Raw genomic sequence first — 57,037 nt, 5'->3', positions numbered from 1 at the left:
AACACGCCGACCATCTGCCTGCTGACGCCGGCCGGATTGGACAGCGGTCCGAGCAGGTTGAAGATGGTGCGCGTGCCGAGCTCGACGCGGGTCGGGCCGACATGCTTCATCGCAGGGTGGTGCGCCGGCGCGAACATGAAGCCGACGCCGGCCTCCTGGATGCAGCGGCCGATCACCTCTGGCAGGATATCGATCTTGACGCCGAGCGCGACCAGCACATCGGCAGCGCCCGTCAGCGACGACAGGCCGCGATTGCCGTGCTTGGCGACCGGCACGCCGCAGCCGGCAATGACGAAGGCCGAAGCGGTCGAGATGTTGACTGAATGCGAATTGTCGCCGCCCGTGCCGACAATGTCGATGGCGCCCTCAGGAGCTTCGACGCGCAGCATCTTGGCACGCATGGTGGCGACGGCGCCGGAAATCTCGCTCACCGTCTCACCGCGCACACGCAAGGCCATCAGGAAGCCGCCGATCTGGCCCGGCGTCGCGTCGCCAGACATGATGATGTCGAAAGCTTCGCGCGCTTCGTCGAAGGTAAGCCCGGTTCCCGTGGCGACCTTGGCGATATGGGTCTTCAGGGCGCTCATTGGGCCAAGACGTTCATTGGGCTAGGGCCATTCATTGGGCGAGGGCTTGGGCAACGGCGGCCTGGTCGACGCTGACGGCGTACTGCGTCTGCAACTGCGCCACCAACTGGTCGAGCAGATCGTCGGACATGCCTTGCGTGAAGGATTTTTGCGCATCGTCGGGTACCGAGCTGGCGTCGGCTCCGGCCGGCTCGAACACTTCGGCGACCTTGAACAGGATCTGGCCGTCGCCGGTGGGCGAGGGGATCAGCCCGGTGCCGCCTTCGCCGACGCCGAACATCGCAGCAGCACCCTCCTTGCCGAAATCGACATCGTCGGCCTCGCGCTTCACGCCGCGCTTGGTCTGCTTTTCAAGCTTCAGTTCGCCGGCGATGACGTCGAGTGTGGTGCCAGCCTTGAGGCGCTTGTCGAGTTCGTCTGCTTTCGCGGTCAGCCGCTTGGTCGTTTCCTCTGTCGTCCAGTCCGCCACCACGCGCTGGCGGACTTCGTCCAGCGTGCGGTCGCGAGCCGGCGTGATCGATGTCAGTTCATAGAACACGAAGCCGTTGTTAGGCGTGGTCAGGGCTTGATTCTCGGTGTTGGGCTCGGCCTCGAACACCGCCTTGATGAGGTCCGGCGATGCCGGCAGATCCTTGATGATGGTGCCGTCCGGCTTGAGGCCGGTGCGGTCTATGGCCTCGACGGTGACGTCCTTGAGCTTCAGTTTGGCGGCGGCTTCGGCCAGCGTGCTGCCGGCGGCGCGGGTGTCTTCGTAATTGTCGTGCACGTCGAGCAGGATGCGGCTTGCTTCGCCAAGCGCCAGATCCTTGCGGATCTGGTCTGACACTTCCGCCAGCGGCTTCACCGTTTCCGGTTTGATCTCGGTAACGCGCAAAAGCACCGGACCGAACGCGCCCTGGACGATCGGGCTGACTTCGTTGACGGCAAGCGCGAATGCGGCATCGGCGACCGCCTTGTCGGTGATCTTATCCTTGGAGAGCGTGCCGAGCAGCGTGTCGGCCGGGGTCTTGCCCTGCGCGGTGACGATCTTGTCGAAAGTGGCGCCCGTCTTCAGCGAATCGGATGCCGCCTTGGCCGCGTCCGCGGAAGGAAACACCAGCTGTTCGATGGTGCGCATTTCCGGCGTGGTGTAGCGGCCCTTGTTCTTGTTGTAGTCGTCGCTGACCTGCTGGTCCGTTACGGCGCTGACATCCATGATGTCTTCGGGCTCGAGCCGGACATAGGAGAATTTGCGGTATTCTGGCGCCGCGTAGGTTTTCTTGTTGGCCTCGAAATAAGCCTGAAGCACGCTGTCGGATGGCGCCTCGATCGGCTCCACCAACGCCTTTGGCAAGATCAGATAGTCGATGGTGCGGTCTTCGCCGCGATAGAGCGCAACTGCCTTGAAGAAGGTATCCGGAGCCTTGAGCCCGTCCGAAACCGCTTCGACGATCTGCTGGCGCACCGCCACCTGAGCCCGGTTCTTCAGATAATCCTCCGGCCGCATTCCCAGTTCGCGCAGGCGGGATTCGAACAGCCGGCGGTCGAACTGGCCATTCGGGCCCTGGAAGGCGGGTTCCTGCCGCGTCAGTTCGGCCAGCCTGTCCTTGGAGAAGCCAAGCCCGAGCTTGCGCGCCTGTTCGTCGAGGACGGCGCCGGACACCAACTGAGCCAGCACCTGGTTGTCGATGCCATAGGCCTTGGCCTGGTCGCGGCTGATGCGCTGGCCGATCTGCTGCTGCAGCATGGCGATCTGGCGATCGTAGGCTAGGCGGTACTCGGTGATCGACACGGTGGTGCTGCCGGCGGTGATCACCGCATGATGGCCGGCCAGGAAGCCGCCCGTCATCCGCGTGGTGACGCCCCAGGCAAGGAAACTCAACACCAGCAGCGACAGCAGGGCTTTCGCGACCCAGGTCCCTGCCGCGCTTCTTAATATACCAAGCATTGTTACTTCCGATTTTTGCGCAGTTTTGCGTGCGCCCGAGTCTGAAACAAGCGCAATAGCGCCCTTCCGGCTCACTGTCGATTGCTTTGTGGCCTGATTTTGATAGGGAGGGCGAGACCCCAATGTCGCCCGGAGAACCAGATCCCCATGACGCCAGGAATTCGACCGCTCGTTGCCGGCAACTGGAAAATGAACGGCACCAGCGCTTCGCTGAACGAGCTCAGGATGATCGGCAACGGCTTCATGAGCGGGCTCGACGCAGAGACCGAAGCATTGGTCTGCGTGCCGGCGACCTTGCTGTCGCGCGCCGTCGAAATCCTGTCGCGCACGCCGGTGCGGGCCGGTGGCGAGGACTGCCACATCAAGGAAAGCGGCGCCTTCACCGGCTGTGTCTCAGCCGAGATGCTGAAGGATGCGGGCGCCAGCCACGTCATTGTCGGCCATTCCGAGTGCCGCGAACAGCGCAGCGAGGACGATGCCATCGTGCTCGCCAAGGCCTCGGCGGCGTGGCGGGCAGGGCTCGTCGCCATCATCTGCATCGGCGAGACCAAGGCCGAGCGTGAAGCGGGCACAGCACTCGACGTGTTGTCGCGCCAGGTCGCCGGCTCGGTGCCACCGAGCGCAACGCCCGCCAACACCGTTGTCGCCTACGAGCCGGTATGGGCTATCGGCACCGGCCTGACGCCGACCGCCGAAGACGTGGCGGAGGCGCACGCGCATATCCGCCAAAAACTGGCGGAAGCGCTCGGCGCAGCCGTGGCCGGCAAGATGCGCATCCTCTATGGCGGCTCGGTCAAGGCGTCCAACGCGGTCGAACTGCTGGGCGTCAAAAACGTCGACGGCGCGCTGGTTGGCGGCGCCAGCTTGAAGGCGTCCGACTTTCTCGCCATCGCCGAGGCATACCAGAATATCGCGTAGGCCCCGGAATTTCGTTGCCGACAGTTCCGTCATCGACTTATGAACGCGGCAGTTCGGCGGAAATCGTTGCAAAGGGCGCATTGCTTCCCATATTCCGGCCACGGGCTTGGAAATGCCGTTAAAGCATTGTATGGAGCCGCCTCCAAATCACCGGCCCTGATCGCCAGGGAGCGGCAGGGCTTGCCAGGATAAAATATGGAAACCGTACTGATCGTCATCCACCTCATGGTCGTGCTCGCCCTTGTCGGCGTGGTGCTGCTGCAACGCTCCGAAGGCGGTGGTCTCGGCATTGGCGGCGGTTCCGGTTTCATGACCGCGCGTGGCGCCGCCAATGCGCTGACGCGGGCGACGGCGATCCTGGCCGCGGCCTTCTTCGTGACGTCGCTGACACTCTCGATCGTTGCCCGCTATGGCGAAAAACCGATCGACATTCTCGACCGCGTGCCGGCCGACAGCGGCAACGGCGTGCTCAATCAGTTGCCCGGCACGACGGCGCCGACGCCGCCTTCGGGCAACACCGCACCGGCCGCGCCCGCGGCCAACGGCGCCGCCACCACGCCGCCCGCCACCACGGCCCCGGCGACGGCTCCATCTCCGGCGACGCCACCTGCAACCGATTCGGCTGCGCCGCCGGCTACCAATGGCGTTACCTTGCCGGTCACGCCGCAGGTTCCGAACCAGTAGTCGGTAGGGTCGGATGCCGCGATCTGTTGTTGTTTCAACACAGTCGCGGCAAATGGCACACGATCACGAAGATTCGACCGCACCCCGTGCTTGAGGCCCGTACGCCACTTCGATTATAGATTGCCGGCGGCACTTTCTGCGCCCTTGGGGGGCGCCGGGCGACGCCGTGGGCAACAAGCATTGAACGATCGGATCTTCGCCATGCAGCTTCGCAGCTTCATTTTCATGGGGTTTTGTGCCGTATTCGGCATGAGCTCCGCGGCCTTCGCCGGCACTCCGGCAATGACCTCACCGCAGGCGGTTGGCAAAACCGCTGTCATCAACGTCGCCGCCAAGAGCGATGCGACGCAGCTGAAGCTTCTCAAGAAGAAGAAAAACCCGAGCCCGGACGATCTGGCTCAGATCAGCAAGCTCGAAGACAAGATCGCCGCCGACAGGGATCTCGCCCGCGTCAAGGCGCTCGAGGCCCGCAAGCTGGCGATGCGCGATGCGGCGAAAGCCAGGGCCGATGCCCAGCGCCAGGCGTTCCTGGCCAGCAAGGGCAAGCCGGTGGTGATCGCTGACGCCAAGCCAGGCAAGAAGATCACCAAGATCATCGCTCCGGTTGACCCGATCGCGCCGGTCGAGCCGATCGAATCGGCTGAACCGCTTCCGGCCGAAGCGATGAATATCGCGCTGACCGGCAACAATGGCGAATTGCGCAGCGAGGCCCCGGGCCAGAAGCCGACGAGTGGCGGACTGTTCGCCGGCCTGTTCGGCGGCACGTCCTCTGCCTCGTCGATTGCCTATCTCCCCGAAACGCGCGCGCTCGACCAGGCTCTCGCCAAGCGGCAAGCCAAGAAGCAGTTCAAGGTGAAGCCGGAATTCGTGCCGCAGGACGTCGAATTCAGCGGCTATGAGCCGGGTACGATCGTCATCGATACCAGCGCGCGCCGCCTCTACCTCGTCGAATCGGCTTTCACCGCCCGCCGCTATGCGATCGCGGTCGGCCGCGAAGGCCTGCAGTTCAAGGGCAAGGTTGCCGTTGGCGACAAGCAGGAATGGCCGCGCTGGATCCCGACGCTCGACATGCAGAAGCGCGAACCCAAGCATTATGGCCAGTACAAGGACGGCATGCCCGGCGGCGGCCAGAACCCGCTCGGCGCCCGCGCCATCTATCTCTACGACGGCAAGAAGGACACGCATCTGCGCATCCACGGCACCATCGCGCCGCAGTCGATCGGAACCAGCGCTTCCAATGGCTGCTTCCGCATGATCAACGAGCACGTCATGGACCTCTACAGCCGCGTCAGGGTCGGCACCAAGGTCGTCATCATCTGACGCTTTCACAAACCTGCCGAAAGGGCCGGCTTTTGCCGGCCCTTTTGTTTTGACCAAAACACCAGTCTCGAACCTCGGGACTATCGCGCCTTCTCTGGAAAAAGCCTCAGCGGCGGTTTTTTCTCTGGCGGAATCAATTCGGCCGCGTTAAGCGATGACTCCCATGGCGCGATATGTATTCATCACAGGCGGCGTGGTTTCCTCACTTGGAAAAGGCATCGCTGCAGCGGCCCTTGGGGCTCTCTTGCAGGCGCGAGGCTATCGCGCACGCATCAAAAAGCTCGATCCCTATCTCAATGTCGATCCCGGAACGATGTCGCCTTACCAGCATGGCGAGGTTTTCGTCACCGATGACGGCGCCGAGACCGATCTCGATCTTGGCCATTACGAGCGCTTCACCGGCCGCTCGGCCAACCAGCAAGACAACATCACCACCGGCCGCATCTACAAGAACATCATCGAGCGCGAACGGCGCGGCGACTATCTCGGCGCCACCGTGCAGGTCATTCCGCATGTCACCGATGAGATCAAGAATTTCGTGCTCGACGGCAATGCCGACTATGATTTCGTGCTGTGCGAGATCGGCGGTACGGTTGGCGATATCGAGGCGATGCCGTTTCTCGAGGCTATCCGCCAGCTCGGCAACGATCTGCCGCGCAACAACGCCGTCTATGTCCACCTGACCTTGATGCCTTACATCCCCACGGCCGGCGAGTTGAAGACCAAGCCGACCCAGCATTCGGTCAAGGAACTGCGCGGCATCGGCATCGCGCCCGATATCCTGCTGGTCCGCGCCGACCGCGCCATCCCCAAGGAAGAGCGCAGAAAACTGTCGCTGTTCTGCAATGTGCGCGAGAGCGCCGTCATCCAGGCGCTCGACGTGCCCCACATCTATGACGTGCCGATGGCTTACCACAAGGAAGGGCTCGATTCGGAAGTGCTGGCCGCCTTCGGTATCGATCCGGCGCCGAAGCCGCGCATGGAGCCCTGGCAGGCCGTGTCCAACCGCATCCACAATCCGGAAGGCGAGGTAACGATCGCCATTGTCGGCAAATACACCGGCCTCAAGGATGCCTACAAATCGCTGATCGAGGCTTTGTCGCATGGCGGCATGGCCAACCGCGTCAAGGTCAAGCTCGACTGGATCGAGAGCGAGATTTTCGAGAAGGAAGACCCGACGCCGTGGCTGGAAAAGGTGCATGGCATCCTGGTGCCCGGCGGCTTCGGCGAGCGCGGCTCGGAAGGCAAGATCCTGGCGGCGAAATTCGCCCGCGAGCGCAAGGTGCCGTATTTCGGCATCTGCTTCGGCATGCAGATGGCCTGCATCGAGGCAGCGCGCTCGCTGGCCGGCGTCGAACACGCCTCGTCGACCGAATTCGGTCCGACCGACGAGCCGGTCGTCGGCCTGATGACCGAATGGCTGAAAGGCAACATGCTGGAGAAGCGCCGCGAAACGGGCGATCTCGGCGGCACCATGCGGCTTGGCGCCTATCAGGCTGAACTCGCCAAGGGTTCGAAGATCGCCGACATCTATGGCGACACCCAGATTTCCGAGCGCCATCGCCACCGCTACGAGGTCAATATCGACTACAAGGAGCGGCTAGAAGATTGCGGCCTGGTGTTTGCCGGCATGTCGCCCGACGGTGTGCTGCCGGAAACCGTCGAATATCCCGACCATCCCTGGTTTATCGGCGTCCAGTATCACCCGGAACTGAAGAGCCGGCCGCTGGAGCCGCATCCCCTGTTCGCCAGCTTCATCTCGGCCGCGGTGGACCAGTCGCGGCTGGTATAAGCAGGCCGCGTTGCCATGCAAACCTATGTTGCGCTGCTCTACAGCATTATCCTCGGCGAAGGCCGCCGGGTCGTCATGGCCGACCTCAAGGCGATGGCTGAACAGCTTGGGCTGAAGAACCCGCGCACCCTGGTGGCGACCGGCAATCTGGTCTTCGAGACACGGGCGACTGGTATCGCCAAGCTGGAACAGCAGTTGGAAACGGCCTTCGAAAAAACCTTCGGCCGCAATGTCGTCATCATCGTGCGCACTGCCGAGGATTGGCTGAAACTTGCCGCCGGCAACCCATTCCCGGCCGACTCTGCCGAGGCAGGCGATCAGGTGGCCGTGCGGGTGATGCGCGAGCCAGCGCCAGCGGATGGTGTGGCCGCGCTCCAGGCCTATGCCGCCGAGGACGAGAGGGTGGCTTCGGTCGACGGCGACATCTGGGTCGTCTTTTCGCGCCAGCGGCCAAGCTCGCGGCTGCTCGCTGCCATGAACCACAAGCGCATGGGCATCGGCACCGCACGCAACTGGAACACGGTGCGGAGGTTGGCTGAGATGGTGGAGTAGGGAGTAGGGAGTAGGGAGTAGGGAGTAGGGGTATTATTCCCTACTGACTACTGACTACTGACTACTGACTACTCCCTATCCCTCAATTTCACGCCTTCGCCGTCCTGGCCCCTGCGCCAAGGGCGGCGGTGCGAAGGACGTAGTAGATGACCCCTGCAATGCCGACGCCGAAAAACCAGCCATAAACGCCCCACCATGCCGGCAGCAAATTGGTGAAGTTCGGCAGGACCGAGGAGAAGATGGCGCCGATGCCGGCTGCTATGAAGGCGTTGACGTGCCAGCCGCCCTGGAAGCGGAACTCGCCATCTTCGCGGTACAGTGCCTCGACGTCGACCTCGCCCGTCCGGATCAGATAGTAGTCGACCATCATCACCCCGAAGATCGGCCCCATCGTCGCGCCGATGACGTTGACGAAAGATGCGGCACTGCCTTCCCACGGCGCGAAGGGATAGAGCACCAGCGCGATAACAGCTGCGATATAGCCGCCCTTCTTGAAGTCGATCTGCCGGGGAAAGACATTGGAGAAGTCGAAGGCCGGCGAGACGAAGTTTGCCACCACATTGATGCCGAGCGTCGCCACGGCAAAAGTCAGGGCTGCAAGCGCTGCCAGGAACCAGCTGTCGAATTTCGCCGAGATCTGGTCGGGATGCAGAAGCACTTCGCCATACACGTCGAAGGCAGCGATGGTGGTCACGCCGGCGACCAGCGAGAACAGGATGAGATTGATCGGCAGGCCCCAGATGTTGCCCTTGCGCAGCGATGCCTTGTCTGGGGCATAGCGGGCGAAATCGCAGAAATTGAGATAGAGCGCCGAGAAATAGGTGACCCAGATCGCGGCCACCGCAAACAGCGACGTCCAGGAGCCAGGGGTTCCGGGTACGCCGGCATCCTTTGTCTTGTCGAGCAGCACATCCATCGGGATGTCGCTGGTAAAGGCAAATCTCCCGGATTTTACACAGAGATAGATCGCCAGGATCAACATCATCACCCACACCGCCGGTCCGGCCCAATCCTGGAAGCGGCGCACCGTTTCCATGCCGTTCTGGATGATCAGCAATTGCAGTGCCCAGATGACCACAAAACAGATCACTTCCAGACCCGTGTGGCCGAGGAAATGCGTGTTGGCGTTGAAATCGGCGAACCATTGCGAGCGGATCAGCAACGCCACGATCGCGCCCGATGCCGCCGCCGTCTGCGCGCCGTACCAGAAGCAGGCGACGATGGCGCGCACCAGGGCCGGAATGTTGGCGCCCCAGATGCCGAAGGAGGCGCGCGCCAGCACGGGGTAGGGCACGCCGGTCTTCACGCCGGCATAGCCGACCATGTTCATCAGCGCGTAGATGATCAGCGAACCGATGCCGATGGCGATGATGAAATTGACGAAGCCGCCGCAAAACAGGAACAGGCTTGCGGCGAGATAATAGCCCCAGAGGCTGTGGACGTCCGACGTCCAGACGTTGAAGATCGAGAACGGCCCCCAGTTTCGGACTTTGGCCGGAGCCAGATCCTCATTGTATAGATCAGGTGATGCGCCTTGTATGGTCACTGCGATGTCCTCCCCTTGATGCCGCACGCGCCCTCACGCGTCGACTGCGCAGGTTATGCCTGACGCGGGGGAACCGGCAAGCAATCCATTTGCCGGCTTTGGCCTTAAAGATATTCAATGAGAACAGCGCTTATCGATCGGCTTTTGGCGAAGGTCGGCGCAATCGCGGCGATCTTGATTCGATCCGCAGGCGGCAGCGATCAGGACGCTTTGCGGTTGAGGGCCGGTGATGCGTCGAAATTGGCGGCAAGCCAAGCTATCGCGCAGGTGACATCATCGAGCCTGTATTGGGCCACGGTCGGCCCACGCGGCTTGACCCGGATCGAGATGCCGCCGGCCTCGTTGATCGCCTCGAAACCGTTTTCGTCGGCGGTGTCGTCGCCGAGAAAGACCGGCCGCCGTCCGGCAAAGGGCGGGATTGCCATGAAACGCCGCACGGCAGCGCCCTTGGCCGCTTCGAGCGGCATGAGTTCGACGCCGGCGTTGCCCGGGATAACCCGATAGCCCTTGGGAAGCTCGGTCAATGCCTGTTCGGCAAGATGCGTTGCCCTGGCCAGCAGATGCGGCGCCGCACGCGTATGGATGGCGAGGATCGGACCCTTGCGCTCGATATGAACGAGGCCGTCATCCAGTTCGGCCTCGATGGCGTCGGCAAGGGCAGCGATATCGGCGGGAGCATCCGCGGTAACGACCGGGCCGTCCGGCGTCAGCCGGTGTTCCAGCCCATAGAGACCGGCAACACGCAGCTTCAACGGATGAAACAGGCGGTCGGCGCCCTCGACCGAGCGGCCGGTGATAAAGGCGACGGCGCCGTCCAGCCGTTTGTCGACGGCGCCTAGGAGGTTGCGCAGTTCGTCGCTCACGGACACGGCGTCGGGGTGCGCGGCGTGCGCCAGCAACGTGCCGTCGATGTCGAGGAAAAGCGCCCATTGTCCTTCCGGCAGGTCGGGTGCGGTTGGCAGGCCCGGTGCTTTCGACAGGCTATTCATGACGCCACCTTCCGCATGCGGTCGAACAGCGAGACGATGTTGCTGCCGGTGTTTGCGGGCCGCTCGGCGACACCTGTCGCTCTTTCGAGGTCGCCGCGTTTGCGCAGGCGCGCCGCATCGAGCAGCATGCTGCCGGCCCAGCGAAAGACATTGTTGTCGCGCACTATTTCGCGCATCGGGCGCATGCGCTCGCGTTGTTCGTCCGGTGACATGGCCAGCGCCTGCAGCAGCACCTGGCTCATCATCGCCGCGTCGTAAGGATTGACGATCAGTGCTTCCAGCAGTTCGCGCGACGCGCCGGCAAACGTGCTGAGCAACAGCACGCCCTGTTCGTCGTCACGCGCGGCGACGAATTCCTTGGCTACGAGGTTCATGCCGTCATGCAGGCTGGTGACCATGCAGATGTCGGCGGCGCGATAGATCTCATAGATCTGTTGCTGCGAATGGTGCTCAGCCACCATGACCACGGGCTTGTAGCCGTCATGACCGTAGCGCTGGTTGAGCTCGTTGGCATAACGCAGGCATTCATCGTGCAATTGCTGGTAGGCCGGCAGCGTGCCGCGGCTTGGGGCAGCAATCTGCAGGAACACTACCTTGCCGATCCACTCGGGGTGGCGCGTAAACAATTCGTCCAGCGCATGGAAGCGGTCGAGGATGCCCTTGGTGTAGTCCAGGCGCTCGACGCCGACGCACAGCTTGACGTCCGCCGACAGGCCGAACCGCTCACGCAGGCGGGCGCGGCTTTCCTCGACCGGTGGCAGTTTGGCCAGGAGTTCGGCCGGCCATTCGATGGAGATGGGATAGGCGTGCACCAGGGTCGTCCGCCCGCCATACGAGATCGCGGCGTCGGCGCGCTCGATGCGGCTTTCCAGGAACCGGTCTACGCTTTCAGTGAAATTATTGGCATGAAACTGGGTGTGAAAGCCGATGATCGAGCTCCCGAGCAGTCCATCAAGAACGCGTTCGCGCCATGGGCAGATGCTGAACACTTCGGAGTTCGGCCACGGGATGTGCCAGAAGGTGATGATGATCGCCTCCGGCAGGCGCTCGCGGATCATGCGCGGCAGGAGCGCGAAATGGTAATCCTGAACCAGCACGATCGGCCGCTCATTGCGCGCCTCGGCAACCACCATATCGGCGAATTTGCGGTTGACGGCCTCATAGGCCTCCCAGTCCGAGGCACGGAAGACCGGCCGGGTGAAGGCGATATGGCAGAGCGGCCAAAGCCCTTCATTGGCAAAGCCGAGATAGTAGCCCTGATATTCGTCGTCGCTCAGCCACACGCGGCGCAGCGTATAGGACGGATTGTCCGGCGGCACCTGAACCCGATCGTTGCTATCGACCGTCAGACGATCCGCCGTTCCGCCGCCATAGGCGATCCAGGTGCCGCTGCAGGCGCGGGTGATAGGCTCAAGCGCCGACACCAGGCCGCTGGCCGGCACCAGAAGCTCGACGCCGTCGTCCTTGATGTTGTGGATATAGGGTTCTCGGTTCGAGACGACGATGACCTGCGCGTCCGGCAGGTCGTCGGCAAGTATCTTGCGCAAGGTGTCGGGCGACCAGTTCACCAGCGCCGCGTCGGGAGATTGTCCATTCTTCTCGAACTCCCGCAAAACCTTGCGCGTCGCTTCCGATGCGACGTCCTCGCCGGCAGTCGGTGCAACCGTCAAGCTATGGCTACGACGTTGCCTGGAGATCGATAACAGAACGGCTAGAATCGAAAGGCCAAGGCTTGCAAGGATCAAGACCCAGAGCAGGGCCATGCCATAATCAGTCATTCCAATTCCAACTCAATTTTGGCCGTCAGGGCCTTTTTCTTCATGGTTCCATTTGAGTGTTCGCAGCCGACGATCGCCCGTGAGAACCTGTGTTTTTTGCAACGCACAAACCTTGGGATCGGTTCCCGTTGAAAGCCGTTCCGATCATGTCCGCACGATCAGCGGAACCAGCCCCTCATGGCGGTCGGCGAGAAAGGCGACGACGCGGTCGCCGACGCGCTGAAAGGTAAGATCGACCCTCTTTTCGCCGACACCCAGATGCCTGAGCGTCAGCGTATCGATGCCGATCGGCAAACGGGGTCGGGTCACATGGATTTCGCCGTTCCAGCCGTCGATTTCCAGACCGAGGCACGCCTGCATCAGCATGAAGGCCGAGCCTGCCGACCACGCTTGCGGCAGGCAGGCGACGGGGTAGGCGATCGGCGCTTCGCCCGGCGAGCGGGTGAAACCGCAGAACAGTTCCGGCAGTCGCATGTTGAAATGCACTGCCGATTCGAACGTACCGCTCATCAGCCGCACCACGCTGTCACGCTCGCCGAACCGCGCCAGGCCGGCGCCGCACATCGCCGTGTCATGCGGCCAGATGGAACCATTGTGGTACGACATCGGGTTGAACAGCACAGCATCGTCGGAAAGCGTTCGCACCCCCCAGCCGGAGTGGAAGGAAGCCGAAAGCAACTGGTCGGCGACCATCTTAGCCCGCGCCGGTTCGGGCAGGCCGACATAGAGCAGGTGTCCGGCATTCGACGTGCGCACCTTGCACGGCTCTCCGGCGCCGTCGATCGCCAGCGCATAGAAGCCGAGATCGTCCAGCCAGAAATCACGCTCGACGGCGATCCGCATCTCTTCGGCGCGATTTTCCCAGTGCTCGGCCTGCGCGAACTCGCCCCGGCGGCGGGCAAGAGCGGCAAGGCCCCTGAAGGCTGCGAAGACATAACCCTGCACTTCGACCAGCGCGATCGGCCCCTTGGGAATGCGCCCGTCGGCGTGGAAGACGGAGTCGAAGCTGTCCTTCCAGCCTTGGTTCGCAAGGCCGGATTCGGCGGCGCGCTGATAGGTGACGAAGCCGGTTGCGCGGCTCGCCTCTTCCGTCCACTTGGCGGCGGCGCAGAGAGATGGCCACAGGCTGGCGATGAAGTCCATGTCGCCGGTGCGCTCGGCATAGGCGCAAGCGAGGTGGATGTAGAGCGGCGTGGTATCGACGCCGCCATAGTAACGGCCGAAAGGCAGCTCCTGCAGCGCCACCATCTCGCCCTTGCGCGTCTCGTGCATGATCTTGCCGGGCTGCGAGTCGCTGAAAGGCGATGTTTCGGTCGCCTGGTGCTGGGCGAGGAAGGCAAGCACGCCGCGCGCCAGGCCGGGGTTGAGCCATAGCATCTGCAGCGCCGAGATGACGCCGTCACGGCCGAAGGCCGTCGAAAACCAGGGGATGCCGGCATAGGGGTAAGGGCCGGTCGACAGCTCGGTGGTCAGCAAGGCGACATCGGCGCGAGCGCGTTCGACCCAATCGTTGAAGACGCGGCCCGAACTGTGCACCGTCGCGCCATGGCGGCGCTTGGCCCGCATGCCGAAACGGGCGCGCGCCGCGGCCGCCCGGAAGCGGTCGCGGTCGGGCGTTTCGGTCAGTTCCGCGCCGACCTCGACGTAAAGCATCTTGCTGCTGCGCTTGGTCACTGCGATGAGGAAATCCGCGCGCTCGGCGCTCAACTGGTCCGGCGGCTGCGAGAACGAGATCGCCGACACCCGCGCCAGCCCGTCCAGTCCGTCATAGCGCAGCAGCACCGAGGCAGGCGCGATCTCCGCTGCATGCGCCATTCCGCGCTTCGGCCGGGTCGAACCGCGCACCTCGAACATGTCGCGGAAATCGGCGGCAAAATGCAGCGAGACGCGGATTGCCGAATGCTCCTGGCTGTAGTTGGAAAGGGTGATGCGCTCGAACAGCCGGTCCTGCCACAACAGCCTGACGCGCTCGATATGGATGGCGCCCTGCGGGATGTCGCGGCCACCGGCGCTTTGCATCGGCAAATTGGTCAAATTGCTGGTGAACAGCACATTGTCCTGGCTGAGCGAGGCGCCGAGCAGCGATGTCTGCCGGCCGCCGACGGTGAGCCTGAACTCCGACAGCACCCGCGTGTCGTCACGGAAGAAACCGTCGCCCGCGCCCCTGATATCGCCGTAGGCATCGGCCACGGCAAAACAGTCGCCTTGCTTCAGGGCAAACAGCCGGTGCGGCTCGCGCGGCGCGGTTTCGTCCAGGGAGGCAAGGGCCACGGCAGGGTCGAGCTTGCGCTCGTCAAGTTCGGTCATCAGTCACAAATCTCTGTTTCGGGCTCGGAACGTCCGCCGTCGTTCACGATGCTTTCGATTCAGCCGGGGCGCCGATGAGACGCGCATAGGCAGTGAGATAGTCGCGCGCCATCCTGTTGGCGGAGAACCGACTTTCGAAGACGGCGCGCACCTTTCGCCGGTCGAGTTGCAGCAAGGCCGGCACCGCGGCGACAGCGGCATCGAGAGAATCGACGACAAATCCGGTAACGCCATGGTCGATGACTTCCGGCAACGCACCGCAGTTCCAGCCGATGGTTGGCGTACCGCACGCCATCGCCTCGATCGCGGCAAGGCCGAACGGCTCGGGCCAGTCTATCGGAAACAGCAGACCAGCGGCATTGCCGAGGAATTCAGTCTTCTCACCCTCGGCGATCTCGCCGACATAGTCGATGCGGTCGCCATCGATCAAGGGCTCGATCGTCTCATGGAAATAGGCGCGGTCATCGTCGCCGATCTTGGCCGCCAGCTTGAGCTTCATGCCCGAGCGCAAGGCGATGTCGATGGCCCGGTCCGGCCGCTTGTCGCGAGAAAGCCGGCCGAGAAAGGCAAGGTATGGTTCGCCCGCCGCCGTCTCGAAGGTCGGCTTATAGAGACCCGTCGGCAGCCCGTGATGGATGGTGGCCAGCCAATTGGCATTCGCAAGCCCGGTCTTCTGGCTGTGTGAGATCGAGATCAGCGGAAAGCGCGGAAAACGCTCATAGGCTGGCGCTAGGTCGACATAATCGAGCCGGCCATGAGGCGTCGTCACCGTCTTGTCCGGCATGGTCTCGAAGAACGAGAAATGCAGGAAATGGCTGAGATGAAAATGAATGATATCAAAGTCGTGGGCTCGGTTCCTCACATCGGCAAGCATCGCAAGATGCGCCGCCGTGTCCGATTTCAGCGGACGCGGATCGAGGCGCAGGGCGCGTTCGCGTCCTGGTATCAGTCTGGCCGACGTCCGGCTGTCGCCGCTGGCGAACAGCGTCACCTCATGGCCGAGTTCGACCAGCCCTTCGGTCAGATAGGAAACGATGCGCTCGGTGCCGCCATAGAGAAGGGGCGGCACCGATTCGTGCAAAGGGGCGACATGGGCTATCCGCATGGTTTGAACGTGTCCCTCAAGGCAATCAAGAGAGCGAAATGCATCAGCCGGCCTAACGTTCCGGACAAAAGCGGGCGTCGGCAACCCAAGCCCACCAGCGCAGATTTTTTTGCAATAAGCGGAACAAACGCGCTATCCGCGAATTTAATAGGGTTGGTCCGCGCTGCGGCCGACCAGGGAGAGAACAAAATGGACCGCTTGCATTTCTTTACGCCCGTGCGCATTGCGCGCGGGCAGGGACACCCCGTCGAGGAAGTCGACAGCGTTGCCGAAGCGATGGTCTTTTTGCAGAAATGGCCATTGGGACGGCGTGGGCCTGTGTATCAATGCGCCGTGAATTGCTGCTCCGCGGCCCTGTCGGGCAGAATGTCGGCCGAAGCAGCCAGGAAGGCGTTCACGGGCTTTGCCCGCATCACCCGGCTGCTCGATGATGACATGGCCCTGCCGATGGGCGGCGAAAGCATGGCGGAAGTCCGCGCGCTGAGGCGCTAGACGCCGGTCCAGCCATTTGGCTATTGAACACCCGGGCTTTGGCGGCGCGGGCATCATCTTTTTCGCACCGGAGTATTCCGGCGCGGCCCTTCACCTCATGGGCCACACTGTGCTTTCATGCGTTTCGCATGACCGGTGGGTGACGATCATCCACGGGCGGTCCGAACGTGGAGGGGTAGACAATGCCGAAACTGATCCTGGGAACACTCGGCGCTATCGTCATCGCCCTCATCTGGGCGGTCCTTGCCAGTTTGATGGGCGCGCCATCGATCGTGATCACGGTCGGCGCGGTCGCCATTGGGGCCGGCGTCTACACCTACGTCGACAGACGCTCGACTTGACGCGTCCCCGGTCTGCCGCGCGCTCGACCAAATTGCACGCCGGTGTTGACGCGCGCGGCAGTCGCGGCGGGCATTCTTCAAGGATGAGCTTGCTGGCCGCATAGAGAGCAAAGGCGCAGACCGGGCGCCACACGTCGGACCGGGCTCCGCGAGAACTTGGGAGAGATCGTCAAAGATCTTTCAATCCGGCCAATGTAGATCGAAACGGCGAATCTGTGGATTTCCGGTGGAACATCGTCGCCTCGAAACACTTCGGGCGTTGCACTGCCCCATCAGTGCACGTTCCCTTGTTCTGTTGGAACTGGCCGGCTGCCGAAAGGTGGCCGGCTTTTTTGTATATTAGCGGAACCTGAAATTACGGGGCTTGTTCTGCATGCGGCAGCGAGCCCCTCGCTGCTGGTCGAGGGCCGTAACCCTTGGCCGGGCCCGCATCGCTCCGCCAGTGGTGCGGGCCCACGGCCTCCGGTTTTTCCGGGCGTCTCGACTCGCTGATCCTCACCCTGGTCCGGCTAATGCATGTCACTCAAAAAAAGGCCCGGTTGTGAGACAATGACATGCACACGCGGCGCGCTTTAGCACAATCATTCACAAAGCCGTGGGTTCAACTGTCGCTACCCTTCTTGGCTGGATTGTGCGAATGATGACTGTCCTTTTCACCGCCACCCCCTGAAACTCGGCTTTTGGATCGACGGTCTTCATCCGCCGGGGGTTTGTTGACCTGCAGGGGTTTTCTGGCGTTCTCGTGCGATGCGCCTGGCCCGCCCTGCCGGATCGTGTTCGGGTGTTTCTTCGATGTGGACATGATCACCGATCCTGCTGACGGCCCTGATGAGTGGTGTTGACCTTGGTGTTGGCTTGCTGCCCTTGGCGCTCCGGATCCGGCGCTCCGTGAGTGCCGTGCTGGGCATCATCGTGGCTAACCTGTCGCCCTTCTCCTCGACCCTTCTGGCTCTGGTTCTCAGGCGGCACGGGCGGCATTTTGCTCGACATCTGCATCTCCTTGGGTTGGCATCGTGACTCAAAACCGTGATCGTGGGGGGAAGTTCCGTCTGCTTCGTCAGCACCTGTGCTTTTCGGTGCCGACGGAATCTGACTCCCAACGCGGATTTCAAGGAACGGCAGCGGCCCGCCCGCGTCGCCCCGCCAGTGGTGCGGGCCTGCAATATAAATCCTAAGCCTGGGCTGCTATCGCAGTTTATTGCGAGCTTCCGGCGACTTGCGTAGCGGGCTTCAGTGGCTTTCAGGGGACAGCGTGTTGTATCCGGTCGATCTGGAGCGACCGAAATACAGTGCTCGACCACGTTGCTGACATGATCGGTGAAGAGCGCGGTGTCGCGCCTGGATCGCGGCAGCAGCCTCTGGTCCGATCTGCCTGCAGCTGATGGCAGCTAAAACGACGTCAAAAGACCTAAGCCTCTTTGATCGCCCTCGCTGCTCGCACGAGCGATGACCAGTCAGCTCCCATGGCTGCGACAAGGTCTCGAGCATCTTCGTCTGATATTCCGGTACGGTCTACGAGCTTCCGTGCCAGCAATTCGAATGCCAATTCTATGATCGTCATAGCTCAGCCCCTACGAGAGTGCCCGTGACGATAGCTTGCAAATGGGTCTTCCGCATTTGCACATGTTAAGCGACCATCACGAATGTCTCATGTACCGCAGAATGTCTGCAGGACGCGCTCATCCGGGCGTGGCGGCTCAGCAAAGCGTTCCATTCCCGGCTGCTCATCGAAGGGACGGCTGACGACCGCCAGAATCTCCTCGAACGGTCTGAAGTCGCCGCCCAACGCCGCCTGGATCATCGCCTCGATGCGATGATTGCGGGGGATGAATTTGGGATTGACCGATTGCATGGCAGAACGGCGCGTGGCCGTGTCGCCCTCGCTTGCGATGCGCTGGCGCCACCGCGCCGACCAGGCATCGAATGCACCTGGATCCTTAAACAACTGCCGCGCCGTGCCTTGGCCGTCCGCAGCGTCGAGGTCATCGCCCAGGCGCCGGAAGCCGAGCGTAAAATCCGCTTCGCCGCGAGCCAGCACATCCAGAAAGTCGGCAGCGAGCTGCAAGTCGCCTTCCGCTTCGGTCAGCAGTCCGAGTTTTCTGCGGAAGCCGCGCTGCAACACAGCCTCATAGGAGGCCTGGAACGACCTCAGCACCTCTTCCGCTTCAGACACTGCTTCATTCTCGTCCGTGCTCATGAGCGGCAGCAGGGTCTCGGCAAAGCGCGCAAGGTTCCATGTGGCGACACGAGGCTGGTTGGCATAGGCATAGCGACCGGCGCGGTCTATCGAACTGAACACCGCGCTGGGGTCGTAAGCGTCCATGAAGGCGCATGGGCCATAGTCGATCGTCTCGCCCGAGATCGACATGTTGTCGGTGTTCATGACGCCATGGATGAAGCCGACCAGCATCCAGCGCGCCACCAGGTCCGCCTGTGCGGCGACAACGGCCTCCAGCAAAGCCCGGTACGGCCGTGCTTCCCCCGCCAGCTGTGGGAAGTGACGCTGAATGGCATAGTCGGCCAGTATCTTGAGCGCCTCGGTGTCGTGGCGCGCGGCGAAATATTGGAACGTGCCGATCCTGATATGGCTTGCCGCCACCCGTGTCAGGACGGCGCCGGGCAGCCGGACCTCGCGATAGACCGGGTCGCCGGTGAGCACCGCCGCAAGGCTTCGCGTCGTCGGAATGCCGAGCGCCCCCATCGCTTCGCTGACGACATATTCGCGCAGGACAGGGCCGAGTGCGGCGCGGCCGTCGCCGTTGCGCGAGAACCGCGTTGGTCCCGATCCTTTCAGCTGGATGTCACGGCGAACGCCGTTGACGTCCACCACTTCGCCAAGCAGCAGGGCGCGCCCGTCGCCAAGCTGAGGCACGAAGTTTCCGAACTGGTGGCCCGCATAGGCCAGGGCGATTGCTTGCAACCCTTCCGGAAATCTGTTGCCGGCAAGCATCGCCACTCCATCCGGGCTGGTAAGCTGGTCGGCATCGAGCCCGAGTTCCTCCGCGAGGTGCCGGTTGAACCGGATCAGCCGCGGTTCGGACACCGGCTTCGGATCTGTTTGCGCGAAGAAGCGCTCCGGCAATTGCGCATAGCTGTTGCTCAGGGCGGGAAGCCCCGTCTGAATGACCGGGGGTTGTTCAGCAGTCGCAGGTGACGTCATGACGAGCTGTCTCTGAAGAGGAGGGGTTCAACAGATCCCGTTTCGAGGAGCCTGTGTTCATTTGTTCATATAGGGACGCAACGTCGTTGGTGCCATCCGGATCCATCAGGCCGGCACCGGATACAAGCTGGGAACCACCCGCCTCAACTATCTAGGTTCGGGCTGCCGTGGGACGACGGGCCGTGGCGGAATCCAGAGCTGACCCCGCATCGCCACTGTCTCCGAACTGAGCACCCGGCAATCTAGTCAGTGCGGGCGTGCAATGCCGGGGCGGCGTCTGCCTTGGTTGGCAGCGGCTCTCTCGGGGCCGCTCCCGGCGATGATTTCGAACCCGGTTCGACTCGCTCCTCGGCGATGAGCCGGGCGCCACGCTCATAGGTCAGGTAGCGCCAGAGCCACTGGATCGAGACCTGAACGCGGTGCTGAAAACCGACGAGCAGGTAGACATGGATGAGCGCCCAGGCAGACCAGGCGAACCAGCCTTTCAGTTTCAGCCTACCCGATTCGAACACGGCAGCGTGGCGGCCGACAATGGCCGTGTTGCCTCGATTGCTGAAGACAAAAGCGGGCAGCGTATCGCCAGCATCTATCCGGCGTGCCAGTGCCTTGCCGAGGTGCTCGCCCTGCTGCTTGGCGACCTGGGCAAGACCCGGCAATGGCTGGCCGTTCCCATCGAGGACCAGTGCGACGTCGCCAAGCGCGAAGACATCGGGATGGCCGACGACCTGCAGGTCGGATTCGACCTTCACCCGACCGCCGCGGTCGAGCCCGACACCAAGCTGGGCGACCAGCGGAGAAGCCGCCACCCCGGCGGCCCAGAGCGTCAAGGCCACCGGGATCACCTGGCCGCCGACGGTGATCTGATGCGCTTCGATCGCCTCGACCCGGTTGCCGAGCGCGACCTCGACGCCCAGGCTTTCAAGGCGCAGACGTGCATATCTGGAAAGCTCCGGGGCGAATCCGGCGAGCAGACGCTCGCCGGCTTCTACCAGTATGATCCTTGTCTTCTCGGGCCGGATGTTGCGGAAGTCGCGCGCCAGTGTGTGCCGGCTGAGTTCGGCGATCGAGCCCGCCAGTTCGACACCGGTCGGGCCGCCGCCGATAATGGCGATCGTCATCAGCCGGGATTGCTCGACTGGATCGGTGGTCCGTTCCGCGTGCTCGAACGATAGCAGCAGCCGTGACCGGATCGTGCGCGCGTCCTCGATGGTCTTCAAACCGGGACAGACCCGAGCCCAGCTCTCCTGGCCGAAATAGAATGGCTGCGAACCAGTGGCCAAGACCAGGATGTCGTAGGGGACCGTGGTCCCATCGGCCAGCACCAGTATCCTGGCCTCGGTGCCGATCTCGGTGACATCGCCGAAGAGGACCTGAACCGAGGGATAGCGGCCCAGGATCTTGCGGATGGGCTCGGCGATGTCAGGCGCCGACAAGGCGGCGGTTGCAACCTGATAGAGCAAGGGCTGGAACAGGTGGTGATTGTGGCGGTCGATGATCGTCACCCCGATTTCCGCCTTGCCGAGCGCCTTGGCAACCTCCAGACCGGCAAAGCCTCCGCCGACCACGACGATGCGCGGTGTCAGGCTCCGGCCGTGGCTGCTCTCGGTGGCGAATTGCATGCTTGATACTCCCCTATCCCTGTCCGGAAGTCATAGCCTGGCAGGAGTGCCTCGCTGCTGGCTGGAGCTACTGCTCACTCCGGCGGCATCGGTCCAGGCAAGGCATCCGGCAATGACAGGCGTCGTGCTGACCACAAGGGCGCCGCGCGCGTGAAGAGCTACCAACCCGCGCCATGAGACGCGGTCGACCGCCCAGATGGTGCCGCTGGCGTCGACCCATTTGAGATGGGCGTCGGCGACTTCAACGGCCCGCATCATCGCCGCCGGTTCCATCCCGGCCCGAAAGACGATGATGGAATTGGCGGCGCCGTTGAAGAACGGGCCGGCGCCGGCTGCCAGTCCCGCAAGCAGGACGATGCTGGTCAGCGCTGCCGAAGCACCGCGTGCCGGTCCGCCGCGGTTGGGCAGCACCAGCACCAACACAAGCGGCACGATGCCGAAGATGACCAGCCACGCAATATCCCAGGCGAGCGGCAAGTCGCTGTTCATCTTGATCCGGTGCAGACCCAGCAGCCAGTGAAACACGACGGCATCGACGACATGCCAGACGCCGAACCCGGCGAAGGCGAGCCGCAGGATCTCCGTGGTGGTCCCGGGCCGCGCGCCGGCCGCCCTCGCGGCCACCAGCAGCACCGTGCCGGCGACGGCGAGCACATACATGCAAAGATGGAAGAGGCCGTCGGCCATGATCTGGAAGCGCAGGTCGGAACCCACCGGATCGGCGACGCCCGAGAGAAGATGATGCCATTGCAGGATCTGATGCAGGACGATGCCGTCGAAGAAACCGCCGAGCGCGAAGCCGAGCAGCAGCCAGCCGGCTCGCGTTCTCGGGTCGAGTGTCGCGGTGATCGCGTCCATGTCAGGACCACCGGCTCCAGGCCGGGGCGTTCAGTTGCCTGCGCACCGACATGTCCGGCGGCATGGGGTCATGGAGACCATGACGCGCCTCGAGCCAGAAGGCGGATATCAGCCCACCAACCACCGTCGTCAGAACCAGTGTCGCAGCAATTATCGCCAGCATGGACGTCGATCCTCAGCCGCGCAGGGTCGGCCGCGCGGAACCTAACAGCGGCTTCCGTGGAATGTTCCTGGCTGTCGGTTCGGTGGAGGGAACAATCAAGTTCCAGCACGGTTCGATGCTGGCGACGGACGGCTCAAGCGGAGAAGGTCATGAACGAATATACGGCGGCAGATCCGGGCGGTCTCGACGGCCATCAGCCGAGCGGCATCACCCGATGGCTGTTTTCGACCAACCACAAGGACATCGGCACACTCTATCTGGTCTTCGCTTTCATCGCGGGGGTGATCGGCATGCTCTTGTCGGTGAGCATGCGAATCGAGCTGCAGCAACCCGGGATCCAGTTTTTCCCCGGACTGGCGTCGATGATCTACGGTTACCAGGGCGACGCGGCGATCGACGCCGGCAAGCAGCTTTACAACGTCTTCACCACGGCCCACGCGCTGATCATGATCTTCTACACTGTGATGCCCGCCCTGATCGGCGGCTTCGCCAACTGGATGGTTCCGATCATGATCGGCGCCCCCGACATGGCCTTCCCGCGCATGAACAACATCTCGTTCTGGCTGCTGCCGCCGGCATTGATGTTGCTTTTATTGTCGATCTTCATGCCCAGCGTCCCCGGCGGCTATGGCCCTGGGACCGGCTGGTTCCTGTACCCGCCGCTGTCGACCTCCGGCCATCCCGGTCCCGCCGTGGATCTGGTCATCCTGTCTCTGCACATTGCGGGCGCCTCCTCGATCCTGGGAGCCATCAACTTCATCACCACCATCTTCAACATGCGCGCGCCGGGGATGACCCTGCACAAGATGCCCCTGTTTGTGTGGTCGATCCTCATCACCGCCTTCCTGCTGCTGCTGGCTCTGCCGGTGCTGGCCGGCGCCATCACCATGCTCCTGACTGATCGCAATTTCGGAACCACGTTCTTCGCGCCGGACGGCGGAGGCGACCCGCTGCTGTACCAGCATCTCTTCTGGTTCTTCGGCCACCCGGAAGTCTACATCATGATCCTGCCGGCGTTCGGCATCGTCAGCCAGGTGATCTCGACCTTCTCGCGAAAGCCGATCTTCGGGTATCTCGGGATGGTCTACGCAATCGTGGCGATCGGGGTGATCGGCTTCGTCGTCTGGGCCCACCATATGTACACCAGCGGGATAGGCCTCGACACGCAGCGCTACTTCACCTTCGCCACGATGGTGATCGCAGTGCCGACCGGGATAAAAGTGTTCTCCTGGATTGCAACCATGTGGGGCGGCTCGGTCGGCCTGCGGACGCCGATGCTCTGGGCCCTCGGCTTCATATTCCTGTTCACCGTAGGCGGGGTGACGGGCGTTCAACTCGCAAATGCCGGCCTCGACCGTGAACTGCACGACACATACTTCGTCGTCGCGCATTTCCACTACATACTTTCACTGGGAGCGATCTTCGGCATCTTCGCGGGCTGGTATTACTGGTTTCCGAAAATGACGGGATATCTCTACAACCCGCTTCTGGCTGGGGTCCATTTCTGGACGACCTTCGTCGGCGTGAACCTCGTCTTCTTCCCCCATCACTTCCTTGGATTGGCGGGCATGCCGCGTCGCTATGTCGACTATCCCGACGCATTCGCCGGCTGGAACATGGTGTCCTCGTATGGATCGTACCTGTCGGCCGCGAGTGTCGTGATTTTCCTCTTCGGCATCTTGGAAGCTTTCTACCGGCAAAGAGCCGCCGGCATGAACCCATGGGGGCCAGGAGCTACCACATTGGAGTGGGAGCTGACCTCTCCACCCCCTTTCCATCAATGGGACAGGCTGCCGCAAATCAGATGAGGCCGGGTTGTCGAACTCCTGTGCGCAAGCCAGCCCGGTTCGCCGCTGAGGCGAACTTCAGCCTGCCGGTGGCAGACGTTGGCTGCAGCTGAGAACCGGATCGCTATCTGAAGCTGATTAACAGCACAGCGAACAAGCTTGCGAGCGCGACTGCCCAGCAGAATAACCAATTGGCGATCAGAAGAAGCGATTTGAGCACGGTGGCATGGCAGTAATCTTCGATGATCGATTGCATTCCAAGCCGCATGTGAACGCAGCTTACGAGAATGAAGCCAATAAGGGCTGGCGCGACATAGATCGATCCTACGACGCTGAGGACGGCGTCTCGAGGCTCACCGACCAGCATTATAACGACCGCGACGATGTAAATGACAAGGATCAACAGGGCAGCAGATGTCAGCCGCTCCAGCATGAACGTTTCGGTTCCGTGTTTCGCCGATCCAAGGCCCCGCACTCGAGCTAGCGGAGTTCTGATTGAGGGTCTGTCAGCCATGGCGTTTCCCCAAAATTACTTGGTTGACTTGCGGGCAACTCAAGCTGTTGCTGTTTCGATGCCCGGGCCGTCGGTGCCGACGGATAGTGGGCAAGCACGGTCTCCAGTCGAGCAAGGCGGGCTTTGTGGGCGTTCAGTTCGTATCCTGAACGCCATCCAATTTGCCTGGGTCTGCCATCTCTGCATAGCTCGCTTTCAAGCAGCGAGATACGAAGGCGGACCGCGTCGATCTCCTTGACGAGCGCGGCCTTCACCGATTTTCGACTCTGCATGGCTGTAGTTCCGGTGCAAGGATGGTTCCAAACCTGACGCGTCTGGAAATGTTCCCGGGTGCCGAAGGCGTGCTGAAGATTAATGCCTCAGTGCTGGACCCGCACAATGGGTCGCCATGAGCTAAAGCCGGGCACTAGCTCAACGGCCGCGATGTGCCCGGCGAATGCTTGTGAAAACGAGCGAACGCCTGGCCCGCCTCGTCCCGAGAGATAAGTAGCCCCTCAGAACAGCGACCGCACGTGGCCGAGATGACCAGAGGGTGTTCTTGGGCCAACATATGTTATCGGCCACTTTTGTTTCTCTCTCCTGCAAAAATATTTGGGCTGAAAGGCCGGGAACTAACCGATCCTCCGTATGTTGCGGAGTTAGTCAGGAGAAACGGACTATGTCGGACAAAGAAATTCATCGGGGCGCCTCGCGTTTTCGCCCTATCCGCGTCGTGGACGCCCGCGTGTTTCGCGGGCCGCACCTCTATAGCATGACGCCAATGGTCCAGATTCGGATCGACCTCGGAGCCCTTGAGGCGTTCCCGACAGACAAACTGCCCGGGTTTTCCGAACAAATCGTCCGACTGTTGCCCGGCCTTGCGGGCCATGGCTGCAGCTATGGCGCCGCCGGCGGCTTCGTCCGCCGCATGCAGGAAGGAACCTGGCTCGGCCACGTCGTCGAGCATGTCGCCCTGGAACTGCAGAGCATGCTCGGTCACCGGGTGACACGAGGAAAGACACGGTCGGTCAAAGGCAGTCCGGGCACTTATAATGTCATGTTCGCCTACAAGGACGAGCTTGTCGGGCTGCTCGCCGGGCGCGTCGCGCTCGAACTGGTGGACAGCCTGCTGCCGGCCAATCTGCATGGTGTCGAGGGGCTCGGCGACATTGCGGAAACGCAGGGGCCATTCGAGTTCGCAGCCAGGCTGCAGCAGCTCAAGCTTCTGGCCGCCGAGCGTGCCTTGGGGCCTACGACTGCTTCCTTGGTGCGCGAGGCCGAGAGGCGAGGCATTCCGGCGGCGCGGATCGACGACAGCAGCCTCGTGCTGTTTGGTCACGGAAAGCATCAGAAGCGCATCCGCGCCAGTTGCAGTGACCTCACTTCCGAGATTGCGACCGAGATCGCCTCGGATAAGGACCTGACCAAATTCCTGCTGCAACAGGCCGGCCTGCCGGTGCCACGCGGGGAGCTGGTGCGATCGGCGCAGGACGCGGTCGCGGCAGCCGCACGGCTGGGCTACCCCGTGGTCACCAAACCACTCGATGGCAATCATGGAAGCGGCGTCAACATCGGTCTGGCAACAGAAGACGACGTCCGCTGGGGTTTCGAACAGGCGCGAGAACACAGCCGCAGCGTTATCGTCGAGCAGCATTTCGTCGGCTCGGATCACAGGATCCTGGTAATCGGCGGAAAGGTGGTGGCGCTTGCCGAGAGGGTTCCGGCCCATGTGGTCGGCGATGGCCGGAGTTCTGTCGCCGAGCTCGTCGAGGAGACGAACCGCGACCCGCGGAGGGGAGAGGGCCATTCCTCGGCATTGACCCGCATCGAAATCGACGAATGCGTCGAGCATTTCCTGTCAAAATCGCAGCTCGCCCTGGCGAGCGTTCCAGCGCCGGGCCAAATGGTGCTCTTGCGGCCCACCGCCAATCTCTCCACCGGTGGGACCGCGATCGACCGGACGGAAGAAATCCATCCCGAAAACGCGCTGATCGCCAGGCGGGCGGCACAGATCGTCGGTCTCGACATTGCCGGGATCGACTTCGTCTGTCCCGACATCTCACGGCCGGTGAGCGAAACCGGCGGCGGCATCATAGAGGTGAATGCCGGTCCTGGCTTTCGCATGCATCTCGAACCCTCGTCGGGGCGCGCCCGCAACGTCGCACGGCCCGTGCTCGATCTTCTCTTCAAAGGCGGCAAGGACGGCCGGATTCCGATCTTCGCGATCACGGGAACCAACGGCAAGTCGACCACTGCCCGGATGCTGGCGCACATCCTGCAGGCGAATGGGGCAACCGTCGGGCTCACCTCCACCACCGGCGTCTACTTGAACGGCGAGCGGATCATGACAGGGGACTGCTCCGGTCCGCAGAGCGCCAGGATCGTGCTGCGCGAGCCGGGTGTCGATGTCGCGGTGCTGGAATGTGCGCGCGGCGGCATCCTGCGCGAAGGGCTTGCCTTCGATGCATGCGATGTTGGCGCCGTTCTGAACGTCCACGGCGATCATCTCGGGCTGAGGGGCATCGACACGATCGAGGACCTGGCGGAGGTGAAATCGGTCGTGGTCGAGTCCGTCCGCCGCGGGGGATGGAGCATTCTCAATGCCGACGACGTCCATACGTCCGCAATGTCGCGAGATGCCGGCGGCAGGATCTGCTACTTCTCGCTGGCGAGCAGGAGCGAGTGGCCCGATTTCTTGCGCAGCCACCTGGCGGAAGGCGGCCGCGCCGTGACGCGGGAGCCCAGCAGCGACGGCTGGGACATTTTCATCCACGAGGATGGGGAATCGATGTTCCTGATGAGCGTCGACGAAATTCCCGCGACCTTCGAGGGTTCTGCCGAATTCAACGTTGCCAACAGCCTGGCAGCCGTCGCCATGGCGCATTGCCACGACGTTCCGGCGGCAACGATCCGGGCGGCGCTGGCCGAGTTTGGCACCTCGTTCGAGCAATCTCCCGGTCGCCTCAACGTCTTCGACGGGCATGGTTTCCGCACGATCGTCGACTATGCGCACAATCCGGAAGGGCTGAAGGCGCTCGGAAAGCTCGTTTCCCACATGAGGCGCGGCTATCAGCGCACGATCGGCTTGGTCGCCATACCCGGTGACCGCCGCGATTGTGATATACGCGAGATGGGCGCGATCGCTTCGCGGATATTCGACGTCATCGTCTTCAAGGAGGATGAGCAGGAGCTGCGCGGCCGAGCCCCCGGAGCGATCGCCGGCTTGCTGCGGGAAGGTGCCTTGAACGCCGGCTGCGCCCCAGGCCGCATTCACGCCGTCTGTCCCGAGAAGGAGGCCGTCGACGTGTGTCTCAGGCTTGCACGGGAAAACGACCTTGTCGTGCTGACCGTCGACGACGTTGAAGCCGTGTGGCGGCAGGTAACCGGCTTCGGAGGCGCGACGCCTTCGAGGGGAGGGCCCGATCAGACCCATATTCGCCATCTGAGGGCTGGCTGATGTGGTCGCTGATCCTGCACGGCGGCGCCAAGAAGATCGATCCGCAAGAGGAGGAGGCGCATCGCAACGGATGCATCGAGGCGCTCGAGGCAGGTCGGGCCGTCCTGGCCGGCGGCGGAACGGCGGTCGATGCGGTGGAAGCGGCCGGTCGCATCCTCGAGGCGAACCCGACGTTCAATGCGGGATATGGAAGTGCCCTCAATTCGGACGGCGAGGTCGAGATGTGCGCTGGCCTGATGGAGGGCAGGGACTTCAATGTGGGTGCCGTCGCAGTGATCAAGGGCGTGCGCCATCCAATCAGTGTCGCGAAGGCCATGCTGCATGAGGAGCCGATCCTGCTGGCGTCGGAGGGGGCCCGGCGTTTCGCCGCCGAGAAGCAGCTGGAGCTTTGCGATCCGGCGGATTTGATCACGCCGCAGCAGCGCGACGCCTCCAGCAAGTCGGAGGCGAAGGATACGATCGGTGTGGTTGCCCTGGATCAGTACGGGGACATCGCCGTCGGCACTTCGACCGGCGGACTGGACGGCAGTGCTCCGGGTCGTGTGGGGGATTCTCCGCAACCCGGTTGCGGCTACTATGCCGACAACCGGTTGGGAGCCGTCGCCTTCTCGGGAGATGGTGAGCATATTGCGCGAAAGGCTCTCGCGGCCCGTGTCATGCAGGCACTCTCGGCGCGGCAGGCATTGTCCTCGGGGCAGGCTGAAGGCGGCCTGGAGCAGGTGCTGAATCCCGCGCTCAAGGAAGTCGAGGCGATCGGCGGCGAAGCCGGAGCCATAGTGCTTACCGCGACCGGCGTGTCTGGATGGGCGCATAACAGCAGGGAGTTCGCAGTCGCTTTCATGACCAGCGAGGACAACCACCCGCACGTTTTCCTGCGCAAGAAAGACGTGGGCAAATGACCGACAAGAAGAAAAAACGATCCTCGAACGGTAAAGCCGGAACGCTCGTCATCATCGGCGGCCACGAGGACCATGATGGCGATCGTGTCATCTTGAAGGAGGTGGCGAGCCTGGTTCCGAACGGCCGCCTGGTGCTTGCCACCATCGCGTCTCATGAGCCGGATGGCTATCTCGAGAAGTATCAGAGGTCCTTCGGTGAGCTGGGCATCAAGGATGTCATCGAGCTCTACGTCAACGACCGCCTCGAGGCAGCTCATGAAAAGAAAATAAGTGCGCTTGCAGACGTGAGCGCGGTGTTCTTCTCCGGCGGCGACCAGCTCCGCATCACCAGCCAGATAGGCGACACGCCCATCGACGAGCGGGTGCACGAAATCTATGAAGCCGGAGGCGTCATTGCCGGCACCTCCGCGGGCGCGTCGGTCATGAGCGACACAATGATGGTGAAGGGGCCGAACGCAGCGTCCTTTCGGATCGGCCACATTCGGATGGCGCCGGGACTGGGCCTGCTGCCGAATGTCATCATCGACCAGCACTTTGCGGAACGGGGCCGCATTGGGCGGCTCATCGGGGCGGTGTCGCAGAACCCGCGCGTCCTCGGCATCGGCATCGATGAAGACACCGCGATCGTGGTGAAGGGCGAGATGTTCAAGGTCATCGGCAGCGGCGCTGTCTATCTGGTCGATGCAGCCGGCGTGACCCATTCCAACATCGCGGAAGGTGAGCCTGATGCCGCCCTTTCCATCCATGATCTTAGGGTTCACGTGCTGAGCTCAGGCGACGGGTTCGATCTCGCGCTGCGACGGCCGGTGGGGATTCCTTAAGACTTCGCCGCACTCAAGCTGGTGGTGTGGCGCGGTCCGCGTACCGCGAAAACCGCATATATGAAGCAGTTCTCCTATTTGAAGTCGCCCAACCAGGATTGTCGCGTTGTTGCAGGCCCGGCAGGATTACAGACGGCCTCTCGTCGGCTCGAATCCCGCAAAGCTGAGACCTTCGCTCGCCCGGCGTTCTGCCGGGCTAACCCCGCCGGCGACTGGCCTGAATGGCAGCAAAGGTTACCGGACGATACCCCCATGCGTCGACGCCGACATCATGCTGGCGCGTCATCGGCTTCAGACGACCGTGCGAATGACCGTGCAGGTTTACCGATCTCTTGCCGATCTGGTTCCAGGTGCGAAAAGGATAGTGACACAGAACCAGCAAGCTGCCCTCGACAAGAAGCTCCATATAGTGGTGCACGCTCGCCCAGGCCGGGTCGCCAATGGTGGCAGCGCCATCATTGTTGCCAATTATCAGGTGCTTGGACCCGTTAAGAGACGACAGCAGTGAAGACACGGTCTCGGCTGGACCCTTGGCGAAATCGCCGAGGTGCCAGACCTCGTCGTTCGGGCCAACCGTTTCGTTCCAAAACGCAACCAGCGCCTGGTCATGCTCGACCAACGAGGCGAAGGGACGCCGGTCGAGGCGCAGAATGCGCGGATCGTTGAAATGCGTATCGGAAGTGAAGAAGATCATGCGCCGCGGCCGGCTGCGACGCGCGACCGGCGATCGCGTCTAAATGCCGGAGCGCTCTTCGGCTTCATCATCGATCCCGATCGGGGCTTCCCTGAGCATCTTGAGTGCCTCTTCCTTCGTAAGGCCGCACTTGCGCGCGAAGTAGAGCGCCTCGATCGCCTTTTCGCGATCCGCCGTGGATTTTGCGTGCTGTTTGGGCTTTTTGCCCATCGTTCTCTGCCACCTTCCGAGGCCACCAAACCATCACAGTGCCGCGTTGTTCCCGTGCATCGGCTGACCTGCCGGACTGCGCGAATGCCGATGTCGCCGGCATCCCGCGAGCCCCGGACAGCGCGTATATCAGCCGGCTCGCGACAACGGCGGAGCGACTCCAACCCCGACAGCGTGAATTCAAACGAAAGCCCGCGCCGTGGGAGGGGCCGGCGCGGGCGATCGGGCTACCGATCTTGCAGCGCGGGGGTCGACCGCTGCATGGCTCGAACTGTGCAAGCGAGCATTTGTTCCGGGCCGCATGCAAAGCATCGGCGTTTCATTGCAATTCTGGGGGACACAACCAGCATTTCGCTTCAGTCCGCCGCCGATGTGGGAGGATGAATACCGCCTTGCGCTAATTCGTCCGCCCTGGACACGAAACCAACCGCGCATTGAGCGCGTAGCTTCGGCGATTTAAAAACACCTGCACTGGAATATTTCCGGGCGCATGGAACATCTCCGGCCGCTGATGTTTAGGCCGGAATGACGATGATCTCTGTTCTTACAATGATTTACTCTCTCGCCATCTTTATCGGCGCGAAGCGGCGCAACCTCTTGGTGAATGCGAAACTCGACAGAGTTTTGCGCAATATGGCTGGCGCAGAACTGAATCAACGTGGCCAGTAAACCGCAACACCGCCGGTTCCAGTTCACAGCCAGTGTCCTCGCGGCCGCTACCTCGGTTCGGGTGGCAAGCGGCTCGGCAGGACTGCAAGGGCCGCCCCCTCTGGGCTGGCTGGTGCGTGGTCGACCCGATTTCGTCGATGAGGGCGGAGCACGCTGGCTCGAATTGGGGAGCCGCGTCCACGATCCCCGCACCGGGGCACGCACCTTAGGTCCGGCCCACGCGAGTGGCTTCGGAGGACCTATCCATGAACGATGATGATCCTATAGATTCGCTCGCCAATGCAATTCGTCATCGCAGCGCAATTTTGTTTGTGGGGGCGGGGGTATCGATCAGCGTCGGACTTCCGTCTTGGGAGAAACTCATCGAGCGAATGGCAAAGGAGCTCGGCGTCGACGATGAATTTTCCACGCGACGCGATCGTTTTCAGACCTTGGCCGAATACTATCGGATCAAGCATGGCAGTATCGGACCACTTCGCAGTTGGATGGACAGAAACTGGTCTGTCGCCAAGGAACGGATTGAGAAATCGGAATTGCACCGACTCATCGTGACGCTCGATTTTCCCGTCATCTATACGACGAACTATGACCGGAACCTGGAACTCGCTTTTGAAATCCACGGTCTAGAGTACGTGAAAGTGGCCAACGCACGGCACGTTGCGCAGGCCCGTCGAGGCGTAACGCACATCGTGAAATTTCACGGCGACTTTGACGAGGACTCTTCCCTTGTCCTCACCGAAACCGACTATCTTGACCGCCTGTCCTTCAATTCTCCCCTTGATGTCCGCTTTCGCTCCGATGCTCTCGGCAGCACGATCCTGTTCATTGGCTATAGCCTCTCCGATCCAAACATCCGGCTGCTGTTGCACCGGCTTTGGCAGACCTGGCACCGGTCTGGATATGAGAAAGATCGTCCCCCTTCGTTCATCTTCATGCCCAGCCGCAACCCTGTGGAGGAGGCCGTGCTTGGGCGCTGGGGTATTTCGGTGCTCGTTGGCGCAGGTGATGATCCTGAAGCCGGTCTGACGGACTTCCTCAGGCGTTTGGTGGAAGCGGTGGGGGTGACCTGAGGCGCGCTCCCCAGTGGACTGCAGTTGGGTTTTCTCAGGTGCGCGGTGACCGACGCACCAGGCGGTGGCCGACAGGCACCAGATCAGCGACTGTTGGAGCTAGGACTTCCACAATCAATCCCGCCGCGATCATCTTGGCGTGAAGTCGATCTCCGGCGTCAATTGCCGGCAATATGCACAAACAAGGTCAATCGTCGTTTGCACATCATCCAGGCAAACAACTTCGGACGGGGTATGCATGTAACGCAAAGGCACGGAGAGCACTCCACTTGCGACGCCGCCTCGGTTCTGCTGCATGACACGCGCGTCGGTAGGGCTTGAGCTGCCCACCGCCTGAAGCTGATAAGGTAGGCCCTCTTTCTCGGCCACCGACTTCAGCAGATTGAACACCACCGGGTTGGTGTTCGCGCCTTGAGTGATTGCCGGCCCTTTCCCAAGGTCCAGTTTGCCCTGATCCTCGGCGCGAGCGCGCGGATAGTCCATCGCCACGCCCATATCGATTGCGAGGCCGGTTCGAGGTGCGATGTTGAACGCTGAGGTCATCGCGCCTCGGGACCCAATTTCCTCTTGAACCGTACCCAGGATATAGAGGCCCACGCCGGGGTGAACGCCTCCCTCCTCGGAGAGGCAGCGCAGGACCTCGGCGCCGATGAGGAGGCCAACCTTGTTGTCGAACGCTCGTCCGACAGCAAGGTTGCCCTGTAGCGCCGCAAACTCGCCGTGGATAGTGACCGCGCTGCCGACCTCTACGACCTTCAACGCTTCCTCTCGCGAACTCGCGCCGATATCGATCCATAGTTCCATCAGCGAGGGAGTTTGAGACGTGTCAGAGGCTTTGAAGGTCTGGATTGCTTTGCGACCTACGACGCCCAGGATCGGCTCCTTGCCGTGCACCCAGACACGCTGGCCGATTTCAGTGGCAACGTCCGTTCCACCTATGGTGCTGAAGAAAAGAAAGCCGTCATCGTCGATGTAATGGACGATGAAGCCGACCTCATCCATGTGCCCGGCATACATGAAGCGCATAGACGCCTCAGGATTGATGATCGCCGTGACATTGCCCATGACGTCCGTCGTCAACCTGTGGGCATACGGACGAACATACTCGCGGAAAAGCTCCGCTACGGGTTGCTCAAAGCCGCTCGGCGACGGGGTCGCCACAATTTCCTTCAAGAACTTGAGTGATTCATCGCGCATCAAGCTGACTTTCACGGTTCAAGGGGTGGAGGGCCATTCGAGCATGGTCATACTCGTCGGGCTTCGCGCCAATTTTGGCCTTCTTCGGTGCGATCGCCCGCGAATTGGTCAGCCCAAGGCAGGTTGTGGAGCCAGGCTTCGCGCCGGGGGGTCCAAAGCTCGTATGTCGGGAGAAGGTCGTTTGGCGCATCGTCGAGAGTGCCGATCATGATCTCGGCTTCGTCGTCGCGGAGATTCACCACGCGCGACCCGCATGCCGGACAAAAACCTCTGCCGTTGAACGCCGCAAGCTCGCCCTTGCACTGGTAAGCCGACCGTGGCCACACGGCAAAGGCACTGTAGGTGCTGCCGCTGGTTCGCTTGCAATCCTGGCAATGACACAAGCCAACGCGCAACGGCGCGCCGGCAACAACATACCTCACAGACCCGCAAAGACAGCCGCCGGTCCGCTCTATCTTGTCAACCTCGTCGTTCATGGTCGCCGCCGACATGAGTGAGGGGAAACGTGTTGGACTCCGCTCTGCCGTTTCCATCGAGGCATCAAGTTAATGGGCAATGTCTTCAACAAGGCCTAGCTCCAAAGCTCTTGCTGCCATCAGGTAGCAGCTGTTCAGGGCATGGTCGCGCAGCTCTTCCAGCGATGTTCGAGAACCTTGGACGAGATCGGCGAACCCTTCATTCTCGAGTCGCTCTGCCGTTTCCAACAGCGCAAGTTGTTCGCGAACGATCTGAAGACAGCTTCGAATTGGTCCATTCAGAACCAAGTCTTTCTCAAGCCTTCTTTCATGAATCAGCAGGACTGCTTGCGGGCAAAGGAACCTGCAGGCTTTCGGGAAAGCGGCAAGGACCGTTACCCCGGCAGAGTAAACCGTATTCTTGCCAATGATGTAGCCGTTGCGGCCCGAGTGTTTCAGAAAAAGTTTGAACTCTAGAGCTAGACGTCGCGCGCCGTCGGCGTCGCCTCCGGGCGTGTCGATTTCAACGTAGAGATCGTCTTCCCCGGAACGCACGGCTTTCAAATCGTCCAAGGCTTTGGTGACGACAGTGTCATCAATCAAGCCGTGTATACGCAAGTTTGGATCGAACAAAAGCCGGTGAAGGTCTGGAGCGGGCGGCGGGGAGACGGTGTGTTCGGCTGACTGGGGCAACAGGTCCATATAGGCATCCTCATTATGGGGGCCGAACTTAGTTGGTACCCTTTTGTTCCCTTGAGGGAGTTCGAGCGGTGGTGATCACAGCCGCGTCTCTCGGCGGCTGTGGAGCTCCCTCTTTCATTGCAGATCCTTTTCGCACCAGGCCCGGTAGAGGCACCTCAGCCGCTAGGTTGGCTCCATGGGCATATCGGGCATTTGCCGGAGCTGACGCAGTCGCTTTGCTGATTTCTGCCACGTCCGGGACCAGTCCTGTGGACGGTTGAACTCGACGGCCTCAATGGTTCCCGGCTGCTGCCTTCCGGACCCCCGCGGTCGGGCTATTTTTCCTGGCCGTGCCATTTTTCCGGGGGGCTGAAACAAACAGCTTTGTTGGCAGTTCTAGCGTCCGGAGCACCGGCTCCGCGCGGCGCGGCCGAGCGGCCGGGGCTGTCCGGCAGGAGGTCCAGCAATGTCTCACGATATGCAAAGACGATTTGCAACGCGCTTGATCGCGGTTGCGCTGATGCTCTCGGCCAGTGGCGTGGCGCCTGTCCTGGCCCAGGATACCCCGACCGACTTCACAGCGATCATCCAGCAGAAATTGCCGGCCGTGGTCGCGATCACGACCCGGGAGGTTGTCCAGGACCAGACGACGGCGGGCGACTTTACAAGTCCGTTCGACGGCCAGGGCCTCGGACCCGTTCAGCCGCAGGTGAGGGAGGCGCTTGGCTCCGGATTTGTGATCAGTGCTGACGGCTACATCGTCACCAACAACCATGTCGTTGCCGATGCGACAGAGATCCATGTCGTATTTTCCGACAAGGAAACGGCGCCGGCGCAATTGGTCGGCCGTGACCCCGCCACCGATATAGCGGTGCTGAAGGTCGACCCGCGGCCCAACATGACCACGACCAAATGGGGTGACTCGGATGCAATGCAGCCGGGCGCATGGACAATCGCGATCGGCAGTCCCTTCGGGCTCGGAGGGACAGTCACTGTCGGCGTCCTTTCGGCCCGCTCGCGAGACATTCAAGCCGGGCCGTACGACGATTTTCTCCAGACGGACGCGTCGATCAATCGAGGCAACTCGGGCGGTCCGCTGTTCAACGCACGTGGCGAGGTGATCGGCGTCAACACCGCCATTGTCTCGCCGTCGGGCGGCAGCATCGGAATCGGGTTTGCGGTGCCATCGCGCACCGCCCAGAGCATCGCCGACCAGTTGATCCGAACCGGCCGGATCGAGCGCGGCTTCATCGGGGTCCGCCTGCAGGACATCACGCCGTCGCTGGCTGAGGCCCTCGGGATGAAGGATGACAAGGGCGCGCTGGTTGCTTCGGTCGAGCCCGGCAGCCCGGCGGAGAAAGCCGGCTTGAAGCCGGGTGACGTGATCACCCGGTTCAACGGCAAGGGCATTGAGGGTGTCCATGACCTCACGCTTGCGACGGCTAGCCAGAAGCCTGGCAGCAAGGCCACTCTGACACGGAGTAACGGCGGCAAGGACCAGGAGATCGCGCTTGTCATCGGTGAGCGCAAGGATGCGGAGGTGAAGACCGGCGCTGTTCCCGACAAGAAGTCGGCGGCCGAAGGCCTCGGCCTATCCCTCAGCCCGATTCCGGATCAGGCGCGTCAGCAGCTAGGCATCAAATCAGGAACGACCGGCGTCTTCGTCGTGGAAGTGGTTCCCGATGGCCTTGCCGCCCGGAGCGGATTGCAGCCGGGCGATGTCATCATATCGGCCAACAATCGCCGCGTGACGGAGCCTTCGGATATCGTCGAGGAGTGGGCGAACTCTCGCCGGCAGAGCAAGCCCATCCTGTTTCGGCTGGAAAGGCAGGGGCAGTCCGTGTTCGTGGCGGTCGCCGGGAAATGACCGTCTCCAGGAAGGCCATGTGACTGCACCACGATCCACTTGCGGATCCGCTCCAAAGGCGCCGGAGCCCAGGTGCAACGGGGAAGCATCGCCGCAGAAAGTTTGCGGGATGCGCTCATTGGCCAGGCGCGCAACGCGCACTTATTCTGCAGCGTCAGAGCTCTTTTGAGCTCGTCGTGCTCGAGTGTGCTCGCCATCCTCAGGCAGTTTCGCGCCTTGCCGTAAGCCGTGCCTGGAGAAGGACGACGACGAGCAAAAACAGCCCGCGGATCACCGACTGCCAGTAGGCTGACAGCGAAATCCAACCCATGCCGTTTTCGAAGTTCAGGACGTTGAAAAGGATCCCGAGCAAGAGCACGCCGGCCAGCGTGGTCAGCACCGAGCCCGAGCCGCCGGTCAGCAGCGTCCCGCCCACGACCACGGCTGCGATGGCAAACAGCTCCCAGCCGACGCCCTCGATCGGCTGGCCTGCGCCGAACTGAGAAGCGAGGACGACGCCGGCGAGCCCGGCCAGGCACCCGCTTGCGACATAGACGAGAAATTTGACGCGGTCAGTGCGCAGCCCCATCAGCCGCGAGGCATCCTCGCCACCGCCGATGGCCAGCACCGTCCGTCCCGTGCTGGTGTAGTTCAGGACCACTGAGCCGACGGCATAGGCAACCAGGGCGATGACTGCCGGAATCGGGAAAATCCAGAAATTCCCTTGGCCGATGGCGGTGAAACCCGAATCGTAAGACACCGAAACGGTCTGGTTGCCGGCCAGAAGCAGCGCCGAGCCGCTTGCGGCCAGCATGGTGGCAAGCGTGGCGATGAATGGCATCAGGTTGCCGCGCGTAACCAGGAGCGCGTTGATCAGCCCGGCTGCCAGGCCGGCGCCAACGCCCGCTGCAAGGCCTGCCACGATGCCGTGCGGGCTCGCCAGGGCCGACGCGACGCTGCCCAAGGCGGCGACGGAGCCGACGGACAAGTCTATGCCGCCGGTCATGATCACGAAGCACATGCCGAGCGCGACGAGCGCGAACATCGAGTTGTAGCGCAGAACACTCATCACGTTGAAGAGGCCCAGGAAGCGGTCGTAACGCAGGAATCCGAACAGGACGAGGGCTGCAAGCGCGATGACGACACCGTAAGTGCCGATGATGCGAACCAGTCTGGCGCTGTTCATGGATTACCCCCGGTGTTGCTGCTGCAGCCAGACGGCGAATGCGATGATGCCGGCCTTGACGACGAGCGCAGCGGCGTCGGGCACGCCATTTGCAAGCAGCGTGTAGCGCACCAACTGGATGGTCAGAGCGCCCAGCAGGGTGCCGATGATTGTGGCCTTTCCACCACTCAACAGCGTGCCGCCCACCGCGACCGCCGCGATGGCGTCGAGTTCCATGCCCAGCCCCACGAGATTGGCGTCGCTGGAGGAGTTGATCGCAATGACGACGAGCCCGGCCAGCCCCGCGCACAGGCCGCTGATCGCATAGACAGCGAGCTTGATCCTCGATACAGCGATGCCGGCCAGTTCAGAGGCCTTTTCATTGCCGCCGACAGCCAGGATGCTTCGCCCGAACACCGTGCGGTGAAGGGCCCAAGCGGCCGCCGCAACCAGCACGGCCATGATGATGACCTGCGCAGGAATGCCGAGCGGGCGGGCAAGTCCGATCCACTGGAATTGCGGCACGCGGAAGGTCTGCAGATTGCCGTTGGTCATAACCTGCGCGATCCCGCGCCCGGCGATGAACAGCACGAGTGTTGCGACGATCGGTTGGATGCGGAAGCGCGAGACCAACCAGCCGTTGAACAGCCCGAACAGGCCAGCGACGAGGATCGAGGCAACCATCGCGAGGGCTACCGCCAGATAGATGTTTCCGACCGGGAAGATCGTGCCCATGAAGATCATCGGCGCCAATGCGCCTGAGATCGCCATCAGCGAACCAACCGACAGGTCGATGCCGCCGGTGGCGATCACCAGGGTCATCCCCACCGCGACGATCACAATCGTGCAGACCTGGGTCAGGTTGACGTTGAGTGTCTGCAGCGTCGCGAAATTGCGCGTATAGGCAAGGTTGAAGGCGACCAGCAGCACAAGCGCGATCACCGTGCCGTAGCGCGCCAGGAAACCGAACACATCAAAGCGGCGGTTTCCAGCGTCGTTGGCTGCGGATGGTGTGGCCAGATCGCTCACGCTGCCTCCTTCGCCGCGCCGCCATGCGCCATCGCCGCGAGCACGTCCTCCTCGTTGGCTGCCTGACCTTCCAGTTCGGCCACCCTCACTCCTTCGCGCAGCACGAATATGCGGTCGGCTCCTTCCATCACTTCCTCGAGTTCCGAGGAGATCATCAGCACGCCGAGCCCGTCATCGGCAAGCTTGCGGATGAGGCGCTGGATCTCGGCCTTGGCCCCGACATCGATGCCGCGCGTCGGCTCATCGAGAATAAGCAGCTTCGGGTTCATCGCCAGCCAGCGGGCAAGCAGCACCTTTTGCTGGTTTCCGCCCGACAGCTCGCGGACCTTCTGGTTGGGCCCTGAGCATTTGATGTCGAGTTCACGAATGAAGCGCTCGACGATCTCCTTCTGCCGGGCCTCGTTCAGGATGCCATTGCGGCTGATTTTCGGCAGCAGTGCCAGTGTTATGTTCTCCGCGACGGTCATTTCCGGCACGATGCCCTCGGCCTTGCGGTCCTCGGTGCAGAAGCCCATCCCCGCGGCGATGGCATCGGCGGCACGTGCGGGATGGTAGGACGCGCCCTCCATCGTCATCTCGCCTGCGCTCCGGCGGTCGGCGCCGAATACGAGGCGGGCTGTTTCGGTGCGGCCGGCGCCGAGCAAGCCGGCAAAGCCGGCGATCTCGCCGCGGCGCAGGTCGAAGCTCACGTCACGGACCAACTGGCCGGCCGCCAGCCCTTGCGCGGTAAACAGCACATCACCGATCCTCGACCGATCGCGTTCGCCGAACGCGGTCGCGTGGCCTTCGACGGCTGCGACGTCGCGGCCGAGCATGGCCGCGACCAGCTCCAGCTTGCCGATGTCGCTCATCGCCGCGCTTCGCACCGTGCGGCCGTCACGCATGATCGTGACCCGGTCGCAGACCTCGTACAACTCGTCGAGCTTGTGGCTGACGAACAGAACGGAGACGCCGTCGGCCTTGAGCTGACGGATAACGCTGAACAAGACCGAGACTTCACGCTCGTCCAGCGAGGAGGTCGGCTCATCCATGATCACGAGGCGGGCGGAAAAGCCGATGGCGCGGGCGATCGCCACCATCTGTTGCGTGGCGGTGTTGAAATCGCTGAGCGGGCGGCGCACGTCGATGCCGATCGAGAAGCGGCTGAGCAGGCGCTCGGCTTCCGCATGCATCGCGCTCCAGTCGAGCAGGCCGCGGCGGCGCTTCTCGCGTCCAAGGCAGATGTTCTCGGTCACCGAGCGCAGCGGTACGAGATTGATCTCCTGGTAGATGGTGCTGATGCCGCTGACCTGCGCCTGATGCGGAGACCCAACTTCGAACGGCTTCCGTTCGAACAGCACCTGCCCCGCATCCCGGCGGTAGTAGCCGGTGAGCACCTTGATAAGTGTCGATTTGCCCGCACCGTTCTGGCCGATGAGTGCGTGGATCTCGCCCGGAAGAACCTGGAGCGAGGCATCGGCCAGGGCAGGGATGCCGGCAAAACGCTTCTGGATGTCACGCATGTCCAGGAGCAGCGCGGCTTGGTCCGGCTGAGCGGTCATCGTCAAACTCCCAAACCCTACCCGCCGAAGCGGGTAGGGCAACTGGAAAGAAAGTGGATATCAGAACGCAATATCGAAGTCTTTCTTCGCGTTCGTGGCGTCGAAGAAGGCATCCTCGTTCTTGATGAACGGCGGGATCTTCTTGCCGGCCGCATAGTCGGCCATCGTAGCGAAGGCCTTCGGTCCGAACAGCGGACTACAAGCGCAGATAGCGCCGATCTTGCCGTCAATGATCGCCTGGACGCCTTCCTTCTCGCCGTCGATCGACAAGATCAGCACATCCTTGCCCGGGGTCTTGCCGGCGGCTTCCAGAGCGGCGATGGCGCCCAGCGCCATCTCATCATTGTGCGCGTAGATGATATCCGCATCAGGGTGCGCCTGAAGCAGCGTCTCGGCGACCTGCCGGCCCTTGTCACGGGCGAAGTCGCCGGACTGCGACGCCAGGATGGTGAACTGCGAGTGCTTGGCGATGAAATCGTCGAAGCCTTTCTTGCGGTCGGTAGCGGCCGAGGCTCCGGTCGTGCCTTCCAGCTCGATGATCTTCGACTTGCCATTGGCGTTCTTGATCAGCCATTCCCCGACGCGGGTCGCCTCCTCGATGAAATCTGAACCGATGAAGCAGACATAATCTTCGCCCGGCTTGGCCATGGTGTGATCAACGTCGCGGTCGACCAGAAACACCGGTATGCCGGCATCGCGCGCGGCAAGAATAACCGGCACCAGGGGCTTGTCTTCGCGGGGCGGCAGGAAGATTGCGTCGACGCCCTGCGCGATCATCGAGTTCACGTCGGAGGCCTGCTTGGCCGACGAACCGGCGGCATCCGTGTAGACCAGCTGATGGCCGAGCTTGGCGGCTTCGTCCTGCATGCTCTTGGTCTCGGCAAGGCGCCACGGATTGTTGCTTTCCGTCTGGGCGAAACCGACCTTGTACTTGTCCTTCTTGGCGAGCGGCGGGAGCGCCGCGAAGGCGCGTGAGCCGAGTGTCAGCGCGACCGCGCCGGCGGCGGAGCCAACCAGTAGTTTTCGACGGGTAATGATCATGCTCTTTCCTCCTTTATTGTCGCTTTCTGCGACTGTGTAATTTCCTCACGATATCGGCCTTGACGGCTTCGGCGATGACGCCGTTGGCAAGCTGGATCAGGCTCTATGCCGCCTCCAAAATGAAGTCGGCGCAGCGGTCGCCCAGCATCATGGCGGGCGCCGCCGTATTGCCGGCATTGATGTTGGGGCAGGCCGACATGTCGGCGACCCGCAGATTGTCTATTCCGCGCACGCGCAGCGCCGCGTCCAGCACCGCCATCCGGTCGCTGTCCGAGCCCATCCGGCATGTCCCGGCCGGGTGGTAGTTGGTCTTCACAAAGCGCTTGCAATGCTTTGTCATGGCTTCGTCGCTGAGATCATCCTGGCTTGGCACGGCAATGGCCTTGACCCGATCGGCGAGCGGCTTGGTCTGAAAAGCCTGCAGGAAATAACGCTGGCCGCAGATCATTTCCCTCATGTCGTCGGGATGTTTAAGGAGGTTCGGCGAAACGATCGGCATGTCCTTCGGATCCGCCGAACGCAGCCTTACGAAACCGCGCGACTTTGGCTTCACCACCACTGTCGTCACGGTAAGCCCATAGGTGTTCTCGACCAAGGTCAGGATATCGCGGTCCAGATAGACGTGCGGCACGCAGAAGGCCTGGATCGTCGGTTCGCCCTCGGGATCGGCCGGATTGACGAAGGCTCCGGCCTCCACCCCCGCTGACAGGATCGTGCCGGTGCCGAAGAGCTTGAAATGCAGGCCGTTCCTGATCATCCTCCAGCCTTGGCCCTGCCTGAAATAGCCGTATGGGCCGTTTGCGGTGGCGATGATCGGCACCTCCGGATGGTCGATCAGGTTTTCGCCGACCCCGGGCAGGTCGGCGACGCAGGAAATGCCGTGCCCGGCAAGCGCCTCGGCGGGGCCGATGCCGGACAGCATGAGCAGTTTCGGCGAGACGAGGGCACCGGACGAGACGATCACGTCGGCATCTGCATGGACGGTATGCTCGGCGCCCGACGCATCCGAATAGACGACGCCGGTGACCCGACCGTTTTCGATCAGCAGCCGGCTGACTGTGCAATTGAGTTTCAGCGTCAGCTTGGGATCATTCGTCAGCGGCTCGATGAAGGCATAGGCGGCGCTGCTTCGCTTTCCCCGCCGGTTCATGAACTGGTAGAAGCCGACCCCGCGCTGCGACGGTCCGTTGAAGTCATGGTTGTACGGCAATCCAAGGCCTTGGACGGCCTGAACGAACCAACGGGAAACATCATCGATGTGGCCTGGATCCGAGACCAGCAGCGGACCTTCGCTTCCATGCAGTTCGCCGCCGAGGCGGTTGTTTCCCTCCATGCCGGTGAAATGCGGCAGCACCGCCTGCCAGTTCCAGCGTACGCCGGCATTGTTGCCGCGCAGCAGCTCGTCCCACTCCTCATAATCGGCCGAGCGGCCTCGCATGTAGACCTGGGCGTTGACCGAGGTGCCGCCGCCCAGCACGTTGCCTTGCGAGATTTCATGGACGCGCCCGTCGAGATGGGCCTGCGGCTCGGTGCGGTGATAGCGCATGAATTTCGAGCCGTTGATCATCTTGAAGATGCCGGGCGGCATGTCGAGCAAGGGGTGATGATGGGAATGGCCGGCCTCCAGCAGCAGGGTTCGCCGTCCGGCTTTGACAAGCCTTGCCGCCGCGACGCAGCCGGCTGCTCCGCCGCCCACCACGATATGGTCGTAGGACTGCGTCATGCTTCCGGCGCCTCACGGCTTTCGAATGTTCCGCGGACATACTCCCAGGCCGCCGAGAGGTGGTTGAGCAGCGCCCGCTCGGCGCCGTCAGGATCTCGCTCAAGGATGGCCGTGCAGATTTCACGATGGCTGAGGAAATTCACGCGGTTGCGCTCGGGCGACCGTGGCATGCGCATCCAATGCGGCGACAGCCAGGCGGTAAATGCCTTGTGCACGACAGGCAGCACCGGGTTGCGCGCGATGTCATAGAGCGCTGCGTGGAACGCCACGTCCGTCGCATAGAATTTCTCGGAATCCGGGATGGCCGCCTCGTTCATCGCCAGCGCCGCCCTCAGGGCTGTGACGTCATCCTTGCGGGCATGGATGGCGGCGTTGCGCGCCAGCGACGCCTCGAGGAAGACGCGCATGTCGTAGAGGTTCTTCACGCCCGCCTGGTCGCTCAGCAGATGTCCTACAATGCCGTCGAGGGCGCCGAGCGCGGCATCCAGGCCAGGCCGGCGCGCCACGGGCCGGAACCGCGGACGCGCTTCCACCAGGCCGCGGCTGGCCAGGCGCGCAATCGCCTCACGCACAACGCCCCGGCCCACACCATACTCGATCATCAGTTCGCGCTCGGCCGGCAGGTAGCTGCCGTCGCCAAGCCTTCCGGACGTGATGTCGGCCTCTATGCCGGCCACCATCGCGTCGGCCGCGCGGGCGGCGAGAATAGCCGCGGGCATCTCAGGACGCTCTTCCGTATCCAGCAAGCCTTTTCCTCCCAGAGGTCTGCTATTAGAAGGTAAATCGGACCAAAGCACAAGCGGATTGATGCTTTTGTAGGACCAAAAATGACTGATTGGCTTCAGAACCGCTGAAAGATCAGCCAAATTGTTGCCAGTCAGCGCTGTCGGTGCAATTATGGTCCGATGAAAAAACCTGAATGGAGCGCAGCATGAGCCGCACCGAAATCAAGGAAGTCGAGACCCGGCTGTTCCGGGTCCCACTGCGTGAGGTGATGACCGATGCCAAGCACGGCGCGCACACGCATTTCGAGCTGGTCACCGTCACGCTGAGGCTTGCCGACGGCACCGAGGGCACAGGCTACACCTACACCGGCGGCAGGGGCGGCTATGCGATCAAGGCAATGATCGATCACGACCTCGCGCCGTTCCTCAAGGCTCGCGACACGACGCAGATCGACACGATTTACGACGGCATGCTCTGGCACATCCACTATGTCGGGCGCGGCGGCATCGCTTCTTTCGCGATATCGGCGATCGACATCGCGTTGTGGGACCTCAAGGGCCGGCGTAGCGGCCTGCCGCTTTGGCAGATGGCGGGCGGGGCCGGGAAGAGCGCCAAGGCCTATCGCGGCGGCATCGACCTAAACTTTACCCTCGATCAGCTTTTGGCCAGCATCGATTCCTATCTCAATGCCGGCTTCACCGGGGTGAAGATCAAGGTCGGCAAGGACGACCTGGCCGAGGATGTGGCCCGGGTGAAGGCAGTTCGCGAGCGCATAGGACCTCATGTCACCTTTATGGTTGACGCTAACTACGCGCTCGACGTCCCGCGAGCGATCGAGGCAGCGAGAGCATTCGCCGCCTACGATCTGCTGTGGTTCGAGGAGCCCATCATACCCGACGACTATGAGGGTTACGCCAGCATTGCCAAGGCGACCGGAATGCCCCTGGCAATGGGAGAAAACCTGCATGTCATCGAGGAGTTCGAGCATGCCTTCGCTTGGTCGAATCTCAGCTACATCCAACCCGACGCCTCCAACTGCGGCGGGGTCACAGGCTGGCTGCGCGTGGCAGCGCTCTCACGCAAGGCTGGCATTCCGGTCTGCAGTCACGGGATGCAGGAACTTCATGTCAGTCTCGTTGCAGGTCAGACAAATGCCGGCTGGGTGGAGGCGCATAGTTTCGATATTGACCTTTACACCACCGAGCCGCTTAGGCTTCAGGATGGTTTGGCGATAGCACCCGACGAGCCTGGAGTGGGCGTTGTCTTCGACTGGCGCAAATTGGCGGATTTTCGCCAATAGCGCCCCCTGAACGGCGGCACGGCCGCATGCATTTTGTCCGGATCCTGATTCCTCGTTCCGGCAACGCGGAGAGCCCTTCGACAGGAAGACTTCGACCGTCTGAAGAACGAATTCGCCGCCGCCGCAGCCAGCGGGCATACCGCTTATCGGATGCCACACTTACATTTGTAATTGCAGCGACGCTTCACCGGCTTTAACTCACGCGATCATAGCAGCGACACGACAAATGCAGGCGGCCGCCCGAACACCGGCAGAAGCTGCAAGCATTGGGTGCGCCTGCAGGGAGGCGGCGATGGTTGCAACGCGTACGGACACTGCGCATGCGGTTATGGAGGACTTCATTCTATCGCGGCACCGCTCACTGGTCCGCGAAGTTGGATTTTACGAGGCTATGAGTCAAACCCGACAAGCGATCGCCACATCGCGCGAGGTGCTGAGGCGCTTTCGCGAACGTCAGGGCGACGACACTCCTCGAGCAAAGAATACAGACCGTGGTCCTGTCGCCGTGTCAGCCTTCGATGCCGACATCATACGCGCTGCATGCCGAGATCTGATCGCGGAGATGAACGTGCCCGAGTGTCAATGGCGCGAGCTGGCGCGAAGTCTGGTGCGCGAATTCGTGGCCTGCGAGCAGACCGAAGCCGGTTTGGTGGATTGGATCGTCCGCCGGCCAGCGATGACGGAGACGGACCAGGCCGGCTGACCGGAGCCAGCCGGCGAGGCGGCGAATGAGCCAGGAGTCGGTCGACCGCAATCAACGCGAGCAAACAGTCCTCCCGGCGACTTGTTGCGCGGGAACTGCGGTGATCCGAGGATCGGAAACTTTGGCGAGCGGCTTGGACACATCTGATCCTCCTCGTTTTTAGGCGTCCGGCCCCGTGTTCGTATTCGGAGACGAATGCGTCCAGCCGACTGTCTAAGGCAGACGGCGACGGCCATGTCGCGTTGCTCCCGGCCTTCGCACACAAAGGAGCCCAAGCCGGATGCTAACTGGCTGCATTAGGCCAATGGGAACAATTTGCGCGGGCCGAGCTTGGGCTAGCGTCGTACAGAGGTGCAAGTATGCAAGATAATTTTGACCGAGCTTCATCCGTCGCCGAGGTTGCGGAATCATTCGTGAGATCCCGCAGGCCGTTCTCTGTCGTATCGACCCGGGATGCGGTCACGATTGTCAGGAAACAGGCAGCTTTTTGCGAGCATACGGATGGCGAGCTTGCGGAGTTGGTGGCGGCAATTGCGGTCAGGCATGGTCGACTGGTCGCGTTCGATCTTGATCTCGACGACACAGGCTTGGAGATCGGTCGCGCAGCATAGCCAACGCCTCACGCAATGAGATAGCCACCGTCAACCGGCAGAATTGCCCCAGTGATGAACCGCGCGAGCGGCGAACACAAGAACAAGGCGGGGCCGGTCAGGTCGCCCGGCGTACCCCAGCGACCCATCGGAGTGCGTTTCATCAATTCCGCGTTGCGAGCTGGATCGGCCCGTGGCGCGGCGGTCATGGCGGTCTCGATCCAGCCAGGCGCCAATGCGTTTACGCGGATGCCATCCCCGGCATAGGCGATGGCGAGCGACTTGGTAAGTTGCACGATGGCGCCCTTGGATGCGGCGTAAGCCGGCGCATGAGCCGCGCCGAAAAACGCGAACATCGAGGCGATGTTGACGATGGCGCCCCCGTTTGAGAGTGCCCCTCGGAACGCGCTCGCACTCCGCATGGAGCCGGTGAGATTGATATCGACCCCGTTTCGAAACCCTGGACAGTGAATTCGGCGGCGCGCAGGTTTACCCCTGCGCAATTTACGAGCGCTGCAACGGATGTGAACTGACTGGAATATCCTTCGACCGCAGTCATGTCCCGGACGTCGAGTACTGAATACGAGACGGCGGTGCCGTATGCACGAGCGGCCGCTACCTCGGCGGCCGTGGCCCCCGTCGCGTGGACGATTGCCCCGGCCCCGGCGAACGCCATGGCGATGCCGTTTCCGATGCCTGTCGTGCCTCCGGTAATGACGACGGTCTTGCCCGCGAAGAAGGGCATCGCCCATATGGAATCGGTCACCAAGATCTCCTCGTTTCGCCTCTGTGGCGGAGCGCGAACTTACCGCAGCGGAAGACAAACGGGCGGATGTCTACCGCACGAATTGATCGACGAAATCGTCCCCGAGACCCACGCTTGCATAGTGGCTTCTGCACATGTCGATCTTGGTGAAAACGTCCTCGAAACCAATCTGCTTGTTATCCTTGTCCAGGTAAACCATGCAGCCGGAGATGTTGAAGAAGGTGATCATCTCGGGCACGTCGCTTGGGACCGTGAGCGTGTGGATTTCACCGGGCGGCTCGAAAACGTAAGATCCGGTCTCTGCCACCCAGTCGTGTTCAAGATAGTGCCAACGCCCCTTGATCACATAGCCATGCACGGGCGCCGGATGCAGATGACGGCTTAATATCCCGGCCCGGCGTACGCGGAGCAGATTGCACCACTGCCCTTGCATTGTGTTGAGCATAAGTGGTCGGAACCACACGCCCTTAGCCTGTGGGACCCAGACACGCTCGTCTTCGGGGACGGCAGCGATCGCGATCTCTTTCGGTGCCAGGGGATGGGCGGAGCCGTTGAAGGATTGATACATAGGAACCTCTGTCGCCAATTCATTGGAGTCCATATCAGCGCGATCCTAACAACTGGGCCGAGTTCTGCCGAGGCGCAATCGGGCGCCCACGCATTGGGAAAGTTGTCGGCGCGCGCCCGCCCGCTGCCGCGGCCGCAAGCGGGAAGGGTTTCGGGATGGTCCGTTGGGCGTCGAAGACGATCAGTGGGTTCCTTCTTGCCTCATCATGCGGCTATCCGGGAGTGCACCGGGCTGGTCCTGGTCTGGAAGCCCCGGTTTCGGACTTCCAAGGCCAGCAAGGCGAGTTCGACCTCGTCCAATCGCGACGGGCGTGCATTTTCCGGCATGCCTTCGGCGGTGGCCAGGTCGATCAGATACTCGTTCCAGGCCCAGTTCTTGAGCACGGCGCGTTTCTCGTCGGGTGCGAGCACCGGGTCGTCCACGACCTCCATCGGAGAGGCGTAGAATGTCTCGGGCTCCGAAAGCGCCGTCTGTATGTGCGCTGCCTGTGCACCGGCGCCATAGCCGTGACTTGCCTGGAGCCAAGCCAACTGCAGCCGCTGCCAAACCAGGTCGGAAATGGCCTGTTTCTCCTCCGATACATGCTGTCTCCTGATCTTGGCCGGGGAAGCAGGAGGTGCCGCCTGCACCACGTAATTGAGGCCTTGACGCTCGGCATAACGGATCGCCGCTTCCAGCGTCGGAAAGTTCAGTTCAACCTGGGTCAGGGTGTCCCCGCCACCCGTGTAGCCCATCAGCGGCTCGATGAACGGGGCTGTGCGGCGTTCGAAGACCAATCGCCAGTCCCTGTGGGGCTTTGCCGAGGTCATGGCCGAGCGGCAGGGCTGGTAGATCCGCGCCACTGCGCCCTCCGGAAACACTGACCGTCCCATTGACAAAGCCTGCCCGTCTAGACGAGGCCGATTGTCATTGTCCGGCCGGACGGACGTCTTGGTTAGGTTTCTGTTGTCGCTGCTTTGAACTGTCTCCATTGCCTGTCCCTCCCGTTATGAAGGGTCGCACGGGCAGCGGCCGTAAGGGCCGCCACCCATACTGCATGCGTCAGTTCTTCCCGTTGATTGCGATCCGCTTGGCCTTCGCCTGTGCCCGCTCGGTCTTGGGCAACGTCACGGTCAGCACCCCGTTCTTGAAGGCGGCGTTGACCTTGTCTTCTTCAACCTCGTAGCCGAGCGGAATGAGGCGCTCGAAGCGGCCGTAGAAGCGCTCGGAGAACTGCCGGTCCTTGTCCTCGGTCTCGGAACGCTTCTCGCCTTTAAGCTTGAGCGCCCCATTTTCCAGCAGGACTTCTATGTCGCTCTCGTCCAGGCCAGGTATTTCCGCCGTGACGCGGACTTCCTTGTCCGTGTCGGAGATTTCGACACTCGGCCAACTGGCGGCGAAAGAGGGACCAAAGGCCGGCAGTCTGGCGCCAAAGCTGCGGAAGGCGTCATCGAACAGCCGGTTTACCTCCCGGTGGAGGGAGACGAAGGGGTCTCGATCTCCATCAGGGAAGAGACTGGGCGCCGAGTTTCCGTTGCCCCGGCCCCATGGGATCAAGTCACGTACGCTCATTGTCTTTCTCCTTTCGTAGGTCTCTGAGCCGGGCGGGCCGCCCGGCTCAAGCGAAAGCCTCATGGTGGATTGCTCAGGCGGCCAGCTTGTCGGTCTCGACCTTGGGCGCCTCGATCTTCGGCATGGGAGCCCCGCTGGAGATTTCGATCTTGCGCGGTTTCATCTCCTCGGGAACCTCGCGCTTGAGATCGATGCTCAGCAGCCCGTTCTCAAGGCTGGCGCCCCCGACTTTGACATGATCGGCCAGTTCGAATCGACGCTCGAAAGCGCGGCCGTTGATGCCGCGGTAGAGATACTGGCCGTTCTCATCGCCGGATTGCGACCCGCTCACAACCAGCATGTTGGGCTGGTGGGTGACGGTCAGCTGGTCCTGCGAGAAACCGGCGACCGCCATCGTGATGCGATACTGATCATCATCAACCTTGGCGATATCGTAGGGCGGCCAGTTGTCGAACGAGGCCACACGACTCGCACTTTCAAGCATGTCGACCATGCGGTCGAAGCCGATGCTGGACCGGTATAGAGGGGTAAAATCGAGGTTTGTCTTCATAGCCACATCCTCCTTTGAGCAACATGGACAACAGAAGGCGCCAAGAGCCTTGCCGCCTCCTGGTGCTGCCGGCCCCATTAGGCTGCCGGCGACCATCAATTTAGAATCGCGACTTACACCTTCAAGAGCAAGAATAGGAAAATTTTCATCGGCAATCTGGGCGAACGCACCAATGCCACCCCTTCCGCCGGCGGGGTCACTCGCCGACGGGTCCATGGTGCAAGAACAACGACGTCGCCCTTAAATCCGATCGACGAATGGTACGAACGCGGCCACTGCCGCGCTGTCACTGCAGTCAGGACCGGCACGCTCATTCGTTTGATCCAACTGTTGCAACGCATCCATGATCGTGTCGAAGCTGACCGGTTCACCCGCTCCCGGCAGCATGCGAAGCGCTGGCACGGATTCTACGGCGCAGGCATCCGACGCCCATGACGAAAGAATGGCGCGCTTCTCCTGAGCGTCCAGGGCAACGTCGGCCAAAACGTCGTGGGGCTGTTTGAAATGCCGCGCCGGATGCAGCAAGCGGTCCAGAAAAACGTCGGGGGCCACGGGTTCAATCGATGCAAAATAGGTCGAAATGGGTCCTTCCATGGATGGTCCTCGGCTTCAGACAATCTCATGCGTGTTTGAGTCTGGCGGCTCTCGCCATTCCCGCCGGCGAAATTTTGGAACGTCTCAAGCAAGTTTCAATGGCTCGGCACGGGTCACATTGCCGTCGTCAACGCCTTGGAACCATTTTATCGGGCCGGTCAAACAATCGGCGAGAATCTCAATTCTGACGTCGGGCGAACTCGAAGGCCGAATCCGGCAGGAGAAACAGTCATGTCTTACCCTCTCCAGGACCTTGTGCATTGGCTTGATCACTGAGCCCTGATGCTCTCGACCGGCCGCCTTGTTCCGGCCATCGCACAGGAAATTCCGAACGACTTCAGCGCAATCGTGTGTCAGAGACTGCCAGCGGCTGTCGCGATCACGACCAGGCAGATCATCCAGGATCAAACGACGCTCAACGACTTCCCCAGGTGATGTTGATACCGAGAGTCATCGTCCGGCACCCTGGGCGGCTCGACCACGACCGAAGCGAACGAGCCGTTCGCGATCGAGGGTGGCGGAGCATAGCGAGGGCTGCGGCCTTGGAGCGGCGAGGGGACTTGCCTACATCGCACATGTCGTCGATATGAAGGTCGATGAGTTCGCCGAAGGCTTCAGGCGCGCTAACAGGGCTTCGGCGTCTCACTGCGATCGACTTGGTGTCGGTGCCCTGGCGCCGCGCAACGTCGCGTTGCAGGAAGGTCTCGCTGACGCAGCGTGTGCGGTAGGTTCTAAGGTTCTGATGTTAAACAGATGCTGAAATATCAAGAGCATAGACTGGCCGTGGCCCCTATGATGATGGGGAAGATAGATTAATAAAATGAGATATTTATGAGGGTTCGTGTGCAAATACTGCACACGCAAGTTCCGCTTCTCTTCTTTTTTCGTTCCTACGAGGGAGCTGCCGAAAGGCGTTTTCGGACCCTCTTTTGCCGACGATACTATCCGCTCCAATGCGAATGCTCACCAGGATGTCCGTGAACCGGATTGTTGTCTGCGGCGTCCAGTTTGCGTCGTCCAGTTTGCCTGGGGTTCCTGGAAGCTTTTCGAACTTTCTGCGTCGCGGGTCAGCCCGAATTGCGCTTGCTTATGGACTCGTTAAGCCTGTGGTCGGGAGGCTCGGACCGCACCGGCCCACGATATCGCGTCGGCGGAGCCGCACCTATTAGATCGCTTATGGCTGGCTGCTGCTCAACAGGGCGAACGTCTACGACGCCCGCCTTCCGCATGAGCCAGGCAGGACACAGTTCCTTCGGTACCGATTGAGATAGTCGACCATGCAAAGGCAACGCGCGTTGCCGCCTGCCGGTTCCGCCGCCGACTTCGCGCTCACATACCGAGCGTTTGAGTGCTTCCGACAGGTCGAGCCGCCTCAGCGAACAACTCAGCCGCTGCTTGCACCTTATCGGCAGCCTCTTCGACCCGATCGAAGCGCGTCAACACACGACATTGGAGCATCGACAACCGCGCCGCATGGTAAAGCTCGCTGCGCTTGTGACCGTCCAAGTCCAAGGATTGAAACAGCATCGTCATGGCGAAACCCCTCCCTCCGGTGCCCGGCTCTCGTCGAAGGCCGGGCCGTTAGACTGCGATCAATAGTCGGTGTCATAATCGCTGTTGTCGTCCTGCTGAATGACGACGTGACGGCGGTGATGCATCGGACGGTTGATCGATCCGGTGACCACAAAGTCGCTGGACCGGTGATGATGCCGGCGCCAGGCGCGCTCGCCATTGTCGTAAAACGCCTGCTCGCCATGATGGCGGCGAGCACGATGTCCAGGATGGTCTGGCCGGGGGCGACGATCGCGCCGGTCGAGAAAACGGTGAGATTCATCACCTGGCCGTCATAGGGCGCCCGCACTTCGGCGCGGTCGACCGTGGTTTGCGCGGCGAACATTTTCGGTACCAGGTCGGCGAGGTTGGACTGGGCGTCGATCAGCATGGTTGAGAGTTTTGCGCGGCGCTCGTTGGTGAGCTGCGCAATCTGGCTTTCAAGCTCGGCCTTACTCTGGCGGTTTCCGGCTATATCGCCGAGAGTCTGGTCGATCAGGCCCTGCAGGTCGGAGGCGGAGCGGTCGAGCTCCAGGACACGCGTGCGCGTTGTCAGGCCGGCCTTCAGCAACTTGTTGAGGCCTGCCTTTTCGTCAATCGTCGACTTGAGCTGCGCACGAAAAGATTCGACGCGCGCCTGCTTTCCATCGATCTGCTCGTCGAGTTCGGCTATCCGTTTCTGCAGGATCTGCTTGGCACCGGCCATCGAGGCGCGCTGGCTCCCGAGGTCGGCAATTTGGTTGGCCATCGCGTCCTGCAGATAGGCCTGGTGCTCAGCGGTGATGTCCTTCGGAAAGGCGACTGCCTCATGGCCGTCGAGCTCCGCACGAATGCGGGCATCGGTAGCGCGCAACAACGCATATTGCTGCGAATAGAGGTTGAATTCGGAACGGGCGTGCGTGTCGTCGAGCACCACCAGCACATCGCCTGCCTTGACGATGTCGCCATCCTTGACGCGGATCTCCTTCACCGTGCCGCCGTCGAAGTGCTGGACGCTTTTGCGATTACCTTCCACCTTGACGACAGCGTCGGCGAGCACGGCGCCGTTCAGCGGAGCAAAAGCCGCCCAGCCGCCGAAGATGGCGAAGAAGGCAATGATGATCAGCAGGCCGACACAGGCCGGCACCCGGATCGAATCCGGGGCCAGGATACCGGTTTCGCCGGACAGGTTCCGGTAGGTGAGGGCGCCGTCGCTCATCGATCTCTCCGGCCACAGCTCATTGGGTTGCCACCGCCATTGGAGCCGCGCGCTGGTTGAGCAGCGCCACGATCTCGTTTCTCATGCCGAAGGCCTCGACGGCGCCATCGCGCAACAGAAGGATTTTGTCGACATTGGCCAAGGTCGAAGGCCGGTGCGAGACGATGATAACTGTGCTGCCGCGGCGCTTGAGCTCGATCGCGCACTCGCTCAGCGCGCGGTCGCCATCGGCGTCGAGATTGGAGCTCGGCTCGTCGAGAATGATCAGGTTCGGCGTCCCGAATACCGCACGAGCAAGAGCAATCCGCTGCCGATATCCTCCCGACAGCACTGCGCCGCCTTCGCCGATCTGGGTCTCGTAGCCCTGCGGCAGCCGAATGATCATCTCGTGAACGCCGGCGAGCCGCGCGGCGGCTATCACCTCCTGGTCGACATTGGTCTTGAAGCGGCCGATGTTGGCGGCGACCGTATCGGCGAAGAGTTCGAAATCCTGCGGCAGGTAGCCGATGTGGTCGCCGAGCGCGTCGTGCCCCCACTGCGACAGGTCGGCCCCGTCCAGCCTGACGGTGCCGCGGCTGGGTTGCATGACGCCCGCGAGATGACGCGCCAGCGTCGACTTGCCGGCGCCGGAAGGGCCGACGATTCCCAGCGCCTCGCCTGCGTCCAGCCGGAATGATACGTCGCGGAGAAGCACTTTCTGCTGGCTGGCAATTGCAAAGCTGACCTGCTCGACCGAAATCTTGCCGGTGGGCTTCGGCAGGTTGAAAGATCTTTCGTTGAGCGCCCCCCCGTCGACCAGCTTCTCGACCCTTGCCAACGCCGCCCGGGCCAGGATCAGGCTGCGCCAAAGGCCGACGATCTGCTCGACCGGCTGTAGCCCCCGGCCCAGCAAGAGGCTCGCCGCAAACATGGTGCCGCCGGTGATCTGCCGCTCGATCACCAGATAGGCGCCGAGGCCGAGGATCAGCGACTGCATGGTGAGCCGCAGGAACCGGATCAGGCCGGACATCAGGGCGGCGCGATCGCTTGCCTCCGCTTGGCGCCGCAGCGCCAAGTTACGGTCGCGCCCCCAGCGGCGGATGAGACCGTCGATCATCCCCATGGCGCGAACGACTTCCGAGTTTCTGAGGCTCATTTCGGTAAAGTTGTAGTTGGTCGTCGCCAGGTCGTTGGCCTGCTTCAGCGGCGAACGCACGAGATACTCGTTGAGCACGGCCATGGCGATCAAGAGCAGCGAGCAGCCCAGCGCGAAGAAGCCGAGCCACGGATGCAGCAGGAAGATGATGCCGATGTAGATGGGTGACCATGGCAGGTCGAACAGGGCATGGATGCCGCTGCCGGTGATCACCTGCCTGAACGTATCGAAATCGCGGATCGGCTGGCTTTGCGAGGAGCCCGGCGATGGGGTTTCGACCGACGCGGCGAGGATCTTTGCCGACAGCAGCCGGTCGAGCCGCGCGCTGGCACGCGTCAGGACCCAGGCGCGCACCAGATCGAGGCCGGCCAGCGAAAGGAAGGCCGCCAGCAACACAAGGGTCAGCATCACCAGCGTGGTTTCGCTGCCGCTGGTGATGACCCGGTCGTAGATCTGCAGCATGTAAAGTGGGGACGCGAGATAGAGCAGATTGATCGCCAGGCTGAATGCCGCCGCAACGAGAAAATAGCGGCGGCATGCGCGAAGCGCGTCCTTCACAATCTTGGATTTGTTGTCGAGACTCAACTACCCAGCGGAAAACCGCCCCCCTGTCCACGCCCGGAACCGATACTACTCCTGATCGTCCAACCGGCCACGTGATCCCTTCCTCTTCCTGCCGTAAACCTTAATTCGTAAGCTGAATCAGGAACCGGCAGCATGAGGAGAGCCGCGCCTATCCGCGCGGCTCTCCTTTTGGTTCACATCACAAAGTCGCTCACTTGCACCACCGTGCTGCCGGTGCCGTCGTCGGCAAGTGTGAAGCTGTGGGCATCGTAGACGCCGAGCAGGTGGAGCGTGGCGTTGTGCGTGCCGTCCGTGACGGTCAACGTTCCTCCGGTGCCGTCGAGGTCCGCCTGATAGGCAGCGGACGTTCCGGTGCCGAACAGGATGTCTTCGAGGTTCACCTTGTCGTCATTGGTGATGCCGGCGATGCTTCCGCTGAAATCGAAGGAATCGTCCAGCTGCAATGTGCCGGCAGCATTCGCCGCGAACGTGACGTCGGTTGAAGAGGCCGCGCCGAACTCCAGCTTCGACAGGTTGCCGATCGTGGCATCGCCGTCGCCAGTGACCTGGCCGTTGATGTCAACGTTACCGCCATTGGCCCACAGCATGCCGGAATTCGCCAGCCCGCCGGTGATCGTAAGGCCGCCGGAGCCGGTTGCCTCCAGCGTTCCCGAATTGACGACGACGCTGCCTCCGGTGTCGATGACCAGCGCGTGGGAGCCGGTGGCGATGATGGTGCCGCTGTTGTCGAGGCTGAGCATCCCGCCGCCCAGCTGGCCGGAGCCCGAGATCGTGTTGTCGACATTGACCAGGGTGACGTCCGGCCCCGTGCCGGAGATGACGTTGGCGGCGCTGTCGGACAGCAGGATCTGCCCGCCACCCTGCAGGGTCACGCCATGCTGGATGACCTGTAGCAGCGTATCGCTGCCCACCGAGTCGAGCGAGATGAGGCCACTGTTGTTGATCGTGCCGCTCAGCGGAAGCAAGGCACCGTCGCCGATCGTCATGGTGCCTGAATTGTTGACCACCGGTGTCTGGTCGAAGACGAAATTACCGTCCGCAAGCGCACTCGAGTGCACGCCGTCGAGCAGGATCGACTGCCCGTCGCCAAGCGTGATCACCGCGTTGCCGTTGGCGTCGTCGGCCATATGCGCCTGGACGTCGGCGAAGCTCTGGAAGCCGGAATAACCGATCAGGTCGATCTGGTCAGCGGCCGCGTCGAAGCTGTGCACCGTGTCGTTGCCGATCGGCTGTGAGAAGACGAACAGGTCGTTGCCACTCGAGCCAGTCAGCACGTCGTCACCGGACCAGGCGAAGATCGGCGAGCCTGGCGCGTAGGCTTCGACATTGTCGGCGATCGACATGTTTCCCGTCGTGCCGTCTGCGTTGGTCCAGGTCATCGAGACGTCGAGCACGGCCGCCCCCGCGAAATCGGCAGGCGTGGTGACCGTCAACCCGTGCAGGTCGTTGGTCTGTATCGTCCAGCTTCCGTCGGCATTGTGCGTTGCACCGTCGATGGTCCAGCCAGAAGGCACGTCCTTCACCGTGACGGTGATGAGCGCACCCTCATGCGATGGATCGGTGAGGGCGAGATTGATAGGCTCGCCGGCGACACCGGCGGGCAGGGTGAATACTGGGCTCCCTATGCCGCCATGTCCGGTAGAATCTGTCCAGAATGACGACCCCGTACCGCTACTTATCACGCGAATAGTGTGCGACCCCGATCCAGACGCGTCCTTAAGAGCCAGCGTGTAAATGTCTTGGCCACCAGTCATCCCTACGTGAATGATCGGTCCATTGACAGTTGCTCCGACAATCTGGAGGTCGCTGAGGTCAAATCCTGTAACCGCTTCGCTAAATGTAAATGTAATCGTAGGTTTCGAACCGTTGTTGTCCGACGTTATGACCACTGTCGGCGGCGCGTCGGCGGTGTTGACGGTATAGTTGACTGAGTTGGTTGTGGCCGCTGGGGCATTACCCGCTGGGTCTTGCCAGGAAGTGCCGACGGCGATGACGTTGGTAGCATCATTGATCGACGCGATCGGTGTTAGAGTGGCCGTGAAGACCCTTGGATCGCCCGTGGGCGTTATTGCGCCCAAGGTCGCGCTGGTGGTGTCATAGGTAACGTCTGCCGCGGAGAAGTTCGACGGTACCTCGCTGAAGGTAAAGGTCGCCGTCGCGACATCGCCGGCCGTGAGCGCGGTGTCGTTGATTCCAATGGAGACCGTCGGCGCGACGGTGTCGACCGTCATGCTCAGCTGCGTGGCGGCGGTGTTGTTGTTGCCCGCCGCGTCGGTGAAGCCGCCGCCCGCCACATTGACAGTG

General features: G+C 62.2%; 49 protein-coding genes and 1 pseudogene (1 of these 50 cut by a window edge). 16 read left to right on the top strand and 34 right to left on the bottom strand.

Going from position 1 to position 57,037, the window contains the following annotated elements:
* Positions 1-587: the 5' portion of an anthranilate phosphoribosyltransferase gene (gene trpD, locus NKJ76_RS03400; protein ID WP_352536777.1), read on the bottom strand. It extends 424 nt beyond the left edge of the window; only the first 587 of its 1,011 coding nucleotides appear in the window; it begins with the start codon at positions 585-587; its stop codon lies beyond the left edge, outside the window.
* Between the two features lie 31 nt (positions 588-618).
* Positions 619-2,514: a peptidylprolyl isomerase gene (locus NKJ76_RS03395; RefSeq protein ID WP_023724395.1), complete on the bottom strand. Its 1,896-nt coding sequence runs from the start codon at positions 2,512-2,514 to the stop codon at positions 619-621.
* 147 nt (positions 2,515-2,661) lie between these two features.
* Here NKJ76_RS03395 and tpiA point away from each other — a divergent pair, with 147 nt between their 5' ends.
* The 5 genes from tpiA (at position 2,662) to NKJ76_RS03370 (ending at position 7,780) form a co-directional block, all read left to right on the top strand.
* Positions 2,662-3,432, top strand: coding sequence for a triose-phosphate isomerase (gene tpiA / locus NKJ76_RS03390; RefSeq protein WP_023724396.1), 771 nt, complete (start codon positions 2,662-2,664; stop codon positions 3,430-3,432).
* Between the two features lie 195 nt (positions 3,433-3,627).
* Positions 3,628-4,116: a preprotein translocase subunit SecG gene (secG, locus tag NKJ76_RS03385; RefSeq protein ID WP_023724397.1), complete on the top strand. Its 489-nt coding sequence runs from the start codon at positions 3,628-3,630 to the stop codon at positions 4,114-4,116.
* 201 nt (positions 4,117-4,317) lie between these two features.
* Positions 4,318-5,436: a L,D-transpeptidase gene (locus NKJ76_RS03380; RefSeq protein ID WP_023724398.1), complete on the top strand. Its 1,119-nt coding sequence runs from the start codon at positions 4,318-4,320 to the stop codon at positions 5,434-5,436.
* Between the two features lie 154 nt (positions 5,437-5,590).
* Positions 5,591-7,228, top strand: a complete 1,638-nt coding sequence (gene pyrG / locus NKJ76_RS03375; RefSeq protein WP_352536776.1) for a CTP synthase — start codon at positions 5,591-5,593, stop codon at positions 7,226-7,228.
* A gap of 15 nt (positions 7,229-7,243) precedes the next feature.
* Entirely contained in the window at positions 7,244-7,780 is a 537-nt protein-coding gene (locus NKJ76_RS03370; RefSeq protein WP_023709418.1) for a DUF1697 domain-containing protein, read from the top strand.
* Between the two features lie 88 nt (positions 7,781-7,868).
* On the opposite strand, the gene NKJ76_RS03365 is transcribed toward NKJ76_RS03370, so the two are convergent.
* From NKJ76_RS03365 to NKJ76_RS03345, 5 genes are all read right to left on the bottom strand, one after another.
* Positions 7,869-9,326 (bottom strand): NCS1 family nucleobase:cation symporter-1, encoded by a 1,458-nt coding sequence (locus NKJ76_RS03365; RefSeq protein WP_352536775.1) that lies wholly within the window; start codon positions 9,324-9,326, stop codon positions 7,869-7,871.
* 200 nt (positions 9,327-9,526) lie between these two features.
* Positions 9,527-10,315, bottom strand: coding sequence for a trehalose-phosphatase (gene otsB / locus NKJ76_RS03360; protein ID WP_032998676.1), 789 nt, complete (start codon positions 10,313-10,315; stop codon positions 9,527-9,529).
* Complete coding sequence (locus NKJ76_RS03355; protein ID WP_023724400.1) at positions 10,312-12,093, bottom strand: alpha,alpha-trehalose-phosphate synthase (UDP-forming); 1,782 nt, start codon at positions 12,091-12,093, stop codon at positions 10,312-10,314. Before NKJ76_RS03355 ends, otsB begins: the two co-directional genes overlap by 4 nt.
* 144 nt (positions 12,094-12,237) lie before the next feature.
* Positions 12,238-14,400, bottom strand: a complete 2,163-nt coding sequence (locus tag NKJ76_RS03350) for an amylo-alpha-1,6-glucosidase (RefSeq protein WP_023724401.1) — start codon at positions 14,398-14,400, stop codon at positions 12,238-12,240.
* A gap of 43 nt (positions 14,401-14,443) precedes the next feature.
* Positions 14,444-15,505 carry a glycosyltransferase family 4 protein gene (locus NKJ76_RS03345; RefSeq protein ID WP_023724402.1) on the bottom strand — a complete coding sequence of 354 codons (1,062 nt, stop codon included), beginning with the start codon at positions 15,503-15,505 and terminating at the stop codon, positions 14,444-14,446.
* Here NKJ76_RS03345 and NKJ76_RS32370 point away from each other — a divergent pair.
* On the top strand, positions 15,491-15,997 hold the full coding sequence (locus NKJ76_RS32370) for a DUF982 domain-containing protein (protein WP_502902268.1): 507 nt from the start codon (positions 15,491-15,493) through the stop codon (positions 15,995-15,997). The two genes, NKJ76_RS03345 and NKJ76_RS32370, sit on opposite strands and share 15 nt — an antisense overlap.
* A 182-nt stretch (positions 15,998-16,179) precedes the next feature.
* Positions 16,180-16,338, top strand: coding sequence for a hypothetical protein (locus tag NKJ76_RS03335; protein WP_023724403.1), 159 nt, complete (start codon positions 16,180-16,182; stop codon positions 16,336-16,338).
* A 601-nt stretch (positions 16,339-16,939) separates the two neighbouring features.
* On the opposite strand, the gene NKJ76_RS03330 is transcribed toward NKJ76_RS03335, so the two are convergent.
* The 5 genes from NKJ76_RS03330 to NKJ76_RS03310 form a co-directional block, all read right to left on the bottom strand.
* Positions 16,940-17,140 carry a hypothetical protein gene (locus NKJ76_RS03330; RefSeq protein ID WP_084626314.1) on the bottom strand — a complete coding sequence of 67 codons (201 nt, stop codon included), beginning with the start codon at positions 17,138-17,140 and terminating at the stop codon, positions 16,940-16,942.
* A 2-nt stretch (positions 17,141-17,142) separates the two neighbouring features.
* Positions 17,143-17,328: a hypothetical protein gene (locus tag NKJ76_RS03325; RefSeq protein WP_023688550.1), complete on the bottom strand. Its 186-nt coding sequence runs from the start codon at positions 17,326-17,328 to the stop codon at positions 17,143-17,145.
* 658 nt (positions 17,329-17,986) lie between these two features.
* Entirely contained in the window at positions 17,987-19,498 is a 1,512-nt protein-coding gene (locus NKJ76_RS03320) for a protein adenylyltransferase SelO (protein WP_352462499.1), read from the bottom strand.
* Positions 19,499-19,740: 242 nt separating this feature from the next.
* Positions 19,741-21,117, bottom strand: a complete 1,377-nt coding sequence (locus NKJ76_RS03315) for an NAD(P)/FAD-dependent oxidoreductase (protein WP_023693465.1) — start codon at positions 21,115-21,117, stop codon at positions 19,741-19,743.
* Positions 21,118-21,147: 30 nt separating this feature from the next.
* Positions 21,148-21,975: a DUF2243 domain-containing protein gene (locus NKJ76_RS03310; protein WP_023710464.1), complete on the bottom strand. Its 828-nt coding sequence runs from the start codon at positions 21,973-21,975 to the stop codon at positions 21,148-21,150.
* Between the two features lie 312 nt (positions 21,976-22,287).
* Between NKJ76_RS03310 and ctaD the strand changes: the two genes are divergently transcribed.
* Positions 22,288-23,946 carry a cytochrome c oxidase subunit I gene (gene ctaD / locus NKJ76_RS03305; protein WP_023710466.1) on the top strand — a complete coding sequence of 553 codons (1,659 nt, stop codon included), beginning with the start codon at positions 22,288-22,290 and terminating at the stop codon, positions 23,944-23,946.
* 103 nt (positions 23,947-24,049) lie between these two features.
* Here the strand turns inward: ctaD and sdhD are convergent, their stop codons facing one another.
* Positions 24,050-24,439, bottom strand: a complete 390-nt coding sequence (gene sdhD / locus NKJ76_RS03300; RefSeq protein WP_027050929.1) for a succinate dehydrogenase, hydrophobic membrane anchor protein — start codon at positions 24,437-24,439, stop codon at positions 24,050-24,052.
* A gap of 658 nt (positions 24,440-25,097) precedes the next feature.
* Between sdhD and cphA the strand changes: the two genes are divergently transcribed.
* The 3 genes from cphA to NKJ76_RS03285 are packed head-to-tail and all read left to right on the top strand — an operon-like array spanning position 25,098 to position 29,595.
* Positions 25,098-27,875 (top strand): cyanophycin synthetase, encoded by a 2,778-nt coding sequence (gene cphA, locus NKJ76_RS03295; RefSeq protein WP_352536774.1) that lies wholly within the window; start codon positions 25,098-25,100, stop codon positions 27,873-27,875.
* Positions 27,875-28,774: an isoaspartyl peptidase/L-asparaginase family protein gene (locus NKJ76_RS03290; protein ID WP_352536773.1), complete on the top strand. Its 900-nt coding sequence runs from the start codon at positions 27,875-27,877 to the stop codon at positions 28,772-28,774. Before cphA ends, NKJ76_RS03290 begins: the two co-directional genes overlap by 1 nt.
* A complete protein-coding gene (locus NKJ76_RS03285; protein ID WP_023688542.1) occupies positions 28,771-29,595 on the top strand; it encodes a cyanophycinase in 825 nt (274 codons plus the stop codon). The genes NKJ76_RS03290 and NKJ76_RS03285 overlap by 4 nt, the downstream gene beginning before the upstream one ends.
* A gap of 196 nt (positions 29,596-29,791) precedes the next feature.
* Here NKJ76_RS03285 and NKJ76_RS03280 read toward each other — a convergent pair whose 3' ends face one another.
* Positions 29,792-30,289, bottom strand: coding sequence for a hydrolase (locus NKJ76_RS03280; RefSeq protein WP_023730104.1), 498 nt, complete (start codon positions 30,287-30,289; stop codon positions 29,792-29,794).
* Between the two features lie 39 nt (positions 30,290-30,328).
* On the bottom strand, positions 30,329-30,499 hold the full coding sequence (locus NKJ76_RS03275) for a hypothetical protein (protein WP_023688540.1): 171 nt from the start codon (positions 30,497-30,499) through the stop codon (positions 30,329-30,331).
* Between the two features lie 914 nt (positions 30,500-31,413).
* Between NKJ76_RS03275 and NKJ76_RS03270 the strand changes: the two genes are divergently transcribed.
* Positions 31,414-32,238 carry an SIR2 family NAD-dependent protein deacylase gene (locus NKJ76_RS03270; protein ID WP_023745098.1) on the top strand — a complete coding sequence of 275 codons (825 nt, stop codon included), beginning with the start codon at positions 31,414-31,416 and terminating at the stop codon, positions 32,236-32,238.
* A gap of 129 nt (positions 32,239-32,367) precedes the next feature.
* On the opposite strand, the gene NKJ76_RS03265 is transcribed toward NKJ76_RS03270, so the two are convergent.
* The 3 genes from NKJ76_RS03265 to NKJ76_RS03255 all read right to left on the bottom strand — a co-directional run bounded on the left by NKJ76_RS03265 (position 32,368) and on the right by NKJ76_RS03255 (position 34,592).
* Positions 32,368-33,435, bottom strand: coding sequence for a M42 family metallopeptidase (locus NKJ76_RS03265; protein WP_023672671.1), 1,068 nt, complete (start codon positions 33,433-33,435; stop codon positions 32,368-32,370).
* Positions 33,436-33,482: 47 nt separating this feature from the next.
* On the bottom strand, positions 33,483-33,911 hold the full coding sequence (locus NKJ76_RS03260; protein ID WP_050588073.1) for a GFA family protein: 429 nt from the start codon (positions 33,909-33,911) through the stop codon (positions 33,483-33,485).
* A 69-nt stretch (positions 33,912-33,980) separates the two neighbouring features.
* A complete protein-coding gene (locus NKJ76_RS03255) occupies positions 33,981-34,592 on the bottom strand; it encodes an ATP-dependent Clp protease proteolytic subunit (RefSeq protein ID WP_023672669.1) in 612 nt (203 codons plus the stop codon).
* 445 nt (positions 34,593-35,037) lie between these two features.
* Between NKJ76_RS03255 and NKJ76_RS03250 the strand changes: the two genes are divergently transcribed.
* Positions 35,038-36,438, top strand: a complete 1,401-nt coding sequence (locus NKJ76_RS03250; protein ID WP_023707500.1) for a Do family serine endopeptidase — start codon at positions 35,038-35,040, stop codon at positions 36,436-36,438.
* A gap of 199 nt (positions 36,439-36,637) precedes the next feature.
* On the opposite strand, the gene NKJ76_RS03245 is transcribed toward NKJ76_RS03250, so the two are convergent.
* The 6 genes from NKJ76_RS03245 to NKJ76_RS03220 form a co-directional block, all read right to left on the bottom strand.
* On the bottom strand, positions 36,638-37,603 hold the full coding sequence (locus NKJ76_RS03245) for an ABC transporter permease (RefSeq protein WP_023672667.1): 966 nt from the start codon (positions 37,601-37,603) through the stop codon (positions 36,638-36,640).
* Positions 37,604-37,606: 3 nt separating this feature from the next.
* Positions 37,607-38,611 carry an ABC transporter permease gene (locus NKJ76_RS03240; RefSeq protein WP_023724413.1) on the bottom strand — a complete coding sequence of 335 codons (1,005 nt, stop codon included), beginning with the start codon at positions 38,609-38,611 and terminating at the stop codon, positions 37,607-37,609.
* On the bottom strand, positions 38,608-40,152 hold the full coding sequence (locus tag NKJ76_RS03235; RefSeq protein WP_023682466.1) for a sugar ABC transporter ATP-binding protein: 1,545 nt from the start codon (positions 40,150-40,152) through the stop codon (positions 38,608-38,610). The genes NKJ76_RS03240 and NKJ76_RS03235 overlap by 4 nt, the downstream gene beginning before the upstream one ends.
* A 60-nt stretch (positions 40,153-40,212) precedes the next feature.
* A complete protein-coding gene (locus tag NKJ76_RS03230) occupies positions 40,213-41,193 on the bottom strand; it encodes an ABC transporter substrate-binding protein (protein WP_023682467.1) in 981 nt (326 codons plus the stop codon).
* A 103-nt stretch (positions 41,194-41,296) separates the two neighbouring features.
* Positions 41,297-42,916 (bottom strand): GMC family oxidoreductase, encoded by a 1,620-nt coding sequence (locus NKJ76_RS03225; protein ID WP_023714229.1) that lies wholly within the window; start codon positions 42,914-42,916, stop codon positions 41,297-41,299.
* On the bottom strand, positions 42,913-43,662 hold the full coding sequence (locus NKJ76_RS03220; RefSeq protein WP_023707502.1) for an FCD domain-containing protein: 750 nt from the start codon (positions 43,660-43,662) through the stop codon (positions 42,913-42,915). Before NKJ76_RS03220 ends, NKJ76_RS03225 begins: the two co-directional genes overlap by 4 nt.
* 185 nt (positions 43,663-43,847) lie before the next feature.
* Between NKJ76_RS03220 and NKJ76_RS03215 the strand changes: the two genes are divergently transcribed.
* The 3 genes from NKJ76_RS03215 (at position 43,848) to NKJ76_RS03205 (ending at position 46,256) form a co-directional block, all read left to right on the top strand.
* Positions 43,848-44,942 carry a mandelate racemase/muconate lactonizing enzyme family protein gene (locus NKJ76_RS03215; protein WP_352536772.1) on the top strand — a complete coding sequence of 365 codons (1,095 nt, stop codon included), beginning with the start codon at positions 43,848-43,850 and terminating at the stop codon, positions 44,940-44,942.
* Between the two features lie 292 nt (positions 44,943-45,234).
* Positions 45,235-45,645, top strand: a complete 411-nt coding sequence (locus NKJ76_RS03210; protein WP_352536771.1) for a hypothetical protein — start codon at positions 45,235-45,237, stop codon at positions 45,643-45,645.
* Between the two features lie 359 nt (positions 45,646-46,004).
* Positions 46,005-46,256 (top strand): hypothetical protein, encoded by a 252-nt coding sequence (locus NKJ76_RS03205; RefSeq protein ID WP_023688528.1) that lies wholly within the window; start codon positions 46,005-46,007, stop codon positions 46,254-46,256.
* Positions 46,257-46,264: 8 nt separating this feature from the next.
* On the opposite strand, the gene NKJ76_RS03200 is transcribed toward NKJ76_RS03205, so the two are convergent.
* From NKJ76_RS03200 to NKJ76_RS03155, 10 genes and pseudogenes are all read right to left on the bottom strand, one after another.
* Positions 46,265-46,657: an SDR family NAD(P)-dependent oxidoreductase gene (locus tag NKJ76_RS03200; protein ID WP_352536770.1), complete on the bottom strand. Its 393-nt coding sequence runs from the start codon at positions 46,655-46,657 to the stop codon at positions 46,265-46,267.
* Positions 46,658-46,764: 107 nt separating this feature from the next.
* Positions 46,765-46,911 (bottom strand): annotated as a pseudogene (locus tag NKJ76_RS03195) (hypothetical protein); the annotation flags it as partial.
* 160 nt (positions 46,912-47,071) lie between these two features.
* Positions 47,072-47,569 carry a 2,4'-dihydroxyacetophenone dioxygenase family protein gene (locus NKJ76_RS03190; RefSeq protein WP_023752250.1) on the bottom strand — a complete coding sequence of 166 codons (498 nt, stop codon included), beginning with the start codon at positions 47,567-47,569 and terminating at the stop codon, positions 47,072-47,074.
* A gap of 203 nt (positions 47,570-47,772) precedes the next feature.
* Entirely contained in the window at positions 47,773-48,441 is a 669-nt protein-coding gene (locus tag NKJ76_RS03185; RefSeq protein ID WP_352536769.1) for an NADH dehydrogenase ubiquinone Fe-S protein 4, read from the bottom strand.
* A gap of 169 nt (positions 48,442-48,610) precedes the next feature.
* The gene (locus NKJ76_RS03180) at positions 48,611-49,120 is read right to left on the bottom strand and encodes an Hsp20/alpha crystallin family protein (RefSeq protein ID WP_023696160.1); all 510 of its coding nucleotides are present in this window, start codon (positions 49,118-49,120) and stop codon (positions 48,611-48,613) included.
* A gap of 73 nt (positions 49,121-49,193) precedes the next feature.
* On the bottom strand, positions 49,194-49,670 hold the full coding sequence (locus NKJ76_RS03175; protein WP_023724420.1) for an Hsp20 family protein: 477 nt from the start codon (positions 49,668-49,670) through the stop codon (positions 49,194-49,196).
* 240 nt (positions 49,671-49,910) lie between these two features.
* Positions 49,911-50,264, bottom strand: a complete 354-nt coding sequence (locus NKJ76_RS03170; RefSeq protein ID WP_023724421.1) for a hypothetical protein — start codon at positions 50,262-50,264, stop codon at positions 49,911-49,913.
* A 1,402-nt stretch (positions 50,265-51,666) separates the two neighbouring features.
* Positions 51,667-53,013 carry an HlyD family type I secretion periplasmic adaptor subunit gene (locus NKJ76_RS03165; RefSeq protein ID WP_352536768.1) on the bottom strand — a complete coding sequence of 449 codons (1,347 nt, stop codon included), beginning with the start codon at positions 53,011-53,013 and terminating at the stop codon, positions 51,667-51,669.
* Between the two features lie 19 nt (positions 53,014-53,032).
* Positions 53,033-54,706, bottom strand: a complete 1,674-nt coding sequence (locus tag NKJ76_RS03160) for a type I secretion system permease/ATPase (RefSeq protein WP_352536767.1) — start codon at positions 54,704-54,706, stop codon at positions 53,033-53,035.
* A gap of 200 nt (positions 54,707-54,906) precedes the next feature.
* Positions 54,907-57,037: Ig-like domain-containing protein (locus NKJ76_RS03155; protein WP_352536766.1), on the bottom strand; the 2,131-nt coding region annotated here is incomplete at its 5' end.

It is taken from the genome of Mesorhizobium sp. M0029 (genome assembly GCF_040323735.1).
Taxonomy (GTDB): Bacteria; Pseudomonadota; Alphaproteobacteria; order Rhizobiales; family Rhizobiaceae; genus Mesorhizobium.
Note: the sequence above shows the minus strand (reverse complement) of the source record. Positions and strands in the feature narration are given on the sequence as shown.

What these genes read in the sequence shown, in the direction of transcription:
- NKJ76_RS32370 (WP_502902268.1), top strand. Translation starts at nt 15,491, where the DNA reads ATGGGCTATCCGCATGGTTTGAACGTGTCCCTCAAGGCAATCAAGAGA.
- NKJ76_RS03250 (WP_023707500.1), top strand. Translation starts at nt 35,038, where the DNA reads ATGTCTCACGATATGCAAAGACGATTTGCAACGCGCTTGATCGCGGTT.
- NKJ76_RS03215 (WP_352536772.1), top strand. Translation starts at nt 43,848, where the DNA reads ATGAGCCGCACCGAAATCAAGGAAGTCGAGACCCGGCTGTTCCGGGTC.
- NKJ76_RS03350 (WP_023724401.1), bottom strand. Translation starts at nt 14,400, where the DNA reads ATGACCGAACTTGACGAGCGCAAGCTCGACCCTGCCGTGGCCCTTGCC.
- NKJ76_RS03225 (WP_023714229.1), bottom strand. Translation starts at nt 42,916, where the DNA reads ATGACGCAGTCCTACGACCATATCGTGGTGGGCGGCGGAGCAGCCGGC.
- NKJ76_RS03280 (WP_023730104.1), bottom strand. Translation starts at nt 30,289, where the DNA reads ATGATCTTCTTCACTTCCGATACGCATTTCAACGATCCGCGCATTCTG.
- NKJ76_RS03310 (WP_023710464.1), bottom strand. Translation starts at nt 21,975, where the DNA reads ATGGACGCGATCACCGCGACACTCGACCCGAGAACGCGAGCCGGCTGG.
- NKJ76_RS03370 (WP_023709418.1), top strand. Translation starts at nt 7,244, where the DNA reads ATGCAAACCTATGTTGCGCTGCTCTACAGCATTATCCTCGGCGAAGGC.
- NKJ76_RS03170 (WP_023724421.1), bottom strand. Translation starts at nt 50,264, where the DNA reads ATGGAAGGACCCATTTCGACCTATTTTGCATCGATTGAACCCGTGGCC.
- NKJ76_RS03270 (WP_023745098.1), top strand. Translation starts at nt 31,414, where the DNA reads ATGAACGATGATGATCCTATAGATTCGCTCGCCAATGCAATTCGTCAT.
- NKJ76_RS03380 (WP_023724398.1), top strand. Translation starts at nt 4,318, where the DNA reads ATGCAGCTTCGCAGCTTCATTTTCATGGGGTTTTGTGCCGTATTCGGC.
- sdhD (WP_027050929.1), bottom strand. Translation starts at nt 24,439, where the DNA reads ATGGCTGACAGACCCTCAATCAGAACTCCGCTAGCTCGAGTGCGGGGC.
- NKJ76_RS03255 (WP_023672669.1), bottom strand. Translation starts at nt 34,592, where the DNA reads ATGGACCTGTTGCCCCAGTCAGCCGAACACACCGTCTCCCCGCCGCCC.
- NKJ76_RS03190 (WP_023752250.1), bottom strand. Translation starts at nt 47,569, where the DNA reads ATGTATCAATCCTTCAACGGCTCCGCCCATCCCCTGGCACCGAAAGAG.
- NKJ76_RS03345 (WP_023724402.1), bottom strand. Translation starts at nt 15,505, where the DNA reads ATGCGGATAGCCCATGTCGCCCCTTTGCACGAATCGGTGCCGCCCCTT.
- otsB (WP_032998676.1), bottom strand. Translation starts at nt 10,315, where the DNA reads ATGAATAGCCTGTCGAAAGCACCGGGCCTGCCAACCGCACCCGACCTG.
- NKJ76_RS03315 (WP_023693465.1), bottom strand. Translation starts at nt 21,117, where the DNA reads ATGCAATTCGCCACCGAGAGCAGCCACGGCCGGAGCCTGACACCGCGC.
- NKJ76_RS03180 (WP_023696160.1), bottom strand. Translation starts at nt 49,120, where the DNA reads ATGAGCGTACGTGACTTGATCCCATGGGGCCGGGGCAACGGAAACTCG.
- NKJ76_RS03210 (WP_352536771.1), top strand. Translation starts at nt 45,235, where the DNA reads ATGGTTGCAACGCGTACGGACACTGCGCATGCGGTTATGGAGGACTTC.
- NKJ76_RS03260 (WP_050588073.1), bottom strand. Translation starts at nt 33,911, where the DNA reads ATGAACGACGAGGTTGACAAGATAGAGCGGACCGGCGGCTGTCTTTGC.
- NKJ76_RS03285 (WP_023688542.1), top strand. Translation starts at nt 28,771, where the DNA reads ATGACCGACAAGAAGAAAAAACGATCCTCGAACGGTAAAGCCGGAACG.
- NKJ76_RS03235 (WP_023682466.1), bottom strand. Translation starts at nt 40,152, where the DNA reads ATGACCGCTCAGCCGGACCAAGCCGCGCTGCTCCTGGACATGCGTGAC.
- NKJ76_RS03355 (WP_023724400.1), bottom strand. Translation starts at nt 12,093, where the DNA reads ATGACTGATTATGGCATGGCCCTGCTCTGGGTCTTGATCCTTGCAAGC.
- NKJ76_RS03265 (WP_023672671.1), bottom strand. Translation starts at nt 33,435, where the DNA reads ATGCGCGATGAATCACTCAAGTTCTTGAAGGAAATTGTGGCGACCCCG.
- NKJ76_RS03325 (WP_023688550.1), bottom strand. Translation starts at nt 17,328, where the DNA reads ATGTCGAGCAAAATGCCGCCCGTGCCGCCTGAGAACCAGAGCCAGAAG.
- NKJ76_RS03320 (WP_352462499.1), bottom strand. Translation starts at nt 19,498, where the DNA reads ATGACGTCACCTGCGACTGCTGAACAACCCCCGGTCATTCAGACGGGG.
- cphA (WP_352536774.1), top strand. Translation starts at nt 25,098, where the DNA reads ATGTCGGACAAAGAAATTCATCGGGGCGCCTCGCGTTTTCGCCCTATC.
- NKJ76_RS03335 (WP_023724403.1), top strand. Translation starts at nt 16,180, where the DNA reads ATGCCGAAACTGATCCTGGGAACACTCGGCGCTATCGTCATCGCCCTC.
- NKJ76_RS03230 (WP_023682467.1), bottom strand. Translation starts at nt 41,193, where the DNA reads ATGATCATTACCCGTCGAAAACTACTGGTTGGCTCCGCCGCCGGCGCG.
- NKJ76_RS03185 (WP_352536769.1), bottom strand. Translation starts at nt 48,441, where the DNA reads ATGGGACGGTCAGTGTTTCCGGAGGGCGCAGTGGCGCGGATCTACCAG.
- NKJ76_RS03330 (WP_084626314.1), bottom strand. Translation starts at nt 17,140, where the DNA reads ATGTCCACATCGAAGAAACACCCGAACACGATCCGGCAGGGCGGGCCA.
- NKJ76_RS03205 (WP_023688528.1), top strand. Translation starts at nt 46,005, where the DNA reads ATGCAAGATAATTTTGACCGAGCTTCATCCGTCGCCGAGGTTGCGGAA.
- pyrG (WP_352536776.1), top strand. Translation starts at nt 5,591, where the DNA reads ATGACTCCCATGGCGCGATATGTATTCATCACAGGCGGCGTGGTTTCC.
- secG (WP_023724397.1), top strand. Translation starts at nt 3,628, where the DNA reads ATGGAAACCGTACTGATCGTCATCCACCTCATGGTCGTGCTCGCCCTT.
- NKJ76_RS03290 (WP_352536773.1), top strand. Translation starts at nt 27,875, where the DNA reads ATGTGGTCGCTGATCCTGCACGGCGGCGCCAAGAAGATCGATCCGCAA.
- NKJ76_RS03200 (WP_352536770.1), bottom strand. Translation starts at nt 46,657, where the DNA reads ATGCGGAGTGCGAGCGCGTTCCGAGGGGCACTCTCAAACGGGGGCGCC.
- NKJ76_RS03175 (WP_023724420.1), bottom strand. Translation starts at nt 49,670, where the DNA reads ATGAAGACAAACCTCGATTTTACCCCTCTATACCGGTCCAGCATCGGC.
- ctaD (WP_023710466.1), top strand. Translation starts at nt 22,288, where the DNA reads ATGAACGAATATACGGCGGCAGATCCGGGCGGTCTCGACGGCCATCAG.
- NKJ76_RS03395 (WP_023724395.1), bottom strand. Translation starts at nt 2,514, where the DNA reads ATGCTTGGTATATTAAGAAGCGCGGCAGGGACCTGGGTCGCGAAAGCC.
- NKJ76_RS03275 (WP_023688540.1), bottom strand. Translation starts at nt 30,499, where the DNA reads ATGGGCAAAAAGCCCAAACAGCACGCAAAATCCACGGCGGATCGCGAA.
- NKJ76_RS03245 (WP_023672667.1), bottom strand. Translation starts at nt 37,603, where the DNA reads ATGAACAGCGCCAGACTGGTTCGCATCATCGGCACTTACGGTGTCGTC.
- tpiA (WP_023724396.1), top strand. Translation starts at nt 2,662, where the DNA reads ATGACGCCAGGAATTCGACCGCTCGTTGCCGGCAACTGGAAAATGAAC.
- NKJ76_RS03165 (WP_352536768.1), bottom strand. Translation starts at nt 53,013, where the DNA reads ATGAGCGACGGCGCCCTCACCTACCGGAACCTGTCCGGCGAAACCGGT.